Genomic DNA, 57,671 nt, shown 5'->3' with positions numbered 1-57,671 from the left:
TACGTGGGTTTCTAACATTTGTGAACACAACAGATGGGCCAATGAAGACCTCATCTTCACAACTGACACCAGTATAGATCGATACATTATTCTGAACTTTTACACTATTACCTAAAGTAACGTAGGGTGATACAACAACATTTTGACCAATATTACAGTTTGTACCGATTTTACTGTTTGGCATTATGTGTGAAAAATGCCAAATTTTGGTTTTGTCACCTATTTCAGCCCCTTCGTCTATGACTACAGAAGGATGAGCAAAATAATTACTTTGATTCATAAAACTTTTTTATGGTACTAATAATAAAATGTTGAATTTCAACATCCAACTCTGTATGGATTGGTAAAGAAATAACCTCTTTAGAAAGGCTTTCGGATACAGGAAAATCTCCCGGAGAAAAACCAAATGGTCTATAGGCCACCTGGAGGTGAAGCGGTATTGGATAATAAATCATAGTGGGAATACCATGTTTTTCCAAGAATAATTTCAAATGATCCCTATCATTTGGGTTAACTCGCAGCGTATATTGATTAAAAACGTGGCTTGAATTGTTTGACCTAACCGGAATACAGATGTCATAAACATTCCTTAAACCCTCGTCATATAATTCAGCTACCTTATTCCTAGCCTCAATATAATTCCCTAAATACTTCAATTTAACCCTAAGTATTGCTGCTTGCAAAGTATCAAGCCGGGAATTTACACCAATTACATCATGTTGGTATTTTTTCTTTTGGCCATGATTTGCAATCATTTGCATTTTGATAGCTAGCCCTTCATCATTTGTAAAAATAGCTCCACCGTCACCAAAACAACCTAAATTTTTTGAAGGAAAAAAAGAAGTGGTTCCAATATGACCCATTGTACCTGCTTGAGCATGCTTTCCATTAGAAAAAGTACTTACCGCTCCTATGGCTTGTGCTGCATCTTCAATAACTTTTAAATTATGTTTCTCCGCAAATTGAAGCAAGAATTCCATGTTGGCACATTGACCATACAAGTGTACAGTAACGATACCGACAGTTTTATCTGTTAGCTTTGAAGATAATTGAGAATAATCTAACTCAAAAGTTTCGGGAATGATATCAATAAATACCGGAACCAATCCCAAAAGTGCTATTACTTCCACTGTTGCTACATAAGTAAAAGTAGGTACAATTACCTCATCACCTAGTTTAAAATCCAAAGCCATCATAGCAATCTGTAATGCGTCAGTTCCATTGGCACAGGGAATTACAAATTTGGCTCCTGTAAACGATTTTAATCCTTCAGCAAATTCCTTAACCTCACCTCCATTGATAAATGACGTTTCATTCAAAACATTCTGGATTGCAGTATTAACTTCATCTTTGATCTGAAAATATTGTGCCTTCAAATCAACCATTTGGATTGTTGTATTAATCATAAAATTCAAGAGGTTTTTATTGAAATTAAATTAGAAATTAAAACATAGCCAATCGAAAAAATGAAACCTAATACAAAAGCTCCTATCACGATAAATGCTCTTTTGGGACCTGATTTTCTACTTGGTATGGAAACTTTATCAATAACAGAAAAAACAGGTGTTACTTTACTTACTTGGATTTTTGACTCTTCGACTTGAAGTGCCAATTCATTGAAAACATTAAAAGCGATATTATATTCTGCTTCCAATCTTAATAATTGATTTTGGGCAAATTCAGTATTCAGGTTTTGGTTTCTGTCTCTGAAAACAGCCAATCTATTTTGGACGGAAATAAATTCTTCCTTTTTTTCCTCCAACCTTTCGGAGGCAAATTCAAAATGAGCCTGGGCATTTTTTACTTTAAAGTTAATCAAATCATTTTGAAGAATTTCTAAAGAAAACTGGGCCAACTGTGCTGCTACTTTAGGATTTAAAGATGTGAAAGTCAAAGTCACAAATCCTTCTTTATCATTTGGAAGAATATAAATCTGCTCTTCAATTCTTTTAATATTTCTAAATTCCTTTTCGCTCAATGCCTTGATTTCTCCCAAATTATCAGGTATAAAACTATCATCACTTAATCCAAGCACTGAAACAACTCTATAATACATCTTTCTATTTAGAACTGAATCCAGATAATCTATGTATTTGATTTTTTGGCTCCCATCATCAAAAATAATCTCCTTATTCAAAAGTTCCAATTTGAACTCTAAGCTACTGATTATTTTAGGATATATACTTGGAGGAAGATCATTGCTTCCCATCATACCACCCAAATTGACTCCTGCAAGCGAAGCAAGGCCACCAATACCTCCACCTAACTTCATATTTTCTGAAGTTTGTGGGATAAAAACAGTACTTGCAGAATATTTATTATCAAGTACAAGTGAAATCAAAATTCCTAAAGCACCAAAAATCAAAGCGGTAACAAAAATAAATTTTAATTCACTTTTGACCAAAGCAATCAATTCAGATACAGAGATCAAGTTATCGTTTGAGTTTTTTGAATTCTCCATTTAAATGTTGTTGTTATTTAAAACTAGACAAGGTTTTTAAGTGTATCAATTTTTTTTATTAAAAAATAAAAATATAATTTGAAATTCTGTATTCTTTTGCTGGCTTAATTAAATTCAAAGTAATTGTGTAATTTATTTTAGAGAGCTTACTTCAAATGGGAGAAATTTATTTGCCTCGAATAAAACGAAGAAAAAATAACACTGAAACAACTATTGAAAACGAAATTTTTTAACTATAAACTAAATTATATTGAAGAATTTTAAATGACTATTTTTTAAATATTAAAAAAAGGGCAATTAATTTACACTAAATTTTCCCTATACCAATTAGTCGCTTCCAATAATCCTGTCTTAATATCATACTTAGGATCATAACCCAAAATTTTATTAGCTTTTTCAATTGAGGCCAAAGAATGAGGGATATCTCCTCCCCTATTTGGACCGTACGAAATTTTGATATCATTAATTTGGGAATCAAATTTTGACAAAGTCATTTGCAAGATTTCAACCAATTCCTTTAAAGTCGTTCTTTCCCCATAGGCCACATTAAAAACCTCTGAAATCGTAATCTCCTGATCGTAAGATTTTCCAATGCCTTCGGAATAATGCTTCAACTTATCTTTAAAATCAATTGTGGGAGTGATGGCAGCCAATTGATTGGCTTGAATAACATTGTCGATGTAAGTGAAATCTCTAGAGTAACTTCCATCCCCATTGATCAGGGGACTATTATGTGCCATTAATTGGGAAACAAATTTTGGAATCACGGCTGCATAGGCGCCATTTGGATCCTGTCTTCTGCCAAATACATTAAAATACCTTAGTCCAACTGTTTCTATCCCATAAATATCGGAGAAGTTCTTGGCGAAAAGCTCATCAACATATTTTGTTATTGCATAGGGAGACAAGGCATTTCCAATAATGTGCTCGACTTTTGGCAAAGCTTTATGATCTCCATATGTAGATGAACTTGCGGCGTAAACAAATCTTTTGACACCTGCTTCTTTGGAGGCAAAAAGCATTTTGACAAATCCCCCAATATTGACATCCGTGGTTGTCATTGGATCTGTTATTGACCTTGGAACAGATCCTAATGCAGCTTGGTGTAGCACATAATCACAGCCTTGAACGGCAACAGTACAATCTTCAAAATTCCTAATGTCACCTTCAATCAATTTGAATTTTTCATTTTGAAGCGCTAATTGTAGGTTCTTCCTTTTACCGGTGGCAAAATTATCCAAGCAAACAACCTCGTTTCCTTGTTTAAGGAGTACATCCACAAGATTGGATCCAATAAATCCGGCTCCTCCTGTAACTAGAACTTTTTTATTTTCTATGATTCTAGATTCTTTCATAACCGAAGAATTTTATAATCTAGCATCTACTTTCGATTTTTCTAGAATTCCTTTAACGTCATAGACTACTTGGTTCTCAGACTTTTGGATAAGTAATTGCTTAAACTCCTTGTGAGCAACAGCCAAAATCACTGCAGAATAATCCTCTAAATCAGGTCCATTTTCCCCATTCAAAATATCAACTCCATATTCATGTTTGACCTCTTTGGCATCGGCCCAAGGATCATAAACATCAACTTCTATATCAAAGGATTTTAGTTCATTAAAGATATCAATTACCCTGGTATTTCTTACGTCTGGACAATCTTCTTTGAATGTAAAACCAAGAATCAGAACTTTTGAATCAATGACTTTGAGATTTTTTCTCATCATCAGTTTAATTACTTCGGTAGCCACATGTTTTCCCATGGAGTCGTTCAATCTTCTTCCTGCCAGGATAATCTCTGGATGGTAACCCATTTCTTGAGCTTTTTGAGCTAAATAAAATGGATCAACGCCAATACAATGACCACCTACCAGTCCAGGTTTGAAGGGTAAAAAATTCCACTTTGTACCAGCCGCGGCTAACACTTCGTGAGTATCGATTTCTAACAAATTAAAAATTTTAGAAAGCTCATTTACAAAGGCAATATTAATATCCCTCTGGGAGTTCTCGATTACTTTTGCCGCCTCAGCTACTTTTATGGAAGAAGCTTTATGCGTCCCTGCCACAATAACCGATCTATATAATTCGTCTACATAATCAGCGATTTCAGGAGTACTTCCTGAGGTTACTTTTAAAATCTTTGTAACGGTATGTTCTTTATCACCAGGATTTATCCTTTCAGGAGAGTAGCCTGCAAAAAAATCAACATTGAATTTTAATCCTGAAATTTTTTCCAAAACAGGCACACATTCATCTTCTGTCACGCCCGGATATACAGTTGATTCATATATTACCACATCCCCTTTTTTTAATATTTTACCTATCATCTCAGATGCCTTGAGCATGGGTGTGAGAACAGGCCTGTTATGTTTGTCCGTAGGAGTGGGTACAGTGACAATAAAAATATTGCAGGAGGAAACAGGCATAATTGCATCAGTTACCACCAACCCTTTATTTTTATGCTCTAGTTCAATGGTGGTTTTTACAATGACGTTTTTTAATTCATTTTCATTGATTTCCAAAGTGCGATCACTTCCTTTTTGAAGTTCATCGACCCTTTTAGAGTCTATATCATAACCTACAGTCTGAAATTTTTCTGCAAAAGCAACAGCCAAGGGAAGTCCAACATATCCCAAGCCAATAATTCCAATTTTCGAATTTGTTAATGAAGTCAACATAAATTTTTTTTAGAACTTTCTAAACGGAAAAAATACCTGAAAAATTAGGGTTATTTATTTCTTGTGAAAGTATTAGTATTTGTTCTTTTTTAAAAATGATCAGATTAAAGCAATATAAAATTTATATACCAATCCCATAAAGAGTGAATCCAAGTTCAGAGAGGTATTCTTTTTCATAAATATTTCTACCGTCAAAGATTACTTTATTATGCAATAATTTTCCTACAGCAGACCAGCTTGGAATTCTAAACTCGGACCATTCTGTAACTAACAATAATGCATCTGCATCCACTAAAGCATCATAAGAATCTTTTGCATAGGTGATTTTGTCACCGATATAAATATGTTGAGCCTCTTTCATTGCGATAGGGTCATAAGCTTTCACTTTTGCCCCTGCTGCAAGGAGTTCATCAATAATCACTATTGAAGGGGATTCACGCATATCATCAGTATTGGGTTTGAAACTCAAACCCCAAATCGCAAACGTTTTTCCACTTAAGTCATCGCCAAAATGCTTTTTGACTTTTTTTACCAACACATGCTTCTGATCATCATTTACATCTTCAACAGCTTGCAAAACACGAAGATCATAACCATACTTTTTGCCTGTCTTGACAATAGCTTTTACATCTTTTGGAAAGCATGACCCACCATAACCTACGCCAGGATAAATAAACCTAGTACCGATCCTTGGGTCCGACCCAATCCCCTTTCTAACCATATTAGCATTTGCCCCAACCAATTCACAGAGATTGGCAATATCATTCATGAAAGAAATCTTTGTGGCCAACATAGCGTTAGCAGCGTACTTGGTCATTTCAGCAGATGGAATGTCCATGTAGATTATCCTATCTCCATTTAATTGAAATGGTTTATATAACCTTTTCATTATTTCTTCAGCCTTTTCATCATCCACACCAATGACTATTCTGTCCGGCTTCATAAAGTCATCTACTGCAGCTCCTTCTTTCAAAAACTCAGGATTGGATGCTACCGCAAACGGAAGATCAGAACCTCTTTTTTCAAGTGCTGCTTTGATGGCTGCCCTGACTTTCTCTCCTGTTGTTACAGGTACAGTACTTTTTGTTGCTATGACAATGTAATCTGTCATGGTCCGCCCTATTTCATCGGCCACGGCCAGTACATATTTTAAATCTGCAGAGCCGTCTTCTCCGGGAGGGGTACCAACGGCAATAAATGCTACTTTAGAATCCTTAATTGCTTCGCCAAGATTGGTTGAAAACTGAAGCCTTCCACTTGAAAAGTTTCGTTTCACGATCTCTTCAAGACCTGGTTCGTAAATCGGCATAATGCCGTTTTTTAGATTGTCAATCTTTTTTTGGTCAATGTCAACGCAGACAACTTCAATGCCTACTTCAGAAAAACATGCCCCGGACACCAAACCGACGTATCCTGTACCTACTACTGTAATTTTCATTTTATAAAAATTTTATGGTTGATAAATTTTTGAATTATTTTTTGTTGCCATTGGAATTATCGGCACATAATTCTATCGAGATAGATTTATTGATTTTGTAACTTAAATTAGTGGATTGATACATTGAAAACTTTGAATCAAACTTGTTTTTTTAGACGATGCAAAGAAAATAAATTATAAATACAAAAAAAAGTAATTCAAATATTTTTTTTTGTATTTGAAACAAAATTAAATTACTTTTTGCGAATTTTATTTAAAAGCTGTTAGGATTTATAGACAAATAGTTTGCTTACACTAAATATATTTCAAAATAAAATCGATTACATTATCTATTTTACGCTTTATATTTTGTGATTTTACTGTTTTGGTTTATTTCAAATTTACAAATAGACAAAGCTTATCTTCTAACAAAATCATTGATTCAATTGGTTTATCACAAGAACCAAGGTAGTCAACGTGGTCGTAATGGCTAGCCACCCTTGTATCGACAATGGTTCTTTGTCTTTCCTAGAAGGAATAATTATTTCTGAACCCGGCTCAATCTTAGGATACACTCTGAAGAAAAGAAATCCTGAAGTTCTCCTTACATCGCCATTTGCATATACTACATATGACCGTTTTTTTCTAGATTTATCTGTAAACCCACCAGCTCTTGAAATATAGGATTTAAAACCGTTTGATTCCTCGTACCGCGCGGTTGTTGGGAATAGAACTTCACCTCTCATTCTGACTGTTTGCAGTAATTTAGGGATGCTCAACACATCGCCTTCCTGAATTATTAAATCAAATTGACTACCCGGATTATTTACGATAGAAACTAAGTCGATCCCAATCATGTCCTGAGTTTTCACCACCTCCTGTGGTAAAGTGTCATTTTCTGAAACCAAATCCTCAATTGTTTCCTTTTTAAAATCATCAATCAAGAGGCCTCCACGTTTGTTTGAAATACCCCCACCTTTTTCTTCAATTTTTTGGTCTATCCTCTCTAATAAAATCTTCTCGGCTTCTGTAGTATCTCTTTTTATCCTTTGTAGGTTTCTTTTTACTTCCATCAAATTTGTGGACTTGATTTCCTCTTCGCTCGGACCTTCAAAAAACTCATTTCTCCTAATCAATGTGGCACCTTTTGGGTAAGCAAATTGGTTTAATCCTCCTGCCCTTCTCAATAAATCAGAAATTCTTTCATTGGCATGCGCGATGGCAAATTCTCCCGGAAAAAGCACTTCTCCTTCAACACTCACAAAACGACTTCTTTGAAATCCTGAACTTCTACGAACAATAACATTGTCAAATGGCGTCAAAACAAAATTTTTGTCTTCGCCCAAAATCTTGAGGTCTTTGTCAATATCTATATGGATGATTTCCGCCAATTTCCCGGAAACGTCATCTTTTACCCTTCTTGCTATTTCTATTTGGGATGATGTTGCAGATTCTTTTAAACCCCCTGCTCTAAATACCAAATCAGAAACACTCATCTGTTCGGCAAAAGCGTATGTCCCCGGTCTATTTATTTCACCTCCGATAATTACATAAAACTCTTCTCTTAGATCATAAACGCTAGGAATATATAAAACATCTTCTCTTTTTAGCGAGATATCATCTTCGTTTCCTTTTACAATTTCACTGATATTTACAGTGACCATTTCCAAAGAAAAATCTTCTCTGGTTCGGTAAAGTGCAGCTCTATTCATAAAAGCATCAGCTCGCAACCCCCCTGCTTTTTGTATTAAATCTTTTACTCCCATACCTTCCTCCAAGGCATAAGTTCCAGACCTCAACAATGCTCCAGAAATCTGTACCCTATTTTCAAATCGATCTAAAAGTTCTCCAAAAATAAACTTGTCACCATCTTTTGGAATGAAGTTCTCAAAATTTTGACTTTCTATATTCTCTACTTTAAATTCATGGTCCGTTGTTCTAAAAACAGTTCCCAAATTAGAATAAGCATTGCTTGAAAATCCTCCGGTAAATTTGATAAGGTCTTGAAGGTTTTCATCATTCTTCATTTCAAATAATCCCTCTCTTCGGACAGGACCTGTGATTTCTACCCTCTTTTCAACAGGCGGAATCAATATAACATCATTATATTCAAGTCTAATGTTCGACGACTGATTTCCATTTACCAAAAAGTCATAAATGTCTAACTCTGCAATCATCTTACTATTTCTGTAAACCCTTATATTTCTAAAAGAGCCATCCGACTTGATACCACCTCCTGCATAGAGGGCATTGAAGACAGATGCGAAGGAAGAAAGTGTGTAATTGCCCGGAGTGAATACCTCACCTACCAAAGAAACTTGGATGGATCTGATATTCCCTACTCTAAGTTTCATGAAAGTATTTGGGGAGGAACCACCTAATCCGGAGTATATCGAACCCAAAGATCTTGAAAGTCTTGAGGTTGCGGCTTCCACCGTCAGTCCGGATAAATTCACAGGGCCAACATTGGGAATAAAAACCAACCCATCACTATTGATATTCAAGTCATATTCAAATTGGGAAGCTCCATAAATATCAATCAATAATTGGTCACCGGCACCTAAAATGTAATTTTGGGGAGTTGGGATATTTAAGTTTGGCGTAAAATTGAGGTTTTTGTTTCTGAATAATTTAAAACCAAATATTTTTTCTTCCTCCTCAGTAAATTCAATTTCTTCTTCCACAAATTCTTCTTCGGATTGAATCCATTCCCTTCCTTCGCTGTTCTGCGCGGGTGTGGTTTTACTCTGCGAATCTGTCCCTTTTCTCCTTAACTTATTGATTCTTTGTCTCAGTTTGGCAACTTCTATTGCAGGCATCCCTCTTTCTCTTGCCATTGCCTCAAGCTGTTGTTCGCTCATTCCTGAGGTTTCGGCTCTTTTGAGAAGCTGCTCAAGTTGGGCATCCGATAACTCATCCACCTTAATGTTTTGGATATCAGCGACAGATTGGCCATAAGAAGATATTGCCAAAACGACTAAAAATAACCCGGTAAAAAGAAGTCTTAAAACTGAAATTTGATTGTTGTTGTTTTTGTTCATTTTGAAAATATTAGCCCGTGTTCGGAAAAACAAAGGATTGGTTATCTCAATTCCTAAATTCAAATTTTCTTATTATTAATAATTACCCCGAAAAATAATTCAAACTATTTAGAATATAAGCAAAAACTTGACCTAAACTCATTTTGGTTGACACAGCTTCGCCCTTTCAGTCACATTTATAATTGTGCTTATTCAGATTATTTGACTATTCTCAATTTGTGCTAAATCAAGAATCTACTTTTTAAACAATGTCAGGCAATCTTTTGAATCAATCTCCTGATTTACTTTGAATTTTACTTTTCTCTCTATCAATTCCTCAATTCTTCCTGTGAGGTGTTCTAGGTAACTTTCGTTTAAGGCTTCTCCTTTGATCATCACCTCAATGGTGCCTGAATCAATACCTTGGGCATAATCACCAGTCAGTATCACTTCATTCACTTCTCCCATTCTCTCCAAAACTGCCTCAACCAAACGGTCAAAACCAAGGTAATTGCGAATAATATCCTGCAAATTAGAAAACAAAGGATGATGGGGATTGGCTTGGTATTCTATTCTGTTTTTTTCAGCAACTTTTACCAAAAATCCTGCATGGGACAAATTATTAAGTTCCTTTCGTATTGAATTGGTGGATTCTCCAAACTCATCTGCTAGCCCTCTCAAATGCCCTTGGTTATTAACATTGCTGAAAAATTTTACCAAAAGTTTTAAACGGGTTTTAGATGTAATAAGGTTGTCGAGCATAAAAGTGTCTGTGCACAAAACGAGCAACAAAAGTACTCGTACTCGAAGTAAAAGCAAAATATTTTAAGTTTTTTTGATTGGGACATTACTTCTGATCAGAAATAGGATTTAAAATACAAATAATACTGAATTTAAGGGTAAGGAAATTTTATACTTATCATGATTATCAAACTTTTCTTTGGAATAACTTCTTAGCCATCGAACCGGTCAGTCCGCTCAAGGATCCGATTAAAAATCCTAAAATCGCAGTTCCAAACAGAAGTAAGTTGTCATTTTGCATTCCCATCAACTCAGCCATTCTTATGGGGAGTTCTGAATCAGTTTTAATTGATATGAATAAAGCTAGTCCCATCCAGGTCAATCCAAAGGATAGCCCTGCGCTAAAAAATGACGGAGCATTCCTAGCTCCTATTAAGAAAGCTACAATGGAAACTCCAATCATTAAAACCCAATATGGAGCATAAGGGCCTATTAACAATACTAAGAGCGAAATAAGTATGAACAATATTAGGGCTTTTTTCATAAATCAATTATTAAAAAGGGTGGAGAAGAGAGGATTGATAAAAGCATTTTCTGATTTGATAGATACATCAACGTATTCACCGTTTGCCCACTTTTTTAGGAGGTTATCATAATATTTACTTCCGGGATTTCCTGATTGACCGCCGGGATAAATGCCGAAAGCTTCTCCCCCATCACCCATTTCCACGACCATCCGCCAACTCGCACCATTTCTTTCACTTGTAGCATTCAATATCCCAGCACCTCCTCCTGTGTAGACGTTGATATGGCTAAAGGATTTGAAATTTGGCACTAGGTGCATGATGGATGTTTTCTTATAATTTGCCCAAGAATAATCTTTGTCAATTTCTTGCAATTCTTTCATTTTGGTCACCATCTCGATAAAGGAAGCATTGATCAAAGATTCAGCTGTTTCTATTTCAGCTGTTTTAGGATTATCAAATAGCTCACTTCTCGGTTCCTCCTTCAACAATTTTGTTGTTTGGTACTTGTTGGGCAAAATAATTGGCCTGCCTTCTGTTCTCAATTTTGACCAGATTCCGTCATAGAGTTTTTCCCACCAAATTTGGAATAGGGTTGGTTCTTCCTGATTTGGGAAAGCATTGAAATTCCAAGTCTTTAGTTGGTTCAGAAATTTTTTACCTGAATCATCCATTGACCCAACTTTAATTGAATCAAGTAGGCTCAACATAATTGGTAGAGCTTCCGAAGCATGAAGGTGAAAATTATCAAATTGTAGCGCCATCATGTCTTTAGGAGTAATCTGATTCATTTCCTTCAAGCGACTATTCAACCTCCTATTCCGATAATGTTCAAAGCTATGGTCAAAGATGTAGTAAGGATAAGAGGGATCGACAGAATGCTGATTAGCAGAAGATACAAATCCACGAGCCGGATTCAGCGTCGAGGGATTTTGCTCGTTTGGGATATATCCCAGCCATTCAAAATCCGGATTTTTTCCATCCATCAAAAACTTTCCTTGACCTTCCCATTTCAATGGAAACTTACCCTGAACCTTCATTGCAATATCTCCATCCTTTGATGCAAAGACAAAGTTTTGAGCCGGTGAGGTATAATGGTTTAGTGCATTGATATAATCATCATGATTTTTTCCTTTGTTGAGCAAAAGGAAAGTCTTTTGTTCATTTGATTCCTCGTGTGCAGTCCATTTCAATGAGAAATTTACATCCTTGCGGTCAGACCTGAAGTTTTTGTCATAGACCACAGGGCCATAATGCGTGTACACCACGGTATCCAAAAATGAATCTTCCCCTTTAACTTTAATTTCCTCAATTCGAAAAGTGCTTTTTACCCAAACCTCATCGTAAAGGTATTCTGTTCTGTCTTCATCCTTAAATTGAATTGCATACCAATCTCTTGTATCTCTGTTTGCATTGGTCTCTCCCCAGGCAATGTTTTCATTAAAACCTGATATTATTCCCAAAGCTCCCGGCAATGTAGCTCCCTTGACACTATTAGAAGATGTGGAAAGCTGCATTACATACCATAATGAAGGTAAATTCAAGCTCAAATGAGGATCATTTGCTAAAATGGGATTTCCACTTTTAGTTTTTGTCCCCGCTACTGCCCAATTATTTGAGCCTATCCCTTCCACAGGTTGAGGCATGGTATTCACAAAAATATTAGAATCAGGAAAGCTAATTCCTTCCGGTCGGTTGGCTTCCATTGGAACAAAATCCCATATCTTCTCCGACTCAATAATGGGATCATTATCCTCAGGAAAATCAGGATAAAGCTTATCCAATAGGGCTTGACCTATCTGATTTCTCAGATTGGTATATTCCAGATCCCGGTCGTCAACCAACATGTCGGCCATATACTTCAAAAGCAACAAAGATTTGTATGCGCTCCAAGCTTCCGGTTTATAATTTAAAATTTTATACTCGATCGGAAATTTTGAGTGCGGAAGGTTTTCAATATATTGGTTTACTCCATCGGCATAGGCCTCAAGTAGCTCATAAGTGTCCGGATGCTCTTTTTGGATGAAAGTCAAAGATGTTTCTGCACCAAAGGCAAGCCCTTTCCTCCTTGTCATCCTGTCAAGTTCAATTGCTACAGGGCCTACGATTTCGGATATCCTGCCTGCCGCCGCCATGGTCTGGAATTCCATTTGCCAAAGTCTGTGTTTGGCAGTGACGTAACCTTGAACTCTATACAAATCCTTCTCATTATCAGCAAAAATGTGTGGGATAAGATTTTCATCATAAATCACCTTAACCTTGTTGCTTAGGTTTTTGAGATCCAGCTCTTCCTCATAATCCATGTCTTCACTGAAGGAATTTTGCCAAAAACCCTGATTGGGATCAAGAAGCTTTCCTAAGGGCGGGACAGACCCAAACTGTTGGGATAGCATAATCCCCAAACCGACAGTAATCAAAAAAATCAAGAAAAAACCAATGTATTTCATAGGGGGGTGTTCAAGAATGGTGTTTGAAATTAACGGTTGAACGTGGGCTTAATAGATCAATTCAACTCAAAAAAAAGTACAAAAAAGACCCTGTCAAAAATTCAACAGGGTCTTTTTTGGAAATTGAAAATTACTGGATTGTTATCGGCAGCATTAATTTTTCCCAACGCACCACGATTCCGGGAGATTCAATCGCTATGGTTAGTTGTTCCTGACTTTCAGCCACCCACTGTGGGGTAGATTCTACCCTAAGGACATCATTTTCTTCTTTGTATTGGAAGTGACCATGCTCTAGATTCCATTCCGAATTGAAAATCACTGTCCAAGCTCCGGTAGCTTTTGGAATAGTAAATAAAGAATATTTACCTGCTTTCAATGGCTTCCCTTCGACGTTAACGTCAGAACTAAAATCCACATAAGTCGCCTCATTTGCGCCAGTTCTCCACACTTCATTATAAGGTACGAGGTCGCCCCATACCACCCTTCCTTTGATGGAGGGAGCTCCATATTGAACCATCAATTTTGCCGTACCTACATTTCCATCCAAAGTTCTGAGTGGACTTGGTCTTTCTTCCGACTCGGCTTTTTGTTCTGAGGTGACTTCTTCAGTTTCAGTTGTTTCGGTGCTTTTTTCCGCTCCGCAAGCTGCAAAAAACATTGTTGTGGCTGAGAAAACAGCCAAGGTGAACAAGTTTGATTTTTTCATAAAGTGTAGTTTTTACGAATCGAAGATAATTATTTTTTTTTCAACAAAACCAAACAAACGTCTAGATACTGAGATAAAGTCCTTTGGAAGCAGTTTAAATCATTGATTAAACCAACAATAAACCCCTGATTACCTGAAATAAATCAGCGTCTTAAAAAAAGGCTTTTTATTCTTCCCTTGTTAAGTTAAATTTCTCACTTCATTCAAACCAAAATTTATAATGTTACATGTTTTGTTAAGGAATGGTATTTCCACCATCCATGCTTTTGCACTTATTTTGATATTATTTTCATGTCAGGCCGAGCCCCAAAAAGAAGAATCCATTGAAAATCCCTTTTCAGGACCAAGTCCATGGCATGAGATTCGAAAAGAACGAATTCAAAATTTACTTCCGGAGGCAATGAAATCAGCCGGGGTTGACGCCTGGGTGATTTTATGTAGAGAAAATAACAATGACCCAATCGCTCATCATATAGGAGGGGAAAATGCCGGAGGTCAGGCCTTATTTCTTTTTTACTTGGATGGAAATAATGTAAAGTCAGTGGTATTCTGCCCCATCGGGGAAGCAACTGCATTGGCTGATCTAAAAATCCATGACGAAGTTATTCCTGTGCAAAGGGGAAATTCTGCCCTCGCAGATGCCTCAGAATTTATCAAAGTAAAACTGTTTAACAAGATCGCAATCAACAGCTCATTTGAAAATGAATTGGCAGACGGATTGAGTTTTACCCAAAGAAAAAACTTGGAGGAGGCATTTGGAAAAGAAGCTGGAAAGTTAGTGTCTGCAGATGACCTGATTTATGAATGGCTGTCTGTCAAACTTCCGGCAGAAGTCGAAATCATGACCCAAGCTGCAATCCTAACCTCCAAATGGCAACATGAAGCCTATGCCAGTGTCGTTCCGGGAAAGAGCACTGATGCAGACATAGCTAAATTTCTCAAAAAGAAAATGGAAGAATATGGTGTCAAAGATGGATGGTCACCTGACCAAAACCCAAATGTCAATTCCGGTCCAGACAGGGGGCACTCCCACTCCACTGAGAAAGTCATCATGCCAGGTGATGTCATCCAGACTGACTTCGGAATCAGGGTTTATGATATGTGGGTATCAGATATCCAAAGGTTTGCTTACGTATTACGAGAAGGTGAAACCCAAGCCCCTGATTCCGTCCAGTTTTATTTTGAAAGCTCTATCGGCGGCAATAGGATTGCTTTGGATGCCATGAGACCTGGAGTTTTGGGATACCAAGTGGATAAAGCGCAAAGAGATTGGATGGCAGAGAGAGGGTCTGAACCTGTCATGTGGAGTACGGGTCACCCTGTAGGCTATGTTGCCCACGATATCGGACCTAATCTTGGAGGAGGGTTATTGCCTGACCCAACGGTAAGGCCGGCTGCCATGAAACCCTTAAAAGAGGGGATGCTTTTCGCCTTTGATGGTTTTCATGCATGGAAACTGCCTGAGTCAGGTACCAAAACCATGTCTGTGGAAGAAACAGCAGTAGTCACAAAAGATGGTGCGAGGTATCTGATGGAGCCGCAAAGCGAACTCATCCTTATAAAATAACCCCTAGGTTCCATGAAATGGCTCGTCCATTTTGCCGTTTCATGGATACCGCTTTTATTTGGAATGAGATTGAATTCCCTTTATTTTCGCGACAAATTATAATAGCCAATGATTAGATTCCTTACGTCCTTTTTCTTTTTGGTTTCATTGGCATTATTTTTCAGCGTTTATATCTCCCCAGAATATTTCCCTTATGTGGGTTTGGCCACGCTCACAATACCTTTATTACTTGTCATCAACGGCTTCCTTTTTGTCGCTCTGGTATTTGCAAAAAGGAAATTGGCTTTGCTTCCATTAATTGCTTTGGTAATCGGATGGAAGTTTGTAGGCGTAACAATTCAAATTCGTACTCTGCCTGAATTAAAAGAAGGGCTATCTGTTTTAAGTTACAATGTGCATATGTTCAGTTATCAGAAATCAGAAAAGGGAAATGCAGACGTTTCCAAAAACCTGATTCAATGGTTGCAGGACGATCCTTCTGACATCAAATGTTTTCAGGAATTTTACCAAGACCCAACCACTCCATCAAGAAACACTATCCGGCTTTTGGGCAAAGAGGCAGGATACCATCATTATTATCAGGTAATTCAGGGAAATCCAAAGTCAAGCACCTTTGGAATGGCTATTTTTAGTAAATATCCAATCGTCAATGAAGGTGTCGTCCTTGATTCCAGAAGTACAAATGGGATCATTTTTGCAGATATCAAAGTAGAAAAAGATACCATCCGGATCTATAATGTCCATCTTGAATCTATGAATATTCCCTCTGCAGAACTCAAGGATCTGGAAGGGATTAAAGAAAACTACAAGCAAACACTTAGAAAATTAAAAAGAGGTCAGGTGACTAGAGCGACCCAATTAGAAATATTGATGGAACATATGGATAATAGTCCCTATGCCAATATTTTGGTCGGTGATTTTAATGACGTCCCTTACAGTTATACCTATTTTACCCTGAGAAATCTTATGAACAACGGTTTTGAAAAAGCCGGGAATGGCTTCGGTTTTACCTACAACAAAGTACTTTTTTTCTTAAGGATTGACAATATCTTTTTTGATGATGTCTTGGATATCCTTCATTTTAAAACACATTCAGAAGTGGACTATTCGGATCATTATCCTGTTTCTGCAGTATTTTCATTGGATAAGCCTATCAAAAAAATCAAAACTGCAGTTGAAGAATAAGTTTATTTTCTTTTTCCCGTTCGCAAAAAAATCAACATTACCGGAAGTAAAACCAAATCAGAAACCAAGGCAAAGACCAAGGACATTCCTATCAATAAACCTGAATAATACGTGACACCAAACTCACTCAACGTCAAGACAGAAAATCCCAAAACCAATACAAGCGTAGTAAGTATAATTGCTTTTCCTGTTTCCAGATAAGTCCTTTTTATTGCATAAAGCCAAGATTTTCCTTTATTCAATTCCATTTTTAATTTTGCCATAAAGTGAATGGTATCGTCTACAGCTATCCCAAAAGCAACAGTGAAAATAATGGCGGTGGTGAGTTTCAATTCAATGCCTAAAACAAACATCATCCCACAAACCCAAATAAGCGGAATGATATTGGGAATCAAAGCCACGATGGCTAATTTCCATGACTTAAATAAAAAACCAACAATCAATGCAACAATCCCAAAAGCAAATCCCAATCCTTTGGCTAATTGGGAGGTGACACTTTCATGACTGATATCTATAAGATGGGAAGTTCCTGTAATCCTGACTTTTAGCAAATCGGGATTGATTTCAGTTTCCAGAAAATGAGAAAGCTTTGCTTTCATAATAGAGGATTCATAGCTACCCATATCTTCAGTTCGGGTAGATAGTCTCCCAGATCTAAGGTTAGAAGTCAAAATCTTAACAGGTGCCTTTTCCAAAGCATTATCAACATAAGGCAAGATTCGCTGGATCTGCCCTTTGGAAGGAGTTATAAATGCCTTTTCGTTACCTCCGTTGACAGCTTTATTAACTGTCTTGGCAAAGGTCAAAGGAGATATAATTTGAGATGCCCCAAAAACTTCCCTGACAAAACCTTCAAGTTTCTCCTGTTCTCTTAGGACCTCATACTGCACAAGATTTTTTGCGGCCGGGCCACTCTCCAATGAAAACTCCAGTGGCTTTGAACCTCCAAATTCCCGGTCAAAAAATCTAAATTCGGCTATCAGTAAATTTTTTTCAGGTAAATCATCCAAAATAAAACCATTAACTTGAAGTCTTGACATGGCCAAACTTGACATCAGTGTAACCAAAATAAATATTCCTACGATTGGTTTAGTATTTGAAATGGTCCACAAAAAAGCTTTTCTCATCCATTTTCTCCACATTTTGGAAAAAGAATCGTTTTCTGAAACTTTGAATGGAGTCAACAGATACAGCAACCCCGGAGCAACCATCATCACGGCCAAAAACATCAACATTACCCCAATGCCAGTATAAAGTCCAAAAAACTTCAAACTCGGGATATTGGTAAAATAGAGCGAAAAAAAACCCAAAGCTGTGGTAAAACAGGTCAAAAAAACGGCCATCCATAACTCTGAGAAACATTTTTGGACAGCTTCATTTTTCGGAAATCCATTCCTGATCTGAGCCAAATAATGATTGAAAAAATGGATTAAACCCGCCAATCCAACAACTGAAAGAATGGTCGGCTGCATCACAGACATCACATCCAGAGGCTTCCCAAAATACAGCGAAAATGAAATAGTCCATAAAATCCCCAACATAAGTACCACGACAGGTACCACCACTCCCCACCATGTCCTAAAAATAACAATGAGTAGCAATACGATCATCGCTATGGAGATGCCTAAAAATAAAGAAAACTCCTCCTGCATTAGTTGGACAAATTCTCCCTGTGCCCTGATTTTTCCTGCAAGATGGTAATTTGAAATCCCTGAATCAGATACAAGTTTTTCGATTTCATTATATAAAACATCCCCATCTTTTTTACTGATCCCCTGTTGATTTTTCAGAATAATCAAAAGGTAACCGCCATCCTCACTGATAAGGCTTTCCAGATATTGATTTGACCGAAGAATGGATTTCTTTGAAAAGTCAAGATCCCCTGGATTTTCCCATGACAAAACTTTTTGGTATCGAATCCCAAAAGGATTGATAATAGGATCCGCCAAATCCAAAAGTGAAATGGTACGCTCCACTTTTTCCAAGTTTTTTAGGCTTTCATTTAGGGAATTGGATGCCGACAAAAAAGCTGAATCAAAGATATCAGGTTCCTGTCCTAGCGCTATCAGGAGGTAATCATTGTCATTTTCAAACCTATTCCTGAAATCCTGATAAAAGGAAAGCTCCTCATCTTCCTGAGGGAAAAAACTTTCAAAATCATAATCAAAAATAACCAATGGCGGGAAAATAGCGATGCCCAATGTCAGCAACACTGCCAAAGCCAATAAATAAATCGAAATCTTTTTTGTAAACATAAGGACTTCGAAAGATACAGGTTAGCCTTTGTTTTGTTTACAACTTCATAAAAAAGTAACACGCAATAACTTTATAGAATTGGTACAAATGCCCTGTGTGAGAATTTATCTTTAATTGATTATCTGCTTTTTTACAAGTGAACTCCAAAAGCCTATCTTTAATCCCACCTTCAGATTCAATATCGATGAATATCTATTTGATTAAAATTTATGGATCAACAGGATAGTGGTAAGATTACGTACAAACAAAATCATCATTCCCTAACAAAAGCAAAATCCTCCTTTCCTAATTTTACATATCTTCCTATCTTGCCGACAATAAAATTCCCTCTTTGATTATGAAGCAATACCACGATTTGATGCAGCACATTTTGGACAATGGTGTCACCAAAACTGACCGGACAGGTACAGGAACCATCAGTGTCTTTGGATACCAAATGCGCTTCAATCTTGCCGAAGGTTTTCCTGTGGTCACCACCAAAAAACTCCACCTTCGCTCTATCATCATTGAGTTGCTATGGTTTCTCAAAGGAGACAGCAATATCAAATACCTCAATGACAACAAAGTGAGTATCTGGGATGAATGGGCAGATGAAAACGGAGACTTAGGACCTGTTTACGGTTATCAATGGAGGCATTGGCCAGATTGCAAAGGAGGAGAAATCGATCAGATCAAAAACCTGATCCATCAGATCAAAACCAAACCTGACAGCAGAAGGCATATCGTCAGTGCATGGAATGTGGCAGATGTGGACCACATGGCACTCCCTCCCTGCCATATGATATTCCAGTTTTATGTGGCGGACGGCAAGCTTTCCTGCCAGCTCTATCAAAGAAGTGCGGATGTGTTTTTGGGAGTTCCCTTCAATATTGCTTCGTATGCTTTGTTCACCCTGATGGTTGCCCAAGTTTGTGACCTTGTGCCGGGAGAATTTATCCATACTTTTGGAGATGCCCACTTATATAGCAACCACATTGAGCAGACCAATCTGCAGCTCAGCCGGGAATTGAGACCACTTCCTACCATGAAGATCAACCCCGATGTGAAAGATATTTTCGCATTTGAATACGAAGATTTCGAACTTCTCAATTACGATCCTCATCCACATATCAAGGCAGTGGTGGCAATCTGACTCTTGAAAGCGCTATTTAATTTTAAAAATCCCTTCTAAACCTTCATTTAGTCTGCTATCATAATCTTTATTTTCAATTGACTTGACGAAGCTGATTCCTGTGACATTGCTTGTAAAAATCTGATCAGCAGGCAGAAGTTCATCAACCTTAAAAAGACCTTCAGAAAAAGGGATGTTGGTTTTCTTAAAATATTCAAGGATCACTTCTCTTCCTATTCCTGCAATACATCCTGAATCCAAAGAAGGGGTGAAATAAATACCGTTTTTTACCCAAAACATATTACAAGAGCCTGCTTCACTTACATATCCATCAGCATTGGTCAATATCACTTCATCATAACCTTTTGTCTTTCTTTCTTGATTTGCCATGACATATGTCAGGGCACTTAAAGTCTTACAGTGGCTCCAAGATGTTTTTTGCATATGGATATTTTGACTGATATAGGCTTTTTCTTTAAGCTTTGGAGCAGGATAAAAAGTATGAATCTGAAGGCTTTCAAGCACATAATTTGTTTCGGGAGTATATTTGCCCAAGCCTGACCTATATATATTCCACCTTATTCTAAGATTTTTTTTATCTCCCCATATTTCATTGAGGAGAATCTCGATTTCACTTATTTGAGAAAGCCCCTCAGTCCCTAAAGATAAAGTCCTCATGCCTTCCGCAAGTCTATTGGTATGTTTTAAAGCAAACCTGATTTTACCTTTTGTGAAAACCATAGTTTCAAACAGCCCATCACCAAAGAGAAAGCCTCTGTTGTGGAAATCATCAGCGTGGTCTGACCAAATTCCATCTTGGTGTTTGTAAAGAAAAATTGTATCAAATCCGACCATAGTAGTGTTCAATATTGAACATAACTTATTTTTGTTAATTTTTACCTACGTTAAAAATAATTAAATAATGAACATTTAATCCTTATTGGGAGCAAACTTACTGAAAATGTCTTTTTCAATTTAAAAACCTTCCTACTTTAGCATACTAATTGAAACTAGGTTTTTCCATGGGAACAAAAAGCGGAATTTTTGATATGATCGGTCCGGTAATGATAGGGCCTTCCTCTTCCCATACAGCCGGAGTTGTCAGAATTGCAAGAGCTGCAATACGGGTCATAGGTGGAATTCCGGATTCAGCTTCCATCACTTTTTACAATTCTTTTGCAAGGACATATGAAGGTCATGGTAGCGACAAAGCAATTATTGGCGGTCTACTTGACTTCAAAACCGATGATGTTCGTATCAAACAATCATTTGAACTTGCTCAGGAAAAAGGTCTCCTTTTCACCTTTAAATCAATTGGAAATGCCTCTGTCTATCATCCTAATACCATTAAACTCAATCTGATTAAGGGAGAGAGAAAGGTAGAAGTAATCGGAGAAAGCCTTGGCGGAGGAGTGATCAATATTGCCGAAATAGATGGCTTCAACGCAAATTTTTCTACCCAATCCCATACACTGATCATTAAGGCAGATGATGTCTCAGGTGCAATTGCCTTCATTTCAAGTGTAATCGCCCAAGAAAAAACAAATATTGCAACCATGTCCGTGTCCCGAAAAGGAAAAAATGACATGGCATGCCACGTAATAGAAATGGACAGTGGCATCAGGCCGACTACTATAGATTACCTCAACAGCCTGACTTGGATCAAAGAATTAATTTACATACCTGATATCGATTAACTTATGATGAAAAAAATTTACCTATCAGCAGTTGCTTTTTTGCTGATTTCATTTTCCACCAGTTTCGCCCAGAATTTTGATTACAGCAGATTGGATCTGGAAACATGCATAGAAATCGCTTTGGAAAACAACCTCACCCTGCAGCGAAGTCAGACCAACCTAGGGATTTCTGAAGCTAACCTGATTGAAAGCCAGGGTCAGCGACTACCCTCATGGTCAACAGGCGCAAGTTCCGGATATCGTTGGGGTAGGTCAATCAACCCTGTTACCAACCTATTTGAAAATAATAGGATTGGAAATATCAACCTGTTTTCGAGTTCTAATTTGACACTATTTGCCGGTCAGCAAATCACCAATTCGATCCAACAAAACAAAATAGATATTGAAGCAGGCAGATTTAATGTTTTGGCCACTGAAAACAGCATAACATTGAACGTAATCAACTTTTTCATTAATGTTGTATTCAATTCAGAACAGTTAAAAATTGCCCAAAACCAACTATTAAGTACCAAGGAACAATTGACTAATACCACGAAATTGGTAGATGCAGGTTCGCTTCCTTTGGCAAACAAATTGGACATTCAGGCTCAGAATGCCACCAACGAACTAGAGGTCATCAATGCCACGAACAACCTTCGAATAGCAAAGCTAAATTTAGCCCAAGCTATGCAAGTTCCTTTTAATGACAATTTCAATATTGTAATTCCAGAAGTGGAGGCAGAAGAATATTCCATGGCAGACAAAGAAGTGGGTGAAGTATTTGAAAGTGCTTTAATACTAATGCCAGAAATCAAATCGGCTGAATTGGGTGTTGAAAGTGCAGAAATGGGAGTAAAAATTGCTCAGGGAGGTTATTTCCCGACATTTGGAATCGGAGGCAGTGCATTTTCCAACTATATTGACCAACCCAATTTCTTTGGGGTTCGTGATGGATTCGGTACCCAAATAGGTAATAACTTTTCCTATTCAGGAAACCTCCAGCTGAACATTCCACTCCTCTCAAATATGAGAAACAGGGCAAATGTCCAAAGGGCAAGACTCCAAAAAAGACTGAGTGAAATTCAGGAAGTGGAAACTGTGAACCAATTACGACAAGATATAGAAAGTGCCTATACCAGCGCAGATGCAGCAAGACAGTCTTATCAAGCTTCACATGTGCGTGTATCTTCTTTGAGGGAAGCATTTAGAATCTCACAACAGCGTTTTGATGCCGGAGCGATCAATTTTGCCGACTTCCAGTTAGCACAAAACAATTTCTTCAATGCCCAAGCAGACTTGGTTACGGCCAAATACACCTATATATTCAGAGTAAAAGTCTTGGATTTTTACCTGGGTAACCCTCTTAAACTATAACATTACCAATAATCAAAATGGCAAAGAAAAAGTCAAATAAGCTTATTTATATCCTTTTAGGAGTTCTGGCAGTAGTTATCATTTTCGCAATCATCGGAAGGTCAGCAGGCTGGATTGGTGGAGAAAAGGAAATCAATGTAGAAACTTCCACAGCCAAAAAAGTAACCATCATCGAAAAGGTGAGCGCCTCCGGGGTAATTGAACCCGAAATTGAAGTCAAACTCAGCCCAGATGTGGCCGGGGAGATTATAGAACTCAATGTATTGGAAGGGGATTCTGTCAAAATCGGTGACCTATTGGTCAAAATCCGACCTGACAATTTTATTTCTGCACTTGACAGGTCAAAGGCCAACCTAAACCAAAACATGGCCAACCTTGCCCAATCAAGGGCAAATCTAAAAAGGTCTGAAGCGCAATTTGTAAGAGCAGACCTGGAATATAAGAGAAATGAAAAACTCCACAAAGACAAAGTAATTTCCGATTCTGATTGGGAGCAGATCCAATCCACCTACCTGACTGCAGAAAATGACCTTGATGCCGCCAAGCAACAGGTAATCGCAGCTGAGTATATAGTCAAAAGCTCACAAGCCACAGTCAATGAAGCTTCAGAAAATCTCCGGTTGACCAATGTCTATTCACCCTTTAGCGGTGTGGTATCACAACTTTTGGTAGAAAAAGGAGAAAGGGTCGTTGGAACTGCACAAATGGCCGGAACAGAAATGCTAAGGTTAGCCGATTTGAATAAAATGGAAGTCCGGGTCAATGTCAATGAAAATGACATCGTAAGGATCAGTAAAGGCGATACCACGATCATTGATGTAGATTCATATTCTTTCAAAGGCAAAAAATTTAAAGGAGTGGTAACCTCCATTGCCAACTCTGCCAATACCAAAGCAAGTGTGGATGCAGTGACGGAGTTTGAAGTCAAAATTAGAATTCTTAATGAGTCTTATGCTGACTTAATTACCGATAAAGTGAAATATCCATTCCGTCCGGGAATGACAGCTAGCGTAGATATCATTACCCAAAAGAAAGACAATGTATTGGCTGTGCCTTTGGCTGCAGTGACTACAAGAGAAGACTCCACTGCCAAAAATCCTGAAGGAACCAAAGCAAAAGAATTGGTTTTCATCATTGAAAACAATAGGGCCAAAATTACTGAAATCAAAACAGGAATCTCTGACTTTGACAATATTGAAGTTCTTGAAGGCTTGATAGAAGGTCAGGAGATAATTTCTGGGCCTTATTTCGTAGTTTCCAAACAACTTAAGGACAACGATCCAATCAAAAAATTGGACAAAGAGGCAGTTTCAGTTCCTGCCAAAAAATAATCAAGCCAATATCTGATTCAGCATAAAAGTCCGCGAATTTCATTTGCGGACTTTTTTTACCAATTTTTTAGCACATCATAGACCAAATGAATGGGAAGTCCCATTACAGTAAAATAAGAACCTTCAATTTTCTCCACTCCTACAAATCCGATCCACTCTTGAATACCATATGCCCCGGCTTTATCAAAAGGCCTAAAATTGGATATGTAGTAGTCGATTTCTGTATTTGACAATTCTTTGAAAAATACTTTTGCAGTATCTGAAAGGGTCAATGTTTTTTCTTTACTCAAAAAAGTTATCCCTGTGGATACAAGATGCGATTTTCCTGAAAGGGCGTAAAGCATATTAAAGGCATCTGCTTCATCTACAGGTTTTCCTAAAATCTTCCCATCCAAGATGACGACTGTGTCTGAGGTAAGGACAATTTGACTAGGTTCGATTTCTTCTTGAAAGGCTACTGCTTTCTTTGCTGACAAATATCCGGCGACATCAGATGGATGCAGATCGGTTGGGAAATCTTCTTTAATATCCTTTATCCTGACTTCAAATTCAATACCTAATCCCTTCAACAACTCTTTTCTCCTGGGAGATTGGGAAGCAAGAATGAGTTTGTAAGTACCTAAGTCAATCATGGCAAAAATGCTTGGTATGGAAACTTGAATTCGTCTTCATTTACCGAGGCAAACAACAATCCTGAAACTGTTTTGGGATAGAAATAGGTGGATTTTTGAGGCATCAAAAATCCTGTTTTGCAAACTTCCAAGACCTGTGACATAGAAACTTCTTTGGTAATAACCGCAAAATCAGCTGAACCCTCTCCTACTCTTCCTATACATCTTCTCAGGTTTCTTTCATATTCCAATTTTTCCGAAAAACGTTGTTCTTCCATTTTGATTCCCAAAACTTTTTCAATGAAAAAATAATGGAGCACCATTAGGTCTACCGATTTGACAAGATCAGGAATGGCTAAATCAAATTCATTGAATTTTTCGGGCCGCAGCCTAATTTTATAGGCACTTTCTTTGAATACCAACCCAAATGCCCATTGTTTATTCAAAATCAATTCTGAAATCTCATCCGAATCATCGACTTTTCTTATTGTAAACCATTCCTCTGTTTTTGTAAGAATGTCATTCTCTGAAAGCGGAATTCCCATAAATAGCCTATGGGTCGGAAGTATTCTCAAATCCTTCGAATGAGCATTTGTAAAATACATCAAATGATAATTGTATGCCTCTCTTCCAGTATGATCAGGATTGGAAGAAGTCATTTCCTCTCTGTATTTAATGGCTGCCTCATACCTGTGATGGCCATCAGCGAGAATGATGGACTTAGCCGCAATCAATTCCTTGAAAATTTTAATGGTAGGCAGGTCATGAATCACTGACAACACCTCTCGCACACCTTGATAATCTTCCACATCATAAATCGGATCCTGAATTGCCATGTCCATGTAAGGTTCCAACAAATGCATTGGGTCTTCATAAAGACCATGTGTAGGACTAGGTTGAAATTGCGTGGATTTCAACATTTCCACTCGGTCATTGACAGATTTTGGTATGGTGTTCTCATGTCTAAGTACCACGCCTTCTTTCCAATCATAAGCCTGGATCTGCGCAATAAATCCTTTTCTGCATGATTCTTTCTCTTCCCCTGGCAATTTGAAATATTGGTAATAAACATAGATTCCCGGTATCTGATCATGGGAAATCACAGCTTCTTGTTTCCATTTTTCAAGTTGGTCTTTCGCCATGAGGGCAGGATGTTCTCCCAAAGGAACAGACAAATGGATGCTGTTATGGGGATTTTCATATAGAACTTGCCTTTGTTTTTGGGAAACAACATCAAAGAGCGGAGAAATCAAATCCTCCATCTTGTCTTTGAGTCTATCATGATACCGCCATGCTTTAATCGGTAGAATTTCAGCCATCAGATCAACCTGTTTTTCCAGTTGGTTTTGCTTCCGGTCAATTGGCTATCGGGGGACACCTTCAGGCTCGATTTATTTTTTTCAAAAATATCTACAGCAAGAGCTGCCAAAAGAATCAGCTCCTCCTCTTTCCATTGAATGTCCAATTTGTCAGGTGAAAAGTATTTTTCCACAAACTTTGTATCAAAATCCCCGGACTTAAATGACTGATGCTCTAATACAAAGCGACAAAATCCCAAAGTAGTCTCAATACCGGTAATCTGATAGTCATCTATTGCCCTTACCATTCTCTGAATGGCTTTATCCCTACTTCCATCATGAACGATCAGCTTGGCGATCATCGGATCATAATAGATCGGAATATCCATTCCCTGCTCGAATCCATCATCCACCCTTATTCCCGGGCCCTGCGGCCTGATGTAAGTTTGAAGTTTGCCTATATCAGGGAGGAAGTTATTTCTAGGATCTTCAGCGTATACCCTGATTTCAAGAGAGTGACCATTGATCGTCAAATCTTCTTGTTTGAAAGAAAGAGGTTTTCCTTCTGCAACTAAAATCTGTTCTTTTACCAAATCTTTTCCTGTGATCATTTCTGTGACAGGATGCTCAACCTGGAGCCTAGTATTCATTTCAAGAAAATAAAAATCCAGGTTTTCATCCACAATAAACTCGACAGTCCCCGCTCCATAATAATTACAAGCTTTGGCGACCAAGACGGCAGCCTCACCCATCGCCTTTCGCATCTCAGGAGCAACGACCGCAGATGGTGCCTCTTCGATTACTTTTTGATGTCGTCTTTGGATGGAGCATTCCCGCTCAAATAAATAAACTACGTCTCCTTGTTGGTCTCCCAAAACCTGTATTTCAATATGTCTTGGTGAGGTGATGTATTTTTCGATAAAAACCGCACCATCCCCAAAAGCAGATTGCGCTTCTGATATTGCCCGGTTCATCTGTTCTTCAAATTCGGATTCATCTTCCACGATCCTCATTCCTTTCCCGCCACCGCCTGCGCTTGCTTTGATCAAGATGGGATAGCCTACTTCTTTGGCTTTTTGTTTTGCTGCCGGAATACCACTGATCGCATGGTCAGTTCCGGGAACCATTGGGATGCCGTATTTCAATACCGCGTTTTTTGCGGCTAGTTTACTCCCCATAACCTCAATCGATTCGGGCGATGGCCCCACAAATATGATCCCGGCCTCAGTAACTTTTTTGGCAAAAGCGGCATTTTCAGAAAGAAATCCATAACCCGGGTGGATTGCGTCAACGCCCATTGCTTTGCTTACTTCGATAATTTTATCGCCCAAAAGATACGATTGGTTGGATGGTGGAGGCCCCAAGCAAACCGCTTCATCAGCAAATTTAACATGGGGAGAATTGCGGTCGGCCTCGCTGTAAACTGCTACGGTTTTGATACCCATTTCTTTGGCAGTCCGCATGATCCTAAGGCTAATTTCTCCTCGGTTGGCTACCAAAAGTTTTTTGATTTTATACATAATTGGGTTTATTTCTTAAAAAAAACGATTCCTGCGAAGTAAGTAAATTAATGTGAGTTAGTAAAAGAATATTTGAATTGGAATTGGCTTTTTGCAAGGATGGACAATTTTTGTTAGTTTTGCCAAATTTGATGGACGACAAATCCATTCACAGTATTGTAAAACTTAAAAGTATTTAGCCTTGGATTTATTCGCAAAATTACAAACCAACCTTGGCCCTTTGGGCAAGCACTCAGAGCTTGCAGAAGGCTATTTCGCATTTCCAAAATTAGAAGGAGAAATCGCCCCTAGGATGAAATTTATGGGTAAGGAAGTCTTGACCTGGAGTCTAAACAACTACCTCGGTCTCGCCAACCATCCCGAAGTGAGAAAAGCTGATGCCGATGCGGCTGCGAAATGGGGAGCTGCTTATCCAATGGGGGCAAGAATGATGTCAGGTCAGACGGACCTTCATGAGCAGTTGGAAAGAGAACTTGCGGCATTTGTTGGCAAAGAGAGCGCTTACCTGCTCAATTACGGTTATCAAGGCATCATGTCTGTCATCGATTCTATTTTGGATAGAAAAGATGTGGTGGTATATGACAGTGAATGCCATGCCTGCATCATTGATGCATTGAGGATGCATTTAGGAAAAAGATATGTATTTCCACACAATGATATAGAAAGTTGCGAGAAGCAATTACAAAGAGCCACCAAGCTTGCTGAAGAAACCGGCGGCGGGGTCTTGGTCATTACCGAAGGCGTATTCGGTATGACCGGAGATCAAGGCAGATTGGCTGAAATCGTTGCCTTGAAGAAAAAATTTGAATTCAGACTTTTGGTTGACGATGCACATGGATTTGGAACCTTGGGAAAAACAGGCGCAGGAGCAGGTGAAGAGCAGGGTGTACAGGATCAGATAGATTTGTATTTCTCCACTTTCGCAAAGTCTATGGCTTCTATCGGAGCATTTATTGCAGGGGAAAAACATGTCATTCAATTCCTTAAATACAACATGAGGTCTCAGATATTTGCCAAATCATTGCCAATGCTTTTAGTAGAAGGAGCATTAAAAAGACTGGATTTGATCAGAACCCAACCGGAATTGAAAGAAAATCTTTGGAAAATCGTCTATGCTTTAAGAAATGGATTGAAAGAAAAAGGATTCAGCACCGGAAAGTCTAATTCGCCTGTAACTCCAGTAGTATTGAACGGCACTATCGGTGAAGCAGCCACATTGACAAGGGATTTGAGAGAAAACTACAATATTTTCTGCTCGGTAGTCATCTATCCTGTAATTCCAAAAGGAATGATTATCCTTAGATTGATCCCAACAGCAGTACATACCATTGAAGATGTCAATGAAACAATTGATGCTTTCGAAGCTGTAAAAGACAAACTAACAAGCGGTTATTATAGAAATACTGAAATGGCGATGTCATTTGGAGAATAATTAAAGGCAAAAAAGGGCTTTATTCTGTTGTTTTATAAACAATTTAGCTATATTGACCGCACAAATAAACTTATCATCAACCTTAAAAACTGACTTTTAATATGAGCAGATTTAGCGAACTAAAAGATCTCGTCCTTGGACTTGAAGGAGATTTTGAAAAATTCTATGACAAAGGCAATCAAGCAGCAGGCACCCGTGTGAGAAAAGGTATGCAGGATCTTAAAAACTTGGCCCAGGACATCCGTACTGAAGTACAAGAGAAGAAAAACGCAGAGTAATTCAAGAAATAAAAAAAGATGCTAAAAAGCATCTTTTTTTATTGTAATCATCAAGTAGAAATGCCTTCAAAGTGAATATTTTGAAGGCTTTTTTTATTACTTTTTCTCAAGCATCGTGGTAACATCCACTTTATTGTTAGCTCGGTTGACATCTGCCAATCTTAGACTCGGGTCTATCTCCACTGATTTAATTGTAGAAATAGGTCGGGCTAGTTGAACCTCCTGTGTAAAATTCGTCCAAGGCCATCTTTGTGTCATTACCCTTGATGGCATCCCTTTTTCTTCAGGCTTATTCCCTCGTTGAATTACCAAAGGTAAATAAATCATTTCCTGTGTCCCGTCGGTATAAGTGACGACAACATCCAATGGCATTGGCATCAAGCCAACCCTTTCCAATGTAATTTTGGTTTGATTGTCTACAGCTTCTACAGATTTGACTCCGTAATCAATTGTTTTGGTGGAGGCGATGAAATAATCATAATACCAATCCAATTCTAATCCGCTTGTTTTTTCCATCACACGGATGACATCATGGCCATTGGGATGCATGTATTTCCAATCATTCCAAAGCTTGATCATGGCTTTATCAAAGTTTTCCTTTCCGATGACATAGATAAGCTGCTCTACGAAAACCGCTCCTTTATTGTAGGTCCCAGGTCCATAAGCTGAATTAAGGTTATAATGATCACCGTGCGTGGTCAAAGGCTCTTCGTATCCGGCCTTTGCTAACCTGAAATAAGACGTATAAGCCCCATTCTGTACAAATTTATCTTCTTTGAGAAAAACAGCATCCATCACTACACTAGTGCCCCAAGTTGTAAATCCCTCATCCAACCATGGTTCTGATGACTCATTGAAACCGAGGACACCGTAGTACCAACTGTGGATAAGCTCATGCACCGTGACACCCACTAAGCTCTGCAATCCTCTATGGCCAGTGATCAAAGTGGACATTGGGTACTCCATGCCTCCGTCACCACCTTGTACCACTGAATATTGCTCATACAGATATTTACCAAAATTATCACTCATATATTGGATCGCATCAACGGTATATCCTTTAAGCTTTCCCCAGTTTTCTTCGGTTTTATCATTTTTGACATAGAGAAAATGAACCATAGGCCCATCATTCATTTTTACTTTTTCATGCGTGTACTTGGGATCTGCTGCCCACATAAAATCATGGACATTGGGGGCAATAAAGTGCCAAGTGAGATTTTTCCCTTTTGCAACCGGGACTGTCACTCCTTCGTCTTCATAGCCATGACCGATCTGATTGGCGTTTTGCAAGTACCCGGTCCCACCTAGAATGTAGGTTTTGTCTATGGTGATTTTAACATCAAAATCCCCAAAGTTGCCATAGAATTCTCTACCTACATAAGGGTTGGCATGCCATCCCCTCCGGTCGTAGGCGGCCATTTTAGGGTACCATTGAGACATAGAGTATCGGATACCCTCGGCATTGTCCCTGCCTGCTCTTCTGACCTGAAGAGGAACTTGGCCCTCAAACTCCATGTCAAAAACAACGGTCTGTCCAGGTAAGATGGGTGTATCCAAATTCACTTCCAAGATGGTCTCAACATGCTCAAAACCAACCTTCTTTCCATTCATCGTAAGGTTATTAACTTTTAATATTCCGATTTCGGATGGAGATAGCTTTTGGATTCTGTCCATTACCCGTCTATCCGGATCGGGAATAGTTCTCGAGCGAACATCCATCATGCTGTTTGGCTGGAAAGCATTGAAATAAAGGTGGTAAAATGCACGTGTCAAAGTATCGGGGGAATTGTTGGTATAATGTAATTTTTGGTTACCCTGATAAGTATTATTTTCCACATTCATGGTTACCTCCATGATATATTTGACTTTTTGTTGCCATCGGTCGCTTTGGGCGTGGGTGAGATTGAAAGCAAATAATAAAGCAAATATTGATACTGATAAACTGAATCCTTTAATCATAATTTAATTGTTTTGACTCTAAATTAAGGCAAAAACATTTTCACCCACAAACCAACGATATAATTTAGGTTTAACACTTGTAATGGAATATTTGGTATATTCAAAATTCAATTAGCATTCGACATGAAATCCCTTTTAACATCAATTTCAATAGTAATTATTCTCCTTTTTCAAGTAGCTGAGGCTTTTTCCCAAAATGATCTTTCCAAGGAAAAAAAGAAAATCTATGTCTTTAAGATTGATGACAATATCGATCCAAGGATGAACCGAAAAGTAAAATTGGCTTTAGAAGAAGCCAAAAATCAATCCGCGGTCATGGTGATTATCGAGATGGATACTTATGGCGGGGCTGTAAATGATGCCGACGATATCCGGACGATGATCTTGGAATCTGAAATACCTATACATGTCTGGATTAATAAAGACGCAGCTTCAGCGGGCGCATTGATTTCTATTGCTTGTGACAGCATCTATATGGCTCCCGGTGGAAGCATTGGAGCTGCTACCGTTGTAATGGGTGGCGGGGGCGAGGCCGCTCCTGACAAATACCAATCTTACATGCGCTCCATGATGCGCAGTACTGCGGAAGCAAAAGGTAGAAATCCCAAAATCGCTGAAGCGATGGTGGACGAAAAGATAGAAATTGAGGGAGTCAGTGAAAAAGGTTCAGTCATTACATTCTCCGTATCTGAGGCTATCAAAAATGGGTTTTGCGAGGGAGAAGTTGATTCTATCGAAAAGGTAATCGAAAAACAAGGTATCTCCGACTATGAGATCATTGAGCAGACTACGTCCACGGTAGAATCGGTTATTTCTGTTTTTCTAAATCCAGCAGTAAGCGGTTTTTTGATCCTCATCATCTTTGCAGGCATCTACTTCGAATTACAGACTCCGGGAGTGGGTTTTCCTTTAGCAGCTTCGATCACTGCAATTATTCTTTATTTTATCCCCTATTACCTCAGCGGCTTGGCCGAAAATTGGGAGATTGCTGTCTTTGTCGTAGGGTGCGTATTGTTGTTGGTAGAAATCTTTGTGATACCCGGGTTTGGTATTTTTGGAATTCTTGGGATTCTTGGGATATTGACTGGATTGACCTTAGGCATGATTCCAAATGATGCCTTTGATTTCTCTTTTGTACCTGCCGGTGATTTGTTTGTGGCATTGCTAACTGTAATTCTGGCTGCCATTGCAGCTTTGGTTTTAATCTTCTTTTTGGCACCCAAAGTCAATAAATGGGGAGCTTTTAGCACTATTGCATTGTCCACTACCCAACAGCGTTCAGCAGGGTATACATCTTCAATCTACGAAAACAGCCTTTTGGGCAAAGAGGGAGTTGCCAATACCCGACTGATGCCAAGCGGAAAAGTAGTGATCGAGGATGAAATGTATGATGCTTATTCTAGGGGTGAATTCATCGATCAGGGTGAAAAAATCAAAGTGATCAGTACTGAAGGGACTTCTTTGAAAGTGAAGAAAATCTAGAGTGGTTAATTGGTTATTAAGTTATATTGAAAATGAAAATTCTTGTTTTAAACTCGGGCAGCAGTTCCCTGAAATACCAACTTTTTGAAATGCCAAACGAATCCCCGCTTTGCAGTGGATTAGTGGATAGAATAGGTTTGGACAATGCCACTCTGACCCATAAGCTTTATGTAAATGGCTCGGAAGAAGTCTTCAAAATCCAGCAGGAAATCAAAGATCATGAGGCTGGTCTTTTGGCTGTCACCGACTTGTTGATTGATGCCAAAAAAGGCGTTCTATCAGATATGGATGAAGTCAAAGCAATTGGTCACCGTGTTGTCCACGGAGGTGAGCAGTTTGCTTCCACCACCCTAATCACTGAGGAAGTCAAAAATAAAATTGAGGAATTGTTCGCATTGGCTCCTCTGCACAATCCACCTAATCTGATTGGAATCACAGTTGCCGAAAGCGTTTTTCCTTTGGCAAAACAAGTTGCGGTTTTTGATACCGCTTTCCATCAGACCATGCCGCCAAGGGCTTTTCGCTCAGCGATTCCTAAAGAAATGTACAGCCAAATGGGAATCCGTGCCTATGGATTCCATGGCAGCAGCCACCAATATGTATCGAGAAAAGCTACTGAGTATCTCAAAATACCTGAATCCAAAATTATCACCATCCACCTCGGTAATGGCAGCAGCATGACCGCAATCAAAGGCGGCAAATCCATAGACCACTCTATGGGACTGGGTCCGATGGGGGGCTTGGTGATGGGAACGAGAAGCGGAGATATCGATCCTTCGATCATTTTCCACCTAATCAATGAAAGGGGTTTTACTTCCAAAGAAGTCAATGACATACTAAATAAAAAGAGCGGCCTACTCGGCCTTTGTGGATTCAGCGATATGCGGGATGTCAAACAGGCAATAAAGGATGGGAAAGAAGATGCTTCACTCGCCTACGAACTTTATGCTTACCGCATCCAAAAATATATCGGAACATTTACCGCGGCCTTGAATGGTCTCGATGCTATCATTTTCACCGCCGGCATCGGGGAAAACGATTCAGACATGAGGGCTGCCGTTTGTCAGAATATGGAATTTTTTGGAATCTATTTGGATCAAGAGAAAAATTCAAAAAGGAGCTCAGACATCAGAGAAATCAATACAAAAGGAGCCAAAGTAAAAATCCTCATTATCCCAACAAATGAAGAATTGGAAATTGGGCAACAGACATATGAATTGGTAAAGGGATAATGGTTATTTGGTTAATTGGTTAAAGTAAAAAGTTAGAGGTTAGAGGTAAAAAAAAAGAATGCAGAGAGGTTGAATAAAATTGGATTTTTATGGAAATGAGCAATGCTGACCGGTTTTTAGAAGCCTTCAATGCTATCGAAAATTTCTTAAGGAGAAATTTAGAAGCAAGGAATTTTGTGAGTTACTTCAATTTGGTGGATGACATGAGTGAAACCAACCTCATTATACGCCAATACCGTGACCAACTAAGGCTATTTGGAAATCTCCGAAATGCCATCATTCATTCTGAAAGAAAACAAGGCAAACCAGTAGCGGACCCTAGGGAAGATGTGGTTCTGGAAATAGAAAAAATCTCAGCCTTTCTGATGAATCCTCCCCTTGTATCCCAACATTTTTTGACTGATGTATTTTCTGTAGCTCCAGAGGATAGTTTGGTTACTGTGCTGCAGACTCTTGTAGAAAAGGATTTTTGCCAAGCTCCCATCATTCAGGATGGTTTTGTTTTAGGTTTGATCAATTTTGAGGCGATTGCAAGGTGGATGGCCGAATTAACCAAAACTCCTGAACCCCTAAAGCTTTTCAAGGATTCTTATGTCAAAGATATTATCACCAAGACCCTCAAACTCAAGAATTACAGGATCATTAAAAAAGAAACAGATTTTGTGACAGCAAGGGAATATTTTGTAGAAAGTCTTGGCAATCCGCATCCTGCTGAAGCATTGTTGATCACTGAAAATGGAAGAAGGGATGAACCAATCATCGGCATCATCACCATTAGTGAGGATTTGGAAAAGATTATTGAGGTCCTGAGGAGGTGACGAATTAAGATTGGTTATTTGGTTAATGGTTATTTGGTTATTGGTACTGGGTTGTTTGATTAAATGATTGTGCGGGGAAAATTGTAGGATTGTAAGGAAGTGAAAAAATCAAAAAAAATAATAAATCAGAAAATCAGGAGATTAGCCATTGACAAAGGCATTTTGGAAAGGTGGGGTTTGCAATTTCAAAGTTAAGGCATACATTTGGAATCCGTAAATGACCAATCCGTTTTACAAACAAATAGAGGAGTGGCAGAGTGGTCGATCGCGGCGGTCTTGAAAACCGTTGTACCGTGAGGTACCGGGGGTTCGAATCCCTCCTCCTCTGCACTTTAAAGCCTGGCTCATGCCAGGCTTTTTGCGTTTGAGAACTCGGGAGCTACCCAACAACCTGGCCCTTCGCTATAACAGTCCCCCGGACTGTTATTTAACGCTCAGTCCTCTCCTCCTCTTCACTTTAAAGCCTGGCTCATGCCGGGCTTTTTGCGTTTGAAAACTCGGGAGCTACCCTGCAACCTGGCCCACACTCCCCCGGACTGTTATTTAACGCTCAGTCCTCTCCTCCTCTGCATTTTAAAGCCTGGCTGATGCCAGGCTTTTTGCGTTTGAGATTCGGAGATGATTGATTTATCAATTCATTTTAAATTTCTCCCTCTCCCATTATGACCATTATTTTAAGGAAACTTCGATCAACTTATTGATTTCAAACAGAATCCGTTAATTTGGACTATGCATCCTATTCTAAAATCTTACTTTCAGGACCTAATCCAAATCGACGAGGAAAAACTTGAGTCTTTGTCTCCTTTCTTCAAAGAAAAAACAGTCAAAAAAAATGAATTTTTACTTCGCGAGGGAGAGGTTTGCAAATTCAATTATTTTGTCCTTTCGGGATGCCTGCGCTTATTTTCGGTAAACAAGGAAGGACTAGAAAATACAAGATACATTGCCTTTGAAGGGAAATTCGGCACTTCCTTTACAAGTCTGATCACCGGGGATCCCTCTATCGAATACATCCAAAGCCTGGAAAAATCCACAATACTTACGATAAATAAAGATGACTTTTTCTACTTGGTAGAAAATGAACCGGCAGTAAACAAAATCTACAGAAATATCCTCGAATCGGCCTACATCACCACCCAAAAGCGAATTTATGACCTTCAAGGAAGTGATAGCTTGAACCGTTTGAAATGGTTGCTCAAACAACAGCCGAGAATTTTCAATAGGCTTTCCAATAAAGTAATCGCAAGCTATCTGGGAATTACCCAATATACCTTGAGCCGACTGAAAGCCAATCTCTAAAAGTCAAAACGTTGATATAGAGCAACTTTTTTTTGTTTCTGATTGCTGAGCTTTGCATATAAAAAAAAACTTATGCAAAGTTTGACCAAAACCCCCGCCCATCACTTATCCTGTCTTTTACTCGTTTTCCTTTTGTCAGGAATTTTGCAATCTGTAAGCGCTCAGGAATTTCTACCCAAAGTTCCCACCCCTGTGGAATTTATGGTTGGAAACAACAGGATGTTTTTCCAAATGGTAGTCAAGAAAAAGTTTTCACCTGAGAGTAAATTTGGTTTTTTGAGTGTGTCCTCATTATCGGCAAGCTATGACAATAACAAAGAGGATTTGGACTTGGCTATGCCCGTATTGATCAACTATAATATTTACAAAGGATTTGGACTAGTAGGAGGAACTTCAATCAATAATGCTGTCGGTTTTGCTCCTCTATTGGGTGCACAGCATTCCTTTGCCAACAAAGAATGGGTGGCGGTGACGGTTGCTTCGGCATTCCTTCATTCAAAAAGAAACGTAGAACTTTTTGGGATCTATGAATACAAGCCTTCCCTAAGTCCCAAAACAAGTTTGTATACGAGAGTTCAGTTCCTATATATCCACAGCACACGGGACAACCTCCATGCAAGGAGTTTTCTCCAGCTAAGGGCGGGATTGAAAATGAATGCGCTAAATTTTGGTTTGGGAGCCAATTTGGACCAATATGGTCCCGAAAAGCGTTTCAAACCAAATTATGGGGTATTTGTGGGTTGGGCCTTTCAATAAAGACAATTAAAATTCAGATCATAAAAACCTGATTCCCGTGCTTTTTCAAACCAACTTCGACAAACAGTCCGCCGCGGCGGAGCGAAATAATTTTAGCCCCGAGCAAGGTGCTTCTCTGAATTTTATTCTCACACCTCACTCCATGCACCGCAGCTTTGGGTAAGGAAAATAGAAGTTTTTGGTTTTTGGGAGAATAAAGGCAAAGTAAGGGATTGGGTTTACACCAAAAACAGGTATGGTTGAGAACTCACAGCAAATTTAAATTTCCTTGTTTCCATAAATCCAATGTAGTTTTTGTTGACAACCCTGTAATAGAGGTTGAATTAGATAAATTCTTCAATGCTTTTTCCGCTGTATCTGGAAAAACTTTAAGTGAAAAAGTAGCTGCCCAAAGCCTAACATTTTCATCGGATTCACCTAACAACTCGCTAAATAAGTCCACCTGATTACATTCCCTTGCTTTAATGTATAAGGCCTGAATCTTTTTATGAAGCTTATTTGCCTTTTTGAAGTCTCCTTTGGTTAATGCCATCCCATGTTCAAAAGCTTCACTTAAAAAACATCCTTTATTTCATCCCTTGTCATCATGCAGTCCATCCATATCATTTTAATTCTTCAATACCATTTTAATATTGCTTCTAAAAACCCTTTCTTGGGGTAGTCAAACGCCTAATCCTAGTACTGGGTCAAATCTGTGATTCCACACCACCTAGGTGTAGTTTAACGATGGATACTTCGACCGAGTGAATTTGTAATTCCACCCTTTTATCTTTCCCATCCACGACAATTGTCGGGATGCAATTGGCTTTCTAACCAAACCCACTAATCGAAAGATAATCCTCGGCAATTTGAATTACAAACTCTACTAAATAAAAAGGTGTTTGATCCAATTGAATTTTTCCTGATTCCAAATTTGTAGCAGCGGTCCCTTCTCTTGTGATATTTTTTAGTATTATAGTAACTCTATACAACGCAAACTTTCCATTTACACCATGAAACTGATAAAACCAATTTTCCCAATTTTCATATTCCTCCTTATTCTCTTGATTGGTTGCAGCCCAAAATTAACTCCTGATGATTTGCCGCGCATTGGCATTGCCGGAATCGCCATTGAGTCGAGCACATTTTCACCGGCTGTCAGTGAAATCGACGCCTTCAAGGTCAGTCGGGGCGAGGAGATTTTTAATTTGTATCCATTTTTCTCCCCTGATTCCGTCAACCGCAACCGTGCTGTATGGCTACCGGCGCTTTATGCGAGAGCTCTACCGGGCGGAGCGGTCACACGCGAAACATATGAATCCTTGATCACGGAGATGTTGGATTCCTTGCGAAAAAATGCGCCTTATGACGGACTTTTTTTTGATATCCATGGCGCCATGAGCGTAGTCGGATTAGATGATCCAGAGGGCGATCTCATCATGAGGATCAGGGAAGTAATCGGCACCGAAACGGTGATTTCCACTTCTATGGACCTTCATGGAAGCGTCTCACCAAGGTTGGCAAAGCATACTGATTTGATTACCTGTTACCGATTGGCACCACATGAGGATGCCATGGAATCCAAAAAAAGGACGGTAGACAATCTTCTGGAACGCTTAGAAAAAGGCTTGGGAAAACCTTCCTACAAGGCTTGGGTGGCCGTACCGATTTTGTTGCCTGGTGAAAAAACGAGTACACGGATTGACCCTGCAAAGAGTCTATATTCCAAAGTAGCCCCTGCGGCAGATCAGGAAGGTGTCACTGATGCGGGAATTTGGATTGGCTATGCCTGGGCGGATGAACCGAGGAATCAAGCTTACGTCATGGTGACCGGAGATGATGGAGAATTGGTAAAGAAAACAGCAGGCGACCTTGCCAAGAGCTTTTGGGATGTCAGGCATGAGTTTGATTTTATTGCCCCAACAGCTACTTTGGAAGAAAGCCTTGATAAAGCGGTAACAAGCGATAAGCGACCCTACATCATCAGCGACATGGGAGATAATCCCACAGCGGGTGGTGCGGGTGATGTCACTTGGACCTTGAATGAGATTTTGACGCGGCCTGAATTCAAATCTGAAGATGGACCTTCTCTCATCTATGCCTCCATTCCTGGGCCGGAGTTTGTTGAAAAAGCAGTAGCTGCCGGGGTTGGTAACAAGGTAGAAGGATATGCCGGTGCCAAGGTGGATTCCCGTTTTTCCCCACCGGTTTTTCTTTCGGGCATAGTGACTTCTATTGTCCATGGGGATCAGCATGCGATCTCTGAAGCGGTCGTCAAAGTCGGGAGTGTTTCAGTGATTGTGACCAAAAAGCGAAAGCCCTATCATTTGGAATCTGACTTCACCAGACTTGGTTTGGACCCATGGCAAACTGATGTGGTGGTGGTGAAAATTGGCTATTTGGTTCCCGAACTCTACGACATGAGGGGAGATTGGATCATGGCACTTACTCCTGGAGGTGTGGATCAGGATTTGGAAAGGATGGAATTTAAGCGGATCAATAGACCGATGTTTCCTTTTGACAGGAAAATGTCAGATCCTGACCTCAGCCCAAAACTTATTCCCTTGTCACATGAAAAGTAAGATTAGCATTTGAAAATTAGGACCTGACAGACTTGCAAATTCAATTTCAAAAAGGAAAATACCAACGCTAATTATTAAAGAAAAAACTTCCTATTCAGTTTATTTACAATAAGTTACAAAAGGGCTTCTTTCACAGAATTAATAAAGAAATTTGGGCAAAATTGGAATTGGTTAATTGTTGTTGACATTGATCAAATAAAATTTTGTTAGAGCTATTCATCAAATATGGCAGGCCTTCTAGATCTGCCTTATTCATTTTTATCTAGTATCAAAAGCGGGACCTTGGCCAAATTCAGGGGAAATTATATTAAGAGGTATAAAAAGTAAAGACAAAAAAACCGGGGATTCCTGAAGCATACACGCTTCAAAAATCCCCAGTCCTGAATGCTCCATTTACCCCACTAGGCGAAGCCTGTTACATAATATGCCCAAATAGTCAATTGAAATGCTGCGTAAACCTAATGGCTTCTATTTTTGGACGTTTATGTCTAATAAAACTTTCATTATTGAATTTTTATATGGTGATTCTTACTGCCTTTCCCAATGCATCATTTAGACATATGCTGGCGAAGGCTATTGTAAAAACAAAGCTATACACTTACTTGAAGTACTGAAAGGCTTATCGTATGTGAAAGCAACAACAATTTCTGACGAAAAAGCTTTGCTCATGGCAGAGATGAAAGAGGCTGTTGAAAATCTCGCACTGGTGCGTAAAGGAAAATTGAAAGCTCGCCCTGCAAAAGAATTATTGAATGAGTTATAATGTTCTTGCCATACCTTTTTTTGATAAACAGCTCAAACGCTGGCTAAAAAATATCCTTCGCTAAAAAATGAATTTGCCAAACTCTTGGAAAGTTTAGAGCTAGAACCTGAACAAGGCACCAATCCTGGCAATAACTGCTACAAAATACGCATCGCCATTTCTTCAAAAGGTAAGGGCAAATCCGGTGGTGCACGGGTGATTACCAATATTATAATAGCAGAAGAAATTGTTTACCTTAATTTCCATCTACGATAAATCGGATAAAGAAAACCTTACCGATAAGGAACTGAACGAACTCCTAAAATATGTACCCATGTAAATAAAAATCCACCTAATGGGAGGCATCTAATTTAATTAAGCGTCAACTTTATTTTAAAAAGATCGACTACCGGAGAAGATAAACTAACAAGTAGCTTACAAAACCGGGGATTCCTGAAGCATACATGCTTCAAAAATCCCCAGACCAGAATGCTACCATTTAACCTTTTACTCAAAATAAATAAACCGAGTGGGTTTATTACCAAAAAACCAAAAACCTGAATTAATACTAAAATCCAATATGCATAGGGCTTATAATGTCTTTTCTAACAGCTGTTAAACTGCAACTTTTTTGTTTCTCAGGCTGTATGACCTCCAATAATACCAGACAAAACCGAGTTGTGGGGCGATAAGCAAAAATGTATTCGGAATGATCGCAGAAACAGTATTCCCGATTCCTATCCCTACCATATTATAGATTGTCAGGATTGACAACACAGCAAACAATGCATAGATGTTTGCTTTGATAAATTTTGTTCTATTTTTCATAACAATTTGGGTGGATGATTAAAACAATTTTTCAAACACAAATTGAATAGAAATCATTGTTCATTGGGTGATCAAGTCTCTAATTCATATCTAAGATGAGACAAAAAAATCTAATAACAAACTCTCCAAATGACTCCAATTTTTCTTGATAAGTCCTCAAAATGAATCATTTATTCAGATAGTTATTACACAAACTGATAACTGCAAATCAATCTAAAAAATTTGCATTTTACTTTTTTTTGGTGGATTTCGGAATGAATTTTAAGTCAAAAATAATTTTCGGTTTCTTCGATTTATTTTCACCCCTTGAAGAAAGGAAGATAAAAATCAAACTGGGTTCTTCAATTAGTAAAGGATGCGGATTTCAGTAATGGAAAATTATCAGACTTTACCCCCGCCTTTCTCTCTCCACGGATTTGACATAAAAGTCTTCCACTTTTTTCCTTGCCCAATCGGTCTTTCTCAAAAACTTAAGGCTGGAATTGACAGAGGGGTCATGGGTAAAACACCTGAAGCTGAACCTGTCACCAAGGTATTCCCAACCGTGCTTCTTAACCAGATAATCCAGAATATCTGAAAGGCGTACACCGTGAAGTGGATTGTTGACTTGTTTTTCGGGATTATTCAGATCATTTTCATTTTCCATAGAGGCAAATTTATAGGAAATGGGCCACCAATACAAAATAGATTATCGTTGAGGGGAATTTAAAAAAAATAAGCGTTTTCGCTTAGACCTTCGATCAATCGATGATTTCACCAAAACTCAAAACCAATATCTGTTGGGTCTCGGAAAAGGTTGTTGACTCCAAAAAGACATTCTTTTCTTTGTCCACAGTCCCGATATAGACCATTTTATGAGCCGCCAGCATGTTCTTCAGTTGAGTTAAATCAACCAAGAATTCAGCAGGAATGTGTTTTCCTACTTCAAGCAGATTAAACTCCACTCCTTCAGCAAAGGCAAGTTCGGAGAAAAGCCTGTCGAGGTTTTTCTGAAAAGAAATCTGAGCAATGTACCTTGCTGCAAGCTTGTGTGAGAGCACGGTATTGCTTTTCAAAACTTTGGTATTGAGTAATTGTTCTGTCACTGGGTCTCCAAGAATAGTGACTATTTTGGTCATAAAAGGATGGTTGTTTCTGTTTTGCGAAACCAACAGCATTGTCAGCCTAAATCCTTGTTCATCGTCAAGATTGATGATGATATTGTCATAATCGCCTTCTTGGAGGTTTTTCAAAAATGTAGGCAAGTAGTATTTTGAAGGTTCTTCGAAGACAAAATGGGATTCCTCAAGAGTAGCCAAACTGGGAACATCTATAAAATCATCTATATTCCCCAATGGCCAAGCATCACCAATCACACAGATTTTTTTACTTGCAGCTTCTTTTGGAGGAATAATTTGGTCTTTGACGATAAGGTTTGGAATTGCAGTTAAAGGAGTGTAATGGAGCTCTTTGATGTTTTTGGTAAGGAACAGAAGCCAATCTGTTGATTTGACTGGTCTTCCAAAAGGGCACAGATTCATCTCAAATCCTCCCTCATCATTGACCCCTGAAAATCCCAATAAGGTACCCCCCTGAAAACTGAACAACAACTGCTCAAAGAGTAAACCATTCAAATTTCCCTTACCGGCAAACCGCTTTGGATCTACAAAATGGATGGTAGATCCATCAAAAGACAGTATTTCAAAAAACACCTTATAATACACCACATCCACTTTGGCCCTCGCCAAAATACTGCCGATCACATCTCCCGGTGTGATGACGGCAAAAAGAGCCCCCGAACCATTGGACGTCAATTCCAAAGCGATATCCCGGCTATCTTGATTGTTTGACAATTCTATCGAGCATTTTACCGGATGCTTAGACCCTTGCCGATCAGACAAGTGCTTAAAAAATAATGGGTTATTGGTAAGCGTGGTAAGGATTTTCAAGTTGAAATTATCTGCTTCAAAGGCACCATCCGTTTGGTCCGGTAGAAGAATGACAATTCCTAAGGCATGGGTAATGGATAACCGCTCATAGGTTTGAAAGGCCAAAACATTACCCTGCCTGATAAAGATATCAAGATTACCCCATCTATCTTTATCCAAAAGCAACCTAAAAGCAGCTACAATATTTTTGTCAGAAAATAGAAGAACCACGTTTTCTATGGATCCTTTATCTTTTGCCCTGAGGTTAAACTGATCTAAGATCAAGGGTAATTTGATATTGTAATTGATAAAAACTGTATGACCTGTCCCTTTATATGGCAAAGAACCGCTTTTGATATTGTCGATCAATTTGATCAAAGCTGCAGATAATACCGAGATGATAAAGGAAAACAATACCAATCCCAATAATACCAGAATCAATCCGGTGGCGAGGGGGATAGGCCCTGCGACATCCGCAAAATAAGATGGATCCGCAAAAATCTTATACGTGAGAGGCAATTCCCCTATAAAAGGAGAAAATGCGATGATAATGACTGCACTTGTGATGAAAATGGCAATCAACTGTACCCATACAGAGGCAAGTGCAAAGCGTTCGGGTGTAAGAATCCTGCGGGCATTGCGGAAAAAGAGTTTAAATCGCTCGAGTTTAGGCAAGGTAAAGGTCAGGTTTGGCTTTAAAGATAAGAAGCCTGAATCATTTTACCACAAAAATATAATTGACTGTTTGCCGGATCTGATTTTAATTTTAGAAAGTTGGTTTAAAAAATCGAATACTCACTACGAACTCAGCTTTAAAGCCTTACTCCAGGCCCATTCAACCCCAAAACAAACGCAATCCCAACCAAAAAAAGGAAAACAAAAACCTTGATGGATTTTGAGAAAAAGGGAGGTAAATTTAGTTTTGATTGAGAACTATCCAATAGATGAATCACAAATCCTGACAGCCCCCCTGCAAAAGGAATCATGACCAAAGGAACTATTATCTGATGATCTTGCGCGGTATCAGGGATTACTCCCCATAGGCAACAAGCCATCAAAATAAGCCAAGCAAGGATTACTGATTTGAAGACTTTTTGTAACATGATTGTGGTTTGCGGTTTTGAGATAGTAAGCTAATTTAAATATTCCACCAATAGGTGAATTTCAAAACAATCGACCTGTCCTTGGCGAAAAACGGAGCAGGTAGGTAATTGTCAGTATATACAAGAAATATATCCGAGGCAGGTTTGAAGCGCCACTGTACCCTTGTATTTAGATTGATATTGTCGACTTGTTCATTGTATTGGACAAATGCAGTTATAAAGAACTTGTTTGTTAGTGTCAAATCAAATCTCGGCCCCACCAGCCAAAATGAAGTGGTTCCCCATGGTTCAGAAAGGTGGATTTCGTTGTAATTGGCATTCATAGTCAGGCTGAAATAGGGCTGTATACGGTATCCCAATTCCCCGCTGATATTGTATCTGTTTCCCTCCGCATAATATCCTCCCACACGTGTGGCAACGGCATAGGTAAATATACTTTGAGGTTTTGAGGTGAACTCAGTCCCCCATGCAAACCACCTGTGTTCTGTGCCTGCAGCCAAAGTGTCCCCCGTAGAATTGGTAGGATCAAAAGGTTTCAATAGCTTGATATAGTCATGCGCAAACCATGTGGTAAAGACGCTTTGTGTCCGGAACCTCACTTTGTATGACACATAGGTTTCATTATCAGTTTGGTTCATCTTGGTATCAAAAAATGATTTGGTACTCAGTTCTGGTCCATGACTTAGTATTTTTTTACTTTCAGGAAAAAAAAGATACCCAATCAGGGGATTCACTTTGTAAAAACCCGTCCTTGGAACATAACCCACTTCGGCAGTATAATTTTCAGAAACATATTCATGTTGAAAATTCCAGTATAGATTTCCGCTCGTATACCGTAGGTTGGCCGCATAGACCAAGCCATCTCCAGCTGTCATTGGGTTGAATGATTTCAACACAAAAGCCTTTCCCGTCCAAAGGTTGTTGGATGAGGCATAATTAAACTCTAATCCCACATTCCGATCAAATTGGGAAGTGGAAACCGAATCTTCCGGTAATGGAGGAGTAAACATACTGGCTTGTCTTGTCACCACGAGGGCACTCAGGTTGGACCTTGCAAGCACCCTCCTTTGCAGAGTCAATACAGAAAAATTTTGCGCATCCAGGTTTTCTTCTTCCACCTGTCCGGTCTGCATCGTCATCGCACCGATCCTCCAATCTTTATTTAGCTTTCCGCTGAGCCTTGCACCGGCTTGAATTGGAGCTTTTAATCCAATCCTTCTAGAGAAAAACGGTCGGATCGTTTCATAGCCAAAGTTGGCAAAGAGGTCACCATTTTCGAGAAAAAACTGTCTTCTTTCCGGGAAAAAGAGTTCGAATCTATCTAGGTTAGTTACTTGTTTGTCCACCTCCACCTGCGAAAAATCAGGATTTACCGTCAGATCGAGGTTTAGTGCGGATCCAAGACCTATTTTGGCATCCATCCCAAAGGAATTTCTGAATACGGGCTCCTCCCCTTCTTTCCGGTTTTGAGAAAGACCGCCCAGTGCGTAAGGAATCACAGAAATATTGGGGCCGGCTGCCGGAGGCGGGTTGTCCCAGACGAGGATGCCGGTGTAAGCTAGTGAAGCTGATGGAAATTGACGGGGTACGGGAGCCCAACTGGATTTTTCGGTGGTCTTGAGGTCCATTCGGCTGAAATTGATGCCCCATTCTTTGATGCCTGATTTATAACGGATGGATTTGAAAGGAATTGAAGCTTCAAAAACCCATCTGTCTTCGTAATTTGTCACTTTTGATTCCCACTTATTATCCCAACTCAGGTCGACTTTGCCACCATCAAACATGATGCCGTCCCATTGAGCTCCGGCTGCATTTGCGCCAAAAGAAAAGCCATTGATCTGATCATCAAAAGGATCCATGAAAAGTAGAAAGTTGTCATTTTTACCAAAACTGAAATCCCGTCTGAGCGATTCCACCATATACGGGCCTTCCAAGGCGTGATAATTGACAACAATCAGGTAAAGGTGTTTGTCGTCATACGCCATCCTGACATCCGTTCGCACCTGCGCAAAGCTTGTGTCCATCGGAGTAATCATAAAAAAATCTGTTGCAACTTCCGCTGAGGTCCATGATAGCTCATCCAAAATCCCGTCAATTACTATCGGATCGGTGGTTTTGTGGATATTCAGCCTGTATGCATCATTGATTTTTTGGGAAAAAGAAATGGATACAGCGCTGCAGCAAATAAAGACCATCAGGATGGCTCTCTTCATGGAATTTTGGGGGAATATTTTAAGCGAGACAATACGAAAGTATCCTCCAACAGATGTAAGTTATAAATTTCTTCCTCCAATGTTGGAGTTACTGTTAAGGATGGCCATATATTGGTTTAAAAAAATTATAAAACTTAACTCAATTCTTAGAATTAATTAGTGGGATCTGAATGATATAGAAAAATATTTGATCCAAATTTTTGCACTCTTTCAATTTTTTTGAAAATGCTCATTCTGATATCCTTTTTCCATCATATCATTTTGATCAAATAAAGTGACAGCAAAGCGGTAAAAATTGCAAATCCAAAACTCATTAAGGTCCCAATCAAAATATATTCCGTAAGTTTTCTGTCCTTGGATTCCTTCAGGTCTCCAAACCTGAAGACCGATTTGGCGGCAATCAAAAATCCAACCCCCTCCCAATGGCCTGTCAGGATAAACACAAATACAAAAAGCCTCTCAAGGATACCGATATATTTCCCGGCATTTGGAAGCGAGTCATTTGCTTTATCAAAGACTTTTTCTGACCATGGTTCGAGCAAGACGTTCATAATTATCGCCACTCCAAAACTCAGAAAACATGCTGCCGTAAAGACAATCCAAACTGGAAGGGAATTGATTATGGTCAACCATTCCATGCCTGGGTAGTCCCAAATCAGTATAACTGCTACCAAAACAGCTACATGAAGCAATTGGTCTACGATAAACCATACCGTTTTATTCTTTTTGGTCTGGAAGCTGAGTTTTGCCCAATCAATAAAAAAATGAGAAACAACCACTGTTAAAGCCAAAGGCCAATAACTGAGGTCCCAAAGGAAGAGCATGATCAATGTTCCATGGATCATGACATGGTAATATAATTTGGGAGAGGAAGCTTTATTTTTTTCCTTTTCCTTAACCCAGGCCCTTGATTGGAACAAAAAATCACCCAAAATATGAGCCAGTAAAATTTTGATAAATATCATTACAGCAGTTTTATTAGCTTTTCTCTATACAAATCATTGAGTTCCAGCATTTCGGAATGATACGCTCTCTGTAGCCGTGCGCTTACCGAGTTCTGTTCAATTCCAAGGATTTCCCCTATTTCAGTCTGCTTTAGGTGCGGATTTTCCAAAGCAATCTTCATGATTTCACCCGAATTCCCTGACCAATTGTCCATGACAATCAAGGCAAGTTTTAACATCACATTCATTTCTTTGTCAAAATCTTCCCAAGGGGTATTTACCATCAGGTTTTGCCCCTTGTTACGCAACTGCTCAAAAGCCTCTCCTGAATTGATATAGGCAGAACCTGTTCTTGTTCCGATGCTGTTAGAATCTTGTTCTTTTTCCCCAATACCAATAGACATCCTCACATCTATTGGGGCTGTTCGTTTCTGCGAATCTTTGGATTTGATGGATTTTAAGGTGGCTTTGATCAGCATGGCTTTGTATAACGCATCCAAAGGATTGCTTATTTCCAATTGAAAGCTGTCTCCCCTAAAAATCTCCCAAGTATCGTTTTTAGAACCCCATGAGTTGAGCAAAGATTCCAATGGAAGCAGCCAATCCTGTTGGCTGAGCAACTTTCTTGAATCGACGATATCTCCTGTGATCACGGCAAGCATATCCAAATATCTATCAAATAATCGATAAATCAAAATATCATCTAATAAGTAGATAAAATATAATATCGATTAATAAATAGATAAATTGAAAAATCGATTAATCAGAAAATAATTCTTCTTGCCAAAAAATAAATCGGCGGTCCCCAATCCCAAAGGGATTAAGCGGTATAAAAAAATAGAAACCCCAAGCATTGCCATGGGGTTCTAATAAAAAAATTTTAATTCTTGCCTCTCGACATGATAACTCCAATAATCAACAGGGCAACGCTGATAATCACAGGAGTCCAATTGGCGGTACTTACCGCAATGTCCATCCCAAACAACTTGAAACTTTCAGAATCCTGCATTGCCTGTATTCCAAACATAAGTGTTCCAATTGCTCCGATAATTGCTAAAATTATTCCTAATGCTTTCATATTTTGCTTGGTTAGTATTGTTCAATTTAAAGAATTACAGAATGGAAAACATTACACATTCTTTGGATTGGAAGTGAAAAAGGAATCCCATCTTCCACCATATCCAAATACCAGACCAAAAATTCCTTGACCACAAAAATCCCGCAGACATCTGGAAATCTAGTGGGGAATAGCACACCAAATTTCCAGAACATCTGCGGGATTCAATAAACCAAAATCCTATTACCTCATCCTGTCCCAGTTGATGATGGCATTCCATACCATGGGTGCATCCGCATGGTTGAGGTACCGGTGAAGCGGGTCGAATGTAAAAGCAAGGACATTTCCATTGCCCAAAGGAACATTGAAAACAGCACCGTGACCAACGATTTTATCCTCATTTCTCACCATACCGGCGACCACGTAGGGTGCATCTTTCCCTTCGGATTTGGCAGGTTTCTCCACCTTAGGCTTATCAGGCATACCCATTATAGGACCTTCAAATTCCAGTTCATCTTTCAGCGGCTTGTTACCATATTGTACCAGCATCAGGTTACGGTTATACTTGTCAGTCTGTAGCAAAGGCCCATTTCCACGGAAGATGGAGAATGTCTCCGGATAGCCAAACAGAACCGGATGGCCTGCATTTCTTGCTTTGGCATTGACAATGGAACCAGGGTGGAATAAGGCTCCCTGATCGGCAGGAGTCAAGTCGGAAATAATACCGAGCTCGGACATAACGGTACTACTATTATCCAATGTGATGAGCAAACCGCCTTCTTCCACGAACTTTTTCAAATTGTCAACTCCCAAAAATCCAGGGCCACCGGTCATATCTGTAGTCGCATCAGGAAAACCGTGAGAAGGATACTCAGAAGTTTTGGTAAATGGCATCGGGCCGAATTTCTTATCCACTCCATGTACAAAACGCTTGGAATTGCCATTCACCCTTGGTACCAAAATGACGTCAAACCGGGTTTTCAGATTGCCGGCTTTCAAATCGTCTTTGTCAATTGAAGTGTAAGGAATTCCCCTTTCCTCGAAAGTGTACCTCGACCAACCTTCATCTTGGGTATTGTACCAAGTATGGTAGATGGCCACTTTTGGCAATTTGACAGCCTGCTGATCTGCGGCAGCAACATTGCTTCCCCCTGATTTCAGGTCCAATCCAAAATCAGAAGCTACCTTTTTGGCTTGGTCAACATTGATTTTTTTGATCAAAATCACTCCTGCCGAAATAGTATCTCCATCTACAACAGTCTGCTTGGGAAGTATGGTGATTTCGGCGTTTTTGTTGGCTGCTTTGATTGCATACAATGCCGGAAGCACAGTATTTTGGGCTTTGTATTTCAAAATGTAGCTACTTCCCTGACCATCAACTTTACCCAGATATTTTGGATTTTCTGTCAGCAACTTCAAGGCAGAAACATCAAAATCAATACTGTCCTTGGATTCTACTTTGACGCCATAGAGGTAAGGCAAAGTCCATGCGATTGCATCGTAAGGAGGATATTTGGCATCTTTTGGATATGCCTGCGGGGTCAAAAGCGACACGGCAAGGTTACGGTAAGGTTGCTCCGACAATACCACATAATTACTGTCTGACTCATGGACTTCGATTCCCTGAAGCATCAATTGCTTGGCAAGATAGGCCGCCATGGCAGGATCTCTTTGTTCTTTGGCAATCGTGAAGGCTTTTACTCCTTCAGTTTTCCCTTTTTCTACACTGTTATACCCTTTTTTGTAAAAATTCTGCAACAACATTTTACCATTATTGGCAGCATAGGAAAGTGATGCAATGACACCAGTTTGGGTGTAGTTGATATTATTTCTGAATGACCAATAGACCTGTCCTGTAGCAGGATCCGGACGGTACCATTCTTTGGAAGTCACGAGGTCGCCTGCAAATCTTGCGTTGCTCAAATCCCTGAGGTAAGTATTCGCACCTGCATTGCCGTAAGTTTCATAGAAGCGACCGTTTGAGTTGTGGTTGTTGGCTACCCAAATACCATAACCCGGCCACCAACCGTCATAAAACGCCCAGGTAAACGCGCCTGGCAAACCTTCGGAAGCCACTTTAGCCACATCATGATTGGCCATAATCTGCCATTCGCTGACGGTAATCGGGTCTACAAAATCATTGTAAGGACCTGTTCCTGTAGAAATGTACAGCAATGGAACCGACTCATGCAAGTCAAGCATTACCGTTGGATGGAACTCAAAAAAGCCCCTGAAGATAGATTTGGTGATTTCCTGAGAAACCTGCAAACCATCCCGGTTATTGTCATGGAAAACATACTTTGCCCAATAAGGTGAAGACCTTGGGAATCCATCGTCAAATTCCTTTCTGGCTTTGGTGTAGCGGTAGTACCAATCCACCTGCTTGTCCAAGCCATCAGGTTCTGAAATGGGGTTGATGACTGTGATCACTTTGTCCCGAATATCCTTGATATCGGCAGCCTCCGAAGTCGCCAACCTGTATGCAAGTTCCATGAGCATTTCCGGAGAACCCATTTCAGTGGCATGCATGCCACCACTCACATAATAGACAGGCTTGCTGTCCAAAATGATAGTTTCTGCCTGTTCAGGACTTGTTTTTCGGGAATCAGCTAATTTTGCCAACTGGCTTTTGTAATGGTCAAGACGCTTGATTGCATCCTCATTGCTGATGACAATGATGTAAAAAGGTCGTCCCTCTTCAGTTTTTCCCATTTCCTGCATGTGTACCAAAGGAGAGGTCTCGTCGAGTTTTTGGTAGTAGCCATAGATCTCGGCAGAGGTGTGAACATGTCCTTCGGCACCGATGATATGTCCAAAATGTTTGAGCGGAGAGGGAATCGTAGGATGATCGACTACGTCCAAGAGGAATTCGGGAAGAAAGCGCTTGTCTGTTGTAAATTCCCTGATTTTTTGGTTGTAGGCCTCATCGATTTTTTGTGCCTGCAATGGCTGTATCAGCATTGCAAATAGCAACACCAAAAGGCAGTAAATTCTATTCATGGTGGATGGTTTTAAATGGAATTTCAAGCTACAAAAAATAAGGATAAACTAAGACGGGAATTTATTTCAGTGGCTAAAACAGGAAATACCTAATAGATATTGCTTTAATTCTAAAAATGAAAATCGAAATACAACTTTGAGTTTGAATATTATGCTGATTGTCACCCATGCCATCCCTTCTTCAATTTTCAGATAAGGTTTTTCAGGAACAATCCTTATATTAAAGACTTGAAATCCATCCTATTTCCAATTTCAAGGCACACAAACGAATCCAATCAAAATTACCAATATGAAAACCCAATTCATCCAAAATTTACTTGCTATCATTATTTTACTTTTTTCTATCAGCTGCAAAAAAAACACTTCGGAAACCTCTAATCAACCAGAATCTTCCGAACCAACGACATTGAGGTTGGAGGAAGATCTTGAAAAAGGAACCATTTCTATTTTCCGACAAGGAGAAAACGAACCGATTTTGGTCCAAAATGCAAAGGATGATTTCCGACCATTTATCCACCCAATAGTAGCGCCTGACGGCAAAGGTCTCCTGACCGAATACAGCCCCGGTCACCACAAACATCAGACTGGTTTGTATTGGGGATTTACAAGAGTCAATGACAGGGATTATTTCCACAATCCACAGGGAGATTATTGGAAGAAAGTGGCTTCAAACATTGTCGAAAAGGAAGGTACGGAAGTGAAGTGGCAGACAATCTACCACCTCTTGGATGAGTCAGGTGAAACTGTCATGGAAGAAACCCAGAACTGGACGATGCGGGAAGAGGGTGGAAAGTACTTTTTGGATCTGGAGTGGAAAGGTGAAGCCATCCAAGATATTGTAATCGGCAAATACGATTATGGAAGCCTATTCCTGAGGATGCCATGGAAGGAAGGAATCAAAGGTGAAATCGTCAACGCAGCCCGTCAAAAAAATGAAAATGCGGAAGGCCAACCATCGATGTGGGTCAATGTGGCGATGCAGGTCGAAGGACGTGAGGACATGGCCAATGTTGCGATTTTTGACCATCCCGAAAACAGAGGATACCCAAATAAATGGCGGGTGGATGGGCAATTGGGTTTGGGTCCTGCATTTACTAGGGATGGGGATTGGACGATTCCCAAGGGAAAAATTGAAACGCTCAAGCACCAGCTGGTCGTCTATACCGGCGAACTCAATGATGTGAAAATGACTGAAACCTGGGGCCAATTCTCAGGAAAAGAAGGCATGTACAACACCACCGAGCTTTGGGCCTTGGCACAAAGGGAAGGAAGAGACGCGAAATTTCTCAGCCCTCAAGAGGCAGTGGAAGCGATGACTGTCAAAGCTGGTTTTAAGGTGAATGTTTGGGCATCCGAACCGATGATGACCCAACCCATGGCGTTTTGCTGGGATGATCGGGGTAGGCTTTGGATTGCAGAAAACAAAGATTATGAATCACGGGGATATGGTTTTTCCAGCTCGGGAGATAGCCGCATCCTGATTTTGGAAGATACTGATGGCGATGGTGTCGCGGATAGCAAAAAGGTTTTTATGGAAGGTTTGGCTTTTCCAGCAGCCATTGCGGTTGGATTTGACGGCGTCTACGTAGGTGCTCCACCCAACTTGCTTTTTATCCCTGACAAAAACGGCGACGACAAAGCCGATACGGACAAAATCGAAATTTTGCTTACTGGTTGGGGTATACTCGATAGACACGAAACACTCAACAGCTTACATTGGGGACCGGATGGATGGCTGTATGGTTTGCAGGGATTTGCCACTCCATCCAAAATCCGCAAACCAAATGGAGATGCAAAACTCTACTATCACAATGATGCCTTTCCTGAAGACTTACTCGAAAAAGAAGGTGTTGACATCAACGGTGGTGTGTGGCGTTACCATCCTGTCAAAGACCGATTCGAGGTCGTGGCACATGGATTTAGCAATCCTTGGGGCATAGACTATGATGCCAAAGGGCAGCTTTTGATGACAGCCTGCGTGATTCCTCACCTGTGGCATGTGATTCCCGGAGGAATTTACCACCGGCAAGGAGGACAGCATTTCAATCCATATGTCTATGAAGACATCAAAACCATCGCTGACCACAGCCACCGTTCGGCACATGGCGGAGCTCGGGTCTATCAGTCCGATGCCTTCCCAAAAGAAGAGCAGGGAAAGATTTTTATGGCCAATATCCACGAACATGCAGTGCTTTCAGATATTTTGGTTCCCAAAGGTTCAGGCTATCAGGGAAAGCACGGAGATGAATTTATGATTGCAAACAATGCCCAATGGGTTGGATTCAGCATGGAAATCGGACCGGACGGTGCACTTTATGCCTTGGATTGGCACGATGCGGACATTTGCGGAAAGGAAGTTTTGAATGAAGAGACCGGCAGGATCTTCAGGATTGCACCTGAAAAATCCCTTGCGAAAGACTTCGAAGGCAGGTATTCTGACTTGAATAAAATGAACGATAAGCAATTGGTCAGCCTCCAAACCAATCCAAGTGATTGGCATGCAAGGCGGGCAAGGGGAATACTTCACAAAAGGAAAGTAAACGGTAAACTCCAAGCCACAACCAACTCGGAATTGAAAACCATTTTCGAAAAAGACAATAACCCCGATTGGAGATTAAGGGCAATGTGGTCTCTACACCTGACAGGGGGATTTACCGAACAGCAACTGGTCCAAGCGCTCTCTGACAAAGACCCACACGTACGGGCTTGGGCCATCCAATTGCTTTGCGAGGATATGAAGCCGTCGGCTGCAGCAATTTCTAAGTTTAGGGTAATGGCTAAAGAAGACCCCTCCCCTGTTGTCCGTTTGTATCTCGCATCTGCTATCCAAAGGATGTCGACAGCAGACAAATGGGAAATCGCCGGCAATCTTGTCCTACATGCGGAAGACGCCAATGACCACAACCTACCCAAGCTCATTTGGTACAGCATTGAACCTCTGATGGCGGAGAATCCTGACAGATTTCTGGCTCTTTCCAATGCCTCAAAAATCCCTTTGGTTACCCAATACATTGCCCGCAGGGCTGTGGATGAAGACGAATTGGAAAAATTGGTAGCACTGATAGGTAAAGGTGGGTCAAACACAGAGCATCTTTTGACAGGCATGTTGGCAGGAATGGAAGGAAGGACAGACTTGAAAATCCCACAAAACTGGAAAACTGTGTCTGACAAACTCCAACAATCGAGTGGGAAATCAAAAGTGCTAGCCCAAGAAATATCCGGTCTTTTTGGAGATACCGAGGCCACGCAAAGGGCTTTTGCTTTGCTCAAAAATAAAAATGCACCCATTGACCAAAGGAAAAAAGCACTTCAAACACTGACCGCCCAGCAACAAAAAGAGCTGCTGGCAGAGTTGCCAAAACTATTGCAGGAACCAGCAATGAAACTTGATGCAATCAAATCCATTGCAGCTTTTGACAATGAAGCTTTGGGTAAATTACTGATCGACAATTTCTCCAAATTCAATCCAGAGGAAAAACTCGCGGCCATGCAGACGCTATCTTCAAGGCAACGGTATGGCGGCATGTTGACCAAAGAAATCAAAGAAAAAAGGATTGCCAAAAGTGAAGTTCCGGCAGGTGTCGCGAGGCAATTGCTCCGGGTAGTGGGAAGTGGTTTTATTGAAGTTTGGGGTCCGATAGAGCAGGTTGCAAGTGATGAAGCAGCTTATAAAAAATACAGGGCGATGATTAATCCATCCTCTCTGTCTTCGGCTGATTTGAAAGCTGGAAAGAAAATTTTCCAAAATACCTGTGGAAGCTGTCACAAGATGTTTGGTGAAGGAAGTGTGATTGGGCCGGATTTGACGGGTTCAAACCGCGCCGACACAGAATATATCCTGCTGAATGTCTTGGAACCAAGTGCTGAGATCCAGGATGATTACAAAATGGTCGTGATCAATACCCGTGATGGAAGGACGTACTCCGGCAATGTGATCAATGAAACACAAAGGCAACTGACCTTGCGCGTGGTTGGGCAGGAACCTGTCATCATCAACAAATCAACGATCCAATCAAAAGAGGTAACCCCGGTTTCCCTGATGCCTCCCGGACTATTTTCAAACCTCAGCGAAAAAGAAATCGTCGACCTGATGGCGTATCTGAAGACAAGTAAGAGGGTGGATTGAGGAGTTGGTTATTTGGTTATTTGGCTAGTGGTTATTGGTTATTGGTTATTGGGTTAGTTGTTATTGGGTTAGAGGTTATTTGGTTAGAAAAAAATAAGGGGATTAATCTAGAGTTTTTGAATGGAACCCGGGCAAGCAACCATAGGATCTTGCCAGGCTCTTGCTCTAATCTCTTGCTTCTCGTCTCTTGCTTCCCGTCTCTTGCTTCCCGTCTCTCGCTTCTCGTCTCTCGTCTCTCGTATCTCGCTTCTTTAATTCGGTTTCACCACCTCAAACCCGTTTCTTCTCCAATCTACTATTCCGCCACTGAGGTTATAAACTTTAGTAAAGCCATTGTTCAAAAGAATTTCAGCGGCTTGTCTGCTTCTGCCACCCACTGCGCAATAGACATAAACTTCCTTGTCTTTGGGTAAGCTTTGGAGTTTTTCTTCAAAACCACTTTGGTAAATATCGATCACATAAGCATTTGCGATGATTCCCTGGGCCACTTCCTCAGGAGTTCTCACATCCAAAACAATCCCATTTCCTGAGTCGATAAGATTTTTGAAGGTAGCGGCATCCACTTCTTCCACTTTACCTGAAACCTCAGCGTTATCAGAAGTTTTTGAAGTACAACTACCTAGAAATGAAAGAGCAAAAAAGAAAATGACAAGGTTTTTCATAGTGCTTGGATTTTGGGATACAAATATACTTGAAAACCAAATTGACCTTTGCGGACAAAAGTCACAAAGTCAATTTCGCCCTAAATTAAAATGCAACATAAATTTTAACCAAACCTAAACCTCCCCCAAAGTCCTTATCAGCAGGGCAATATCCTCTTCTGTATTGTACAAATGGGTAGAAAGGCGGATGGCTTTTCCGCGGACTGAGACGTAGATTTTATTTTCCTGCAGTTTTTGAAGCAAGGTTTCCTGAGATATTGACGGAGGCAGCAAAAACCCAAACAGGTGCTTTGCCCTGTACTTATCCTCTTCAACCCAATAGCCATTTTCTCTAAGATAGGCTATCAAAGGTAGGGTAAGCTTATGGCAGTAGGCTTGGATGTTTTCTGTTTTCCAATCCAAAATCTGTTCGACCGCAGCATTCATCATCGGTAGTAGGATAAAGTTGCCGTATTCGCCGACATTGTATCGTCCTGCACCGGGTGCATAATCATCCACATAATTGGTCAAGCCGGAAAAATTTTGGGCATTGCTTCGGTTGACCCAAGTTTCCTCCAATGGAATCCCATTATTAAAATACTCCGAATAATACGCCAACCCGATCGAATAAGGCCCCATCAGCCACTTGTACCCTGCGCATATCAGCGCATCAATTTGACATTCCTCCACATCTATCGGCAATGCGCCTACGGACTGAGTTCCGTCCACGATAAAGATGGCGTTGTATTCTTTGCACTTACGCCCTATTTCGGCAAGGTCAAAAAGTGTCCCATCTGTCCAATGGATTGTCGACATGAGGACGACAGCCGTGTCTTCATTGATGGCTTCGAGGATTGCAGTATTCCATTTTTCCCCTCTTTTCTCCAAGGTTTCCGGTGCTTTGATGGTTTGGAGGGTTTTGTGGTTATGGCTGCACCATTTCTCAACAGCATAATAGCCACTTGGAAATTCCTCCGACACAACCAAAGCGGTGTTTCCGTTGTCTTTTGGAAGGTTGTTGACCGCTGTACTCAACCCATAAGAAGCTGCGGGAATGATGGCGACTTGCTTTGTGGGACAGTTTACCAACTTCCCAAAATTGCTTTTGAGGATCTCAGCATTTTCAAAAAAATCCTTGGGTTGGATGCTCGTGGGATTTCTTTTTCGGATCAAGGCTTCGATGCCTATTTCTTCCACTGAACGGAGCAAGGGTGACATGTAGGCGCCGTTTAGGTAATGGATATCTGCCGGGAGCTGGAAAAGGTGTTTTTGGTTTTTCATAAAGTAGACACAAAGAAAGAAAATACAGCCCACAAAGATTCTGTGTTAAGAGTCAAGATAAAATATATAATTTTTATCTTTATGTATAA

47 protein-coding genes and 1 tRNA gene (1 of these 48 running past the window's edge) are annotated in these 57,671 nt (G+C 39.8%); 18 read left to right on the top strand and 30 right to left on the bottom strand.

Translation table 11 applies throughout. The annotated features are described in order from the left end of the window. The 11 genes from M3O96_RS13000 to M3O96_RS12950 form a co-directional block, all read right to left on the bottom strand. Positions 1-280: the 5' end (the start) of an acyltransferase gene (locus M3O96_RS13000; RefSeq protein ID WP_249721064.1), read on the bottom strand. 305 nt of this gene lie to the left of the window's left edge; 280 of the gene's 585 nt are visible here — the first part of the coding sequence; its start codon is at positions 278-280; its stop codon lies beyond the left edge, outside the window. After that, positions 267-1,406 (bottom strand): DegT/DnrJ/EryC1/StrS family aminotransferase, encoded by a 1,140-nt coding sequence (locus M3O96_RS12995; RefSeq protein WP_249721062.1) that lies wholly within the window; start codon positions 1,404-1,406, stop codon positions 267-269. The genes M3O96_RS13000 and M3O96_RS12995 overlap by 14 nt, the downstream gene beginning before the upstream one ends. 5 nt (positions 1,407-1,411) lie before the next feature. Continuing rightward, the gene (locus M3O96_RS12990; protein WP_249721060.1) at positions 1,412-2,461 is read right to left on the bottom strand and encodes a GNVR domain-containing protein; all 1,050 of its coding nucleotides are present in this window, start codon (positions 2,459-2,461) and stop codon (positions 1,412-1,414) included. Positions 2,462-2,763: 302 nt separating this feature from the next. Then, positions 2,764-3,816, bottom strand: coding sequence for an SDR family oxidoreductase (locus M3O96_RS12985; protein ID WP_249721058.1), 1,053 nt, complete (start codon positions 3,814-3,816; stop codon positions 2,764-2,766). A 12-nt stretch (positions 3,817-3,828) separates the two neighbouring features. Beyond that, positions 3,829-5,139 (bottom strand): nucleotide sugar dehydrogenase, encoded by a 1,311-nt coding sequence (locus M3O96_RS12980; RefSeq protein WP_249721056.1) that lies wholly within the window; start codon positions 5,137-5,139, stop codon positions 3,829-3,831. A 121-nt stretch (positions 5,140-5,260) separates the two neighbouring features. Next, complete coding sequence (locus tag M3O96_RS12975) at positions 5,261-6,577, bottom strand: UDP-glucose dehydrogenase family protein (protein WP_249721055.1); 1,317 nt, start codon at positions 6,575-6,577, stop codon at positions 5,261-5,263. A gap of 413 nt (positions 6,578-6,990) precedes the next feature. Next, the gene (locus M3O96_RS12970; protein WP_249721054.1) at positions 6,991-9,597 is read right to left on the bottom strand and encodes an SLBB domain-containing protein; all 2,607 of its coding nucleotides are present in this window, start codon (positions 9,595-9,597) and stop codon (positions 6,991-6,993) included. A 234-nt stretch (positions 9,598-9,831) separates the two neighbouring features. Continuing rightward, positions 9,832-10,338, bottom strand: coding sequence for a helix-turn-helix domain-containing protein (locus M3O96_RS12965; protein ID WP_249721053.1), 507 nt, complete (start codon positions 10,336-10,338; stop codon positions 9,832-9,834). A 166-nt stretch (positions 10,339-10,504) separates the two neighbouring features. After that, a complete protein-coding gene (locus tag M3O96_RS12960; protein WP_249721052.1) occupies positions 10,505-10,861 on the bottom strand; it encodes a hypothetical protein in 357 nt (118 codons plus the stop codon). A gap of 3 nt (positions 10,862-10,864) precedes the next feature. Beyond that, entirely contained in the window at positions 10,865-13,288 is a 2,424-nt protein-coding gene (locus M3O96_RS12955) for a penicillin acylase family protein (RefSeq protein ID WP_249721051.1), read from the bottom strand. Positions 13,289-13,418: 130 nt separating this feature from the next. Continuing rightward, complete coding sequence (locus M3O96_RS12950; RefSeq protein ID WP_249721050.1) at positions 13,419-13,994, bottom strand: DUF2911 domain-containing protein; 576 nt, start codon at positions 13,992-13,994, stop codon at positions 13,419-13,421. 220 nt (positions 13,995-14,214) lie between these two features. Between M3O96_RS12950 and M3O96_RS12945 the strand changes: the two genes are divergently transcribed. Further along, a complete protein-coding gene (locus M3O96_RS12945) occupies positions 14,215-15,561 on the top strand; it encodes a M24 family metallopeptidase (protein ID WP_249721049.1) in 1,347 nt (448 codons plus the stop codon). Between the two features lie 108 nt (positions 15,562-15,669). Continuing rightward, a complete protein-coding gene (locus tag M3O96_RS12940; RefSeq protein WP_249721048.1) occupies positions 15,670-16,746 on the top strand; it encodes an endonuclease/exonuclease/phosphatase family protein in 1,077 nt (358 codons plus the stop codon). A gap of 2 nt (positions 16,747-16,748) precedes the next feature. Here M3O96_RS12940 and M3O96_RS12935 read toward each other — a convergent pair whose 3' ends face one another. Beyond that, complete coding sequence (locus M3O96_RS12935; RefSeq protein ID WP_249721047.1) at positions 16,749-19,001, bottom strand: efflux RND transporter permease subunit; 2,253 nt, start codon at positions 18,999-19,001, stop codon at positions 16,749-16,751. Positions 19,002-19,339: 338 nt separating this feature from the next. On the opposite strand from M3O96_RS12935, the gene M3O96_RS12930 reads away from it, so the two are divergent. Further along, positions 19,340-20,134, top strand: a complete 795-nt coding sequence (locus M3O96_RS12930) for a thymidylate synthase (RefSeq protein ID WP_249721046.1) — start codon at positions 19,340-19,342, stop codon at positions 20,132-20,134. 12 nt (positions 20,135-20,146) lie between these two features. Here the strand turns inward: M3O96_RS12930 and M3O96_RS12925 are convergent, their stop codons facing one another. After that, complete coding sequence (locus M3O96_RS12925) at positions 20,147-20,980, bottom strand: aminotransferase class IV (RefSeq protein ID WP_249721045.1); 834 nt, start codon at positions 20,978-20,980, stop codon at positions 20,147-20,149. Between the two features lie 155 nt (positions 20,981-21,135). Here M3O96_RS12925 and sdaAB point away from each other — a divergent pair, with 155 nt between their 5' ends. Genes sdaAB through M3O96_RS12910 form a run of 3 tightly spaced genes read left to right on the top strand, consistent with a single transcriptional unit; the run spans position 21,136 to position 24,494 of the window. Further along, on the top strand, positions 21,136-21,810 hold the full coding sequence (sdaAB, locus tag M3O96_RS12920) for an L-serine ammonia-lyase, iron-sulfur-dependent subunit beta (RefSeq protein WP_249721041.1): 675 nt from the start codon (positions 21,136-21,138) through the stop codon (positions 21,808-21,810). A 6-nt stretch (positions 21,811-21,816) separates the two neighbouring features. Continuing rightward, positions 21,817-23,163 (top strand): TolC family protein, encoded by a 1,347-nt coding sequence (locus tag M3O96_RS12915; RefSeq protein ID WP_249721105.1) that lies wholly within the window; start codon positions 21,817-21,819, stop codon positions 23,161-23,163. A 17-nt stretch (positions 23,164-23,180) separates the two neighbouring features. Further along, the gene (locus M3O96_RS12910) at positions 23,181-24,494 is read left to right on the top strand and encodes an efflux RND transporter periplasmic adaptor subunit (RefSeq protein WP_249721036.1); all 1,314 of its coding nucleotides are present in this window, start codon (positions 23,181-23,183) and stop codon (positions 24,492-24,494) included. A 56-nt stretch (positions 24,495-24,550) separates the two neighbouring features. Here M3O96_RS12910 and M3O96_RS12905 read toward each other — a convergent pair whose 3' ends face one another. From M3O96_RS12905 to accC, 3 genes are read right to left on the bottom strand one after another with little or no spacing between them, the layout of a single operon-like run. Next, positions 24,551-25,126, bottom strand: a complete 576-nt coding sequence (locus M3O96_RS12905; protein ID WP_249721032.1) for a Maf family nucleotide pyrophosphatase — start codon at positions 25,124-25,126, stop codon at positions 24,551-24,553. Beyond that, entirely contained in the window at positions 25,123-26,424 is a 1,302-nt protein-coding gene (locus M3O96_RS12900) for a DUF1015 domain-containing protein (RefSeq protein ID WP_249721028.1), read from the bottom strand. The genes M3O96_RS12905 and M3O96_RS12900 overlap by 4 nt, the downstream gene beginning before the upstream one ends. Continuing rightward, the gene (gene accC / locus M3O96_RS12895; protein WP_249721026.1) at positions 26,424-27,923 is read right to left on the bottom strand and encodes an acetyl-CoA carboxylase biotin carboxylase subunit; all 1,500 of its coding nucleotides are present in this window, start codon (positions 27,921-27,923) and stop codon (positions 26,424-26,426) included. Before accC ends, M3O96_RS12900 begins: the two co-directional genes overlap by 1 nt. Before the next feature lie 181 nt (positions 27,924-28,104). Between accC and M3O96_RS12890 the strand changes: the two genes are divergently transcribed. Together M3O96_RS12890 and M3O96_RS12885 are read left to right on the top strand one after the other, a co-directional pair. After that, a complete protein-coding gene (locus tag M3O96_RS12890) occupies positions 28,105-29,355 on the top strand; it encodes an aminotransferase class I/II-fold pyridoxal phosphate-dependent enzyme (protein ID WP_249721025.1) in 1,251 nt (416 codons plus the stop codon). 101 nt (positions 29,356-29,456) lie between these two features. Next, positions 29,457-29,633: a BF3379 family histone-like protein gene (locus tag M3O96_RS12885; protein ID WP_249721022.1), complete on the top strand. Its 177-nt coding sequence runs from the start codon at positions 29,457-29,459 to the stop codon at positions 29,631-29,633. Between the two features lie 96 nt (positions 29,634-29,729). On the opposite strand, the gene M3O96_RS12880 is transcribed toward M3O96_RS12885, so the two are convergent. Then, positions 29,730-31,592 carry a M1 family metallopeptidase gene (locus tag M3O96_RS12880; protein ID WP_249721018.1) on the bottom strand — a complete coding sequence of 621 codons (1,863 nt, stop codon included), beginning with the start codon at positions 31,590-31,592 and terminating at the stop codon, positions 29,730-29,732. A gap of 123 nt (positions 31,593-31,715) precedes the next feature. Between M3O96_RS12880 and M3O96_RS12875 the strand changes: the two genes are divergently transcribed. From M3O96_RS12875 to M3O96_RS12850, 6 genes are all read left to right on the top strand, one after another. Next, positions 31,716-33,074 carry an NfeD family protein gene (locus M3O96_RS12875; RefSeq protein ID WP_249721011.1) on the top strand — a complete coding sequence of 453 codons (1,359 nt, stop codon included), beginning with the start codon at positions 31,716-31,718 and terminating at the stop codon, positions 33,072-33,074. Between the two features lie 32 nt (positions 33,075-33,106). Then, positions 33,107-34,306 carry an acetate/propionate family kinase gene (locus M3O96_RS12870; protein WP_249721008.1) on the top strand — a complete coding sequence of 400 codons (1,200 nt, stop codon included), beginning with the start codon at positions 33,107-33,109 and terminating at the stop codon, positions 34,304-34,306. An 89-nt stretch (positions 34,307-34,395) separates the two neighbouring features. Further along, complete coding sequence (locus M3O96_RS12865) at positions 34,396-35,124, top strand: CBS domain-containing protein (protein ID WP_249721007.1); 729 nt, start codon at positions 34,396-34,398, stop codon at positions 35,122-35,124. Positions 35,125-35,367: 243 nt separating this feature from the next. Continuing rightward, a tRNA-Ser gene (locus tag M3O96_RS12860) sits at positions 35,368-35,452 on the top strand. A gap of 401 nt (positions 35,453-35,853) precedes the next feature. Further along, entirely contained in the window at positions 35,854-36,423 is a 570-nt protein-coding gene (locus tag M3O96_RS12855) for a Crp/Fnr family transcriptional regulator (RefSeq protein WP_249721005.1), read from the top strand. Positions 36,424-36,495: 72 nt separating this feature from the next. Then, positions 36,496-37,179: a hypothetical protein gene (locus tag M3O96_RS12850; RefSeq protein WP_249721004.1), complete on the top strand. Its 684-nt coding sequence runs from the start codon at positions 36,496-36,498 to the stop codon at positions 37,177-37,179. A 247-nt stretch (positions 37,180-37,426) separates the two neighbouring features. Here the strand turns inward: M3O96_RS12850 and M3O96_RS12845 are convergent, their stop codons facing one another. After that, positions 37,427-37,711: a DUF2019 domain-containing protein gene (locus tag M3O96_RS12845; protein ID WP_249721002.1), complete on the bottom strand. Its 285-nt coding sequence runs from the start codon at positions 37,709-37,711 to the stop codon at positions 37,427-37,429. A gap of 460 nt (positions 37,712-38,171) precedes the next feature. On the opposite strand from M3O96_RS12845, the gene M3O96_RS12840 reads away from it, so the two are divergent. The 3 genes from M3O96_RS12840 to M3O96_RS22125 all read left to right on the top strand — a co-directional run bounded on the left by M3O96_RS12840 (position 38,172) and on the right by M3O96_RS22125 (position 40,758). After that, the gene (locus M3O96_RS12840; RefSeq protein WP_249720999.1) at positions 38,172-39,740 is read left to right on the top strand and encodes a M81 family metallopeptidase; all 1,569 of its coding nucleotides are present in this window, start codon (positions 38,172-38,174) and stop codon (positions 39,738-39,740) included. A 628-nt stretch (positions 39,741-40,368) separates the two neighbouring features. Beyond that, positions 40,369-40,503 carry a hypothetical protein gene (locus M3O96_RS22040; protein ID WP_283773993.1) on the top strand — a complete coding sequence of 45 codons (135 nt, stop codon included), beginning with the start codon at positions 40,369-40,371 and terminating at the stop codon, positions 40,501-40,503. An 84-nt stretch (positions 40,504-40,587) separates the two neighbouring features. Further along, entirely contained in the window at positions 40,588-40,758 is a 171-nt protein-coding gene (locus tag M3O96_RS22125) for a hypothetical protein (protein ID WP_349630846.1), read from the top strand. Between the two features lie 339 nt (positions 40,759-41,097). Here M3O96_RS22125 and M3O96_RS12830 read toward each other — a convergent pair whose 3' ends face one another. The 10 genes from M3O96_RS12830 to M3O96_RS12785 form a co-directional block, all read right to left on the bottom strand. Continuing rightward, positions 41,098-41,310 (bottom strand): hypothetical protein, encoded by a 213-nt coding sequence (locus M3O96_RS12830; RefSeq protein ID WP_249720997.1) that lies wholly within the window; start codon positions 41,308-41,310, stop codon positions 41,098-41,100. A 388-nt stretch (positions 41,311-41,698) separates the two neighbouring features. Next, on the bottom strand, positions 41,699-41,956 hold the full coding sequence (locus M3O96_RS12825) for a VF530 family protein (protein WP_249720996.1): 258 nt from the start codon (positions 41,954-41,956) through the stop codon (positions 41,699-41,701). Positions 41,957-42,050: 94 nt separating this feature from the next. After that, on the bottom strand, positions 42,051-43,892 hold the full coding sequence (locus M3O96_RS12820) for a hypothetical protein (RefSeq protein WP_249720994.1): 1,842 nt from the start codon (positions 43,890-43,892) through the stop codon (positions 42,051-42,053). A gap of 137 nt (positions 43,893-44,029) precedes the next feature. Next, on the bottom strand, positions 44,030-44,320 hold the full coding sequence (locus tag M3O96_RS12815) for a hypothetical protein (RefSeq protein ID WP_249720993.1): 291 nt from the start codon (positions 44,318-44,320) through the stop codon (positions 44,030-44,032). A 35-nt stretch (positions 44,321-44,355) separates the two neighbouring features. Next, positions 44,356-46,533, bottom strand: coding sequence for a DUF5916 domain-containing protein (locus tag M3O96_RS12810; protein WP_249720992.1), 2,178 nt, complete (start codon positions 46,531-46,533; stop codon positions 44,356-44,358). Between the two features lie 251 nt (positions 46,534-46,784). Next, the gene (locus tag M3O96_RS12805) at positions 46,785-47,498 is read right to left on the bottom strand and encodes a DUF3307 domain-containing protein (RefSeq protein WP_249720991.1); all 714 of its coding nucleotides are present in this window, start codon (positions 47,496-47,498) and stop codon (positions 46,785-46,787) included. Beyond that, positions 47,498-48,139: a winged helix-turn-helix transcriptional regulator gene (locus M3O96_RS12800; RefSeq protein WP_249720990.1), complete on the bottom strand. Its 642-nt coding sequence runs from the start codon at positions 48,137-48,139 to the stop codon at positions 47,498-47,500. Before M3O96_RS12800 ends, M3O96_RS12805 begins: the two co-directional genes overlap by 1 nt. A gap of 218 nt (positions 48,140-48,357) precedes the next feature. Then, entirely contained in the window at positions 48,358-48,555 is a 198-nt protein-coding gene (locus M3O96_RS12795; protein WP_241141524.1) for a hypothetical protein, read from the bottom strand. A 26-nt stretch (positions 48,556-48,581) separates the two neighbouring features. After that, positions 48,582-48,749, bottom strand: a complete 168-nt coding sequence (locus M3O96_RS12790; protein WP_249720989.1) for a hypothetical protein — start codon at positions 48,747-48,749, stop codon at positions 48,582-48,584. 28 nt (positions 48,750-48,777) lie between these two features. After that, entirely contained in the window at positions 48,778-51,534 is a 2,757-nt protein-coding gene (locus M3O96_RS12785; RefSeq protein WP_249720988.1) for a M14 family zinc carboxypeptidase, read from the bottom strand. A 289-nt stretch (positions 51,535-51,823) separates the two neighbouring features. On the opposite strand from M3O96_RS12785, the gene M3O96_RS12780 reads away from it, so the two are divergent. Beyond that, positions 51,824-55,660 (top strand): PVC-type heme-binding CxxCH protein, encoded by a 3,837-nt coding sequence (locus M3O96_RS12780; protein ID WP_249720987.1) that lies wholly within the window; start codon positions 51,824-51,826, stop codon positions 55,658-55,660. 251 nt (positions 55,661-55,911) lie between these two features. Here M3O96_RS12780 and M3O96_RS12775 read toward each other — a convergent pair whose 3' ends face one another. Together M3O96_RS12775 and M3O96_RS12770 are read right to left on the bottom strand one after the other, a co-directional pair. Beyond that, positions 55,912-56,322, bottom strand: coding sequence for a rhodanese-like domain-containing protein (locus tag M3O96_RS12775; RefSeq protein ID WP_249720986.1), 411 nt, complete (start codon positions 56,320-56,322; stop codon positions 55,912-55,914). 114 nt (positions 56,323-56,436) lie between these two features. Further along, positions 56,437-57,582: an aminotransferase class V-fold PLP-dependent enzyme gene (locus M3O96_RS12770; RefSeq protein WP_249720985.1), complete on the bottom strand. Its 1,146-nt coding sequence runs from the start codon at positions 57,580-57,582 to the stop codon at positions 56,437-56,439. Between the last annotated feature and the right edge of the window lie 89 nt (positions 57,583-57,671).

Source organism: Aquiflexum sp. TKW24L (assembly GCF_023502205.1).
Classification (GTDB): Bacteria; Bacteroidota; Bacteroidia; order Cytophagales; family Cyclobacteriaceae; genus Cognataquiflexum.
The sequence above is the reverse complement of the archived record's forward strand: the minus strand, read 5'-3'. Positions and strand labels throughout refer to the sequence as shown.

What these genes read in the sequence shown, in the direction of transcription:
- M3O96_RS12845 (WP_249721002.1), bottom strand. Translation starts at nt 37,711, where the DNA reads ATGGCATTAACCAAAGGAGACTTCAAAAAGGCAAATAAGCTTCATAAA.
- M3O96_RS12795 (WP_241141524.1), bottom strand. Translation starts at nt 48,555, where the DNA reads ATGAAAGCATTAGGAATAATTTTAGCAATTATCGGAGCAATTGGAACA.
- M3O96_RS12805 (WP_249720991.1), bottom strand. Translation starts at nt 47,498, where the DNA reads ATGATATTTATCAAAATTTTACTGGCTCATATTTTGGGTGATTTTTTG.
- M3O96_RS12935 (WP_249721047.1), bottom strand. Translation starts at nt 19,001, where the DNA reads ATGTTTACAAAAAAGATTTCGATTTATTTATTGGCTTTGGCAGTGTTG.
- M3O96_RS12945 (WP_249721049.1), top strand. Translation starts at nt 14,215, where the DNA reads ATGTTACATGTTTTGTTAAGGAATGGTATTTCCACCATCCATGCTTTT.
- M3O96_RS12975 (WP_249721055.1), bottom strand. Translation starts at nt 6,577, where the DNA reads ATGAAAATTACAGTAGTAGGTACAGGATACGTCGGTTTGGTGTCCGGG.
- M3O96_RS12930 (WP_249721046.1), top strand. Translation starts at nt 19,340, where the DNA reads ATGAAGCAATACCACGATTTGATGCAGCACATTTTGGACAATGGTGTC.
- M3O96_RS12910 (WP_249721036.1), top strand. Translation starts at nt 23,181, where the DNA reads ATGGCAAAGAAAAAGTCAAATAAGCTTATTTATATCCTTTTAGGAGTT.
- M3O96_RS12940 (WP_249721048.1), top strand. Translation starts at nt 15,670, where the DNA reads ATGATTAGATTCCTTACGTCCTTTTTCTTTTTGGTTTCATTGGCATTA.
- M3O96_RS12840 (WP_249720999.1), top strand. Translation starts at nt 38,172, where the DNA reads ATGAAACTGATAAAACCAATTTTCCCAATTTTCATATTCCTCCTTATT.
- M3O96_RS12865 (WP_249721007.1), top strand. Translation starts at nt 34,396, where the DNA reads ATGGAAATGAGCAATGCTGACCGGTTTTTAGAAGCCTTCAATGCTATC.
- M3O96_RS12785 (WP_249720988.1), bottom strand. Translation starts at nt 51,534, where the DNA reads ATGAATAGAATTTACTGCCTTTTGGTGTTGCTATTTGCAATGCTGATA.
- M3O96_RS12870 (WP_249721008.1), top strand. Translation starts at nt 33,107, where the DNA reads ATGAAAATTCTTGTTTTAAACTCGGGCAGCAGTTCCCTGAAATACCAA.
- M3O96_RS12960 (WP_249721052.1), bottom strand. Translation starts at nt 10,861, where the DNA reads ATGAAAAAAGCCCTAATATTGTTCATACTTATTTCGCTCTTAGTATTG.
- M3O96_RS12855 (WP_249721005.1), top strand. Translation starts at nt 35,854, where the DNA reads ATGCATCCTATTCTAAAATCTTACTTTCAGGACCTAATCCAAATCGAC.
- M3O96_RS12950 (WP_249721050.1), bottom strand. Translation starts at nt 13,994, where the DNA reads ATGAAAAAATCAAACTTGTTCACCTTGGCTGTTTTCTCAGCCACAACA.
- M3O96_RS12850 (WP_249721004.1), top strand. Translation starts at nt 36,496, where the DNA reads ATGCAAAGTTTGACCAAAACCCCCGCCCATCACTTATCCTGTCTTTTA.
- M3O96_RS12905 (WP_249721032.1), bottom strand. Translation starts at nt 25,126, where the DNA reads ATGATTGACTTAGGTACTTACAAACTCATTCTTGCTTCCCAATCTCCC.
- M3O96_RS12885 (WP_249721022.1), top strand. Translation starts at nt 29,457, where the DNA reads ATGAGCAGATTTAGCGAACTAAAAGATCTCGTCCTTGGACTTGAAGGA.
- M3O96_RS12965 (WP_249721053.1), bottom strand. Translation starts at nt 10,338, where the DNA reads ATGCTCGACAACCTTATTACATCTAAAACCCGTTTAAAACTTTTGGTA.
- M3O96_RS12810 (WP_249720992.1), bottom strand. Translation starts at nt 46,533, where the DNA reads ATGAAGAGAGCCATCCTGATGGTCTTTATTTGCTGCAGCGCTGTATCC.
- M3O96_RS12900 (WP_249721028.1), bottom strand. Translation starts at nt 26,424, where the DNA reads ATGGCTGAAATTCTACCGATTAAAGCATGGCGGTATCATGATAGACTC.
- M3O96_RS12780 (WP_249720987.1), top strand. Translation starts at nt 51,824, where the DNA reads ATGAAAACCCAATTCATCCAAAATTTACTTGCTATCATTATTTTACTT.
- M3O96_RS12875 (WP_249721011.1), top strand. Translation starts at nt 31,716, where the DNA reads ATGAAATCCCTTTTAACATCAATTTCAATAGTAATTATTCTCCTTTTT.
- M3O96_RS12815 (WP_249720993.1), bottom strand. Translation starts at nt 44,320, where the DNA reads ATGTTACAAAAAGTCTTCAAATCAGTAATCCTTGCTTGGCTTATTTTG.
- M3O96_RS12770 (WP_249720985.1), bottom strand. Translation starts at nt 57,582, where the DNA reads ATGAAAAACCAAAAACACCTTTTCCAGCTCCCGGCAGATATCCATTAC.
- M3O96_RS12880 (WP_249721018.1), bottom strand. Translation starts at nt 31,592, where the DNA reads ATGATTAAAGGATTCAGTTTATCAGTATCAATATTTGCTTTATTATTT.
- M3O96_RS12990 (WP_249721060.1), bottom strand. Translation starts at nt 2,461, where the DNA reads ATGGAGAATTCAAAAAACTCAAACGATAACTTGATCTCTGTATCTGAA.
- M3O96_RS12995 (WP_249721062.1), bottom strand. Translation starts at nt 1,406, where the DNA reads ATGATTAATACAACAATCCAAATGGTTGATTTGAAGGCACAATATTTT.
- M3O96_RS12800 (WP_249720990.1), bottom strand. Translation starts at nt 48,139, where the DNA reads ATGCTTGCCGTGATCACAGGAGATATCGTCGATTCAAGAAAGTTGCTC.
- M3O96_RS12825 (WP_249720996.1), bottom strand. Translation starts at nt 41,956, where the DNA reads ATGGAAAATGAAAATGATCTGAATAATCCCGAAAAACAAGTCAACAAT.
- M3O96_RS12830 (WP_249720997.1), bottom strand. Translation starts at nt 41,310, where the DNA reads ATGAAAAATAGAACAAAATTTATCAAAGCAAACATCTATGCATTGTTT.
- M3O96_RS12775 (WP_249720986.1), bottom strand. Translation starts at nt 56,322, where the DNA reads ATGAAAAACCTTGTCATTTTCTTTTTTGCTCTTTCATTTCTAGGTAGT.
- M3O96_RS12980 (WP_249721056.1), bottom strand. Translation starts at nt 5,139, where the DNA reads ATGTTGACTTCATTAACAAATTCGAAAATTGGAATTATTGGCTTGGGA.
- accC (WP_249721026.1), bottom strand. Translation starts at nt 27,923, where the DNA reads ATGTATAAAATCAAAAAACTTTTGGTAGCCAACCGAGGAGAAATTAGC.
- M3O96_RS12985 (WP_249721058.1), bottom strand. Translation starts at nt 3,816, where the DNA reads ATGAAAGAATCTAGAATCATAGAAAATAAAAAAGTTCTAGTTACAGGA.
- M3O96_RS12790 (WP_249720989.1), bottom strand. Translation starts at nt 48,749, where the DNA reads ATGTTCTGGAAATTTGGTGTGCTATTCCCCACTAGATTTCCAGATGTC.
- M3O96_RS12915 (WP_249721105.1), top strand. Translation starts at nt 21,817, where the DNA reads ATGAAAAAAATTTACCTATCAGCAGTTGCTTTTTTGCTGATTTCATTT.
- M3O96_RS12955 (WP_249721051.1), bottom strand. Translation starts at nt 13,288, where the DNA reads ATGAAATACATTGGTTTTTTCTTGATTTTTTTGATTACTGTCGGTTTG.
- M3O96_RS12970 (WP_249721054.1), bottom strand. Translation starts at nt 9,597, where the DNA reads ATGAACAAAAACAACAACAATCAAATTTCAGTTTTAAGACTTCTTTTT.
- sdaAB (WP_249721041.1), top strand. Translation starts at nt 21,136, where the DNA reads ATGGGAACAAAAAGCGGAATTTTTGATATGATCGGTCCGGTAATGATA.